Annotated in this window: 38 protein-coding genes (1 of these 38 running past the window's edge); 28 read left to right on the plus strand and 10 right to left on the minus strand. The window is 50.8% G+C overall.

What is annotated here, in order from left to right:
* Window positions 1–168, plus strand: the 3' portion of a protein-coding gene (locus L1N85_RS06925; RefSeq protein WP_235236457.1) for a hypothetical protein. It extends 159 nt beyond the left edge of the window; the window shows 168 of its 327 coding nt (coding positions 160–327); its start codon lies beyond the left edge, outside the window; its stop codon occupies window positions 166–168.
* 82 nt (window positions 169–250) lie between these two features.
* Here the strand turns inward: L1N85_RS06925 and L1N85_RS06930 are convergent, their stop codons facing one another.
* A complete protein-coding gene (locus L1N85_RS06930) occupies window positions 251–382 on the minus strand; it encodes a DUF4023 family protein (RefSeq protein ID WP_235236459.1) in 132 nt (43 codons plus the stop codon).
* Between the two features lie 233 nt (window positions 383–615).
* Here L1N85_RS06930 and L1N85_RS06935 point away from each other — a divergent pair, with 233 nt between their 5' ends.
* The 6 genes from L1N85_RS06935 to L1N85_RS06960 all read left to right on the plus strand — a co-directional run bounded on the left by L1N85_RS06935 (window position 616) and on the right by L1N85_RS06960 (window position 6038).
* Entirely contained in the window at window positions 616–807 is a 192-nt protein-coding gene (locus tag L1N85_RS06935; protein ID WP_235236462.1) for a histidine kinase, read from the plus strand.
* A gap of 23 nt (window positions 808–830) precedes the next feature.
* Window positions 831–1478 carry a hypothetical protein gene (locus tag L1N85_RS06940; protein ID WP_235236464.1) on the plus strand — a complete coding sequence of 216 codons (648 nt, stop codon included), beginning with the start codon at window positions 831–833 and terminating at the stop codon, window positions 1476–1478.
* 176 nt (window positions 1479–1654) lie between these two features.
* Entirely contained in the window at window positions 1655–1885 is a 231-nt protein-coding gene (locus L1N85_RS06945; RefSeq protein WP_235236466.1) for a cold-shock protein, read from the plus strand.
* A 218-nt stretch (window positions 1886–2103) separates the two neighbouring features.
* Complete coding sequence (locus L1N85_RS06950) at window positions 2104–3132, plus strand: PP2C family protein-serine/threonine phosphatase (RefSeq protein ID WP_235236468.1); 1029 nt, start codon at window positions 2104–2106, stop codon at window positions 3130–3132.
* A gap of 91 nt (window positions 3133–3223) precedes the next feature.
* Window positions 3224–3607 (plus strand): hypothetical protein, encoded by a 384-nt coding sequence (locus L1N85_RS06955; protein ID WP_235236470.1) that lies wholly within the window; start codon window positions 3224–3226, stop codon window positions 3605–3607.
* 109 nt (window positions 3608–3716) lie between these two features.
* Window positions 3717–6038, plus strand: a complete 2322-nt coding sequence (locus L1N85_RS06960) for a helicase C-terminal domain-containing protein (RefSeq protein ID WP_235236533.1) — start codon at window positions 3717–3719, stop codon at window positions 6036–6038.
* A gap of 122 nt (window positions 6039–6160) precedes the next feature.
* On the opposite strand, the gene L1N85_RS06965 is transcribed toward L1N85_RS06960, so the two are convergent.
* From L1N85_RS06965 to L1N85_RS06975, 3 genes are all read right to left on the minus strand, one after another.
* On the minus strand, window positions 6161–7651 hold the full coding sequence (locus L1N85_RS06965) for an extracellular solute-binding protein (protein WP_235236477.1): 1491 nt from the start codon (window positions 7649–7651) through the stop codon (window positions 6161–6163).
* 99 nt (window positions 7652–7750) lie between these two features.
* Window positions 7751–8668, minus strand: coding sequence for a carbohydrate ABC transporter permease (locus tag L1N85_RS06970; protein ID WP_235236535.1), 918 nt, complete (start codon window positions 8666–8668; stop codon window positions 7751–7753).
* A 61-nt stretch (window positions 8669–8729) separates the two neighbouring features.
* Complete coding sequence (locus tag L1N85_RS06975; RefSeq protein ID WP_235236479.1) at window positions 8730–9668, minus strand: ABC transporter permease; 939 nt, start codon at window positions 9666–9668, stop codon at window positions 8730–8732.
* A 234-nt stretch (window positions 9669–9902) separates the two neighbouring features.
* On the opposite strand from L1N85_RS06975, the gene L1N85_RS06980 reads away from it, so the two are divergent.
* The 5 genes from L1N85_RS06980 to L1N85_RS07000 all read left to right on the plus strand — a co-directional run bounded on the left by L1N85_RS06980 (window position 9903) and on the right by L1N85_RS07000 (window position 16835).
* Window positions 9903–11672, plus strand: a complete 1770-nt coding sequence (locus tag L1N85_RS06980) for a sensor histidine kinase (protein ID WP_235236481.1) — start codon at window positions 9903–9905, stop codon at window positions 11670–11672.
* Window positions 11665–13242 carry a response regulator transcription factor gene (locus L1N85_RS06985; RefSeq protein ID WP_235236483.1) on the plus strand — a complete coding sequence of 526 codons (1578 nt, stop codon included), beginning with the start codon at window positions 11665–11667 and terminating at the stop codon, window positions 13240–13242. The genes L1N85_RS06980 and L1N85_RS06985 overlap by 8 nt, the downstream gene beginning before the upstream one ends.
* A 703-nt stretch (window positions 13243–13945) precedes the next feature.
* Window positions 13946–14383, plus strand: a complete 438-nt coding sequence (locus tag L1N85_RS06990; protein WP_235236485.1) for a pectate lyase — start codon at window positions 13946–13948, stop codon at window positions 14381–14383.
* Between the two features lie 67 nt (window positions 14384–14450).
* Window positions 14451–15227 carry a pectinesterase family protein gene (locus tag L1N85_RS06995; RefSeq protein ID WP_235236487.1) on the plus strand — a complete coding sequence of 259 codons (777 nt, stop codon included), beginning with the start codon at window positions 14451–14453 and terminating at the stop codon, window positions 15225–15227.
* A gap of 9 nt (window positions 15228–15236) precedes the next feature.
* Entirely contained in the window at window positions 15237–16835 is a 1599-nt protein-coding gene (locus L1N85_RS07000) for a glycoside hydrolase family 43 protein (protein ID WP_407946333.1), read from the plus strand.
* Between the two features lie 68 nt (window positions 16836–16903).
* On the opposite strand, the gene L1N85_RS07005 is transcribed toward L1N85_RS07000, so the two are convergent.
* Together L1N85_RS07005 and L1N85_RS07010 are read right to left on the minus strand one after the other, a co-directional pair.
* A complete protein-coding gene (locus L1N85_RS07005; protein WP_235236489.1) occupies window positions 16904–17173 on the minus strand; it encodes a pectinesterase family protein in 270 nt (89 codons plus the stop codon).
* A 23-nt stretch (window positions 17174–17196) separates the two neighbouring features.
* Window positions 17197–17808 carry a pectinesterase family protein gene (locus L1N85_RS07010; RefSeq protein WP_235236491.1) on the minus strand — a complete coding sequence of 204 codons (612 nt, stop codon included), beginning with the start codon at window positions 17806–17808 and terminating at the stop codon, window positions 17197–17199.
* A 219-nt stretch (window positions 17809–18027) separates the two neighbouring features.
* On the opposite strand from L1N85_RS07010, the gene L1N85_RS07015 reads away from it, so the two are divergent.
* Window positions 18028–19056: an alpha/beta hydrolase family protein gene (locus tag L1N85_RS07015; protein WP_235236493.1), complete on the plus strand. Its 1029-nt coding sequence runs from the start codon at window positions 18028–18030 to the stop codon at window positions 19054–19056.
* 75 nt (window positions 19057–19131) lie between these two features.
* Here the strand turns inward: L1N85_RS07015 and L1N85_RS07020 are convergent, their stop codons facing one another.
* Window positions 19132–21447 carry a helix-turn-helix domain-containing protein gene (locus L1N85_RS07020; protein WP_235236495.1) on the minus strand — a complete coding sequence of 772 codons (2316 nt, stop codon included), beginning with the start codon at window positions 21445–21447 and terminating at the stop codon, window positions 19132–19134.
* 183 nt (window positions 21448–21630) lie between these two features.
* On the opposite strand from L1N85_RS07020, the gene L1N85_RS07025 reads away from it, so the two are divergent.
* The 10 genes from L1N85_RS07025 (at window position 21631) to L1N85_RS07070 (ending at window position 33261) form a co-directional block, all read left to right on the plus strand.
* Window positions 21631–23133 (plus strand): extracellular solute-binding protein, encoded by a 1503-nt coding sequence (locus L1N85_RS07025; RefSeq protein ID WP_328285163.1) that lies wholly within the window; start codon window positions 21631–21633, stop codon window positions 23131–23133.
* Window positions 23134–23467: 334 nt separating this feature from the next.
* Entirely contained in the window at window positions 23468–25024 is a 1557-nt protein-coding gene (locus L1N85_RS07030) for an extracellular solute-binding protein (RefSeq protein WP_235236497.1), read from the plus strand.
* Window positions 25025–25102: 78 nt separating this feature from the next.
* Window positions 25103–26056: an ABC transporter permease gene (locus L1N85_RS07035; RefSeq protein WP_235236541.1), complete on the plus strand. Its 954-nt coding sequence runs from the start codon at window positions 25103–25105 to the stop codon at window positions 26054–26056.
* Window positions 26057–26080: 24 nt separating this feature from the next.
* Window positions 26081–26959: a carbohydrate ABC transporter permease gene (locus tag L1N85_RS07040; protein WP_235236499.1), complete on the plus strand. Its 879-nt coding sequence runs from the start codon at window positions 26081–26083 to the stop codon at window positions 26957–26959.
* A gap of 18 nt (window positions 26960–26977) precedes the next feature.
* The gene (locus L1N85_RS07045; protein WP_235236501.1) at window positions 26978–28093 is read left to right on the plus strand and encodes a prenyltransferase/squalene oxidase repeat-containing protein; all 1116 of its coding nucleotides are present in this window, start codon (window positions 26978–26980) and stop codon (window positions 28091–28093) included.
* Window positions 28090–28584, plus strand: coding sequence for a hypothetical protein (locus L1N85_RS07050; RefSeq protein WP_235236503.1), 495 nt, complete (start codon window positions 28090–28092; stop codon window positions 28582–28584). Before L1N85_RS07045 ends, L1N85_RS07050 begins: the two co-directional genes overlap by 4 nt.
* The gene (locus tag L1N85_RS07055) at window positions 28565–29128 is read left to right on the plus strand and encodes a hypothetical protein (RefSeq protein ID WP_235236505.1); all 564 of its coding nucleotides are present in this window, start codon (window positions 28565–28567) and stop codon (window positions 29126–29128) included. The genes L1N85_RS07050 and L1N85_RS07055 overlap by 20 nt, the downstream gene beginning before the upstream one ends.
* Window positions 29115–30251: a glycoside hydrolase family 88/105 protein gene (locus L1N85_RS07060; RefSeq protein ID WP_235236510.1), complete on the plus strand. Its 1137-nt coding sequence runs from the start codon at window positions 29115–29117 to the stop codon at window positions 30249–30251. The genes L1N85_RS07055 and L1N85_RS07060 overlap by 14 nt, the downstream gene beginning before the upstream one ends.
* The gene (locus tag L1N85_RS07065; RefSeq protein ID WP_235236511.1) at window positions 30248–31711 is read left to right on the plus strand and encodes a glycoside hydrolase family 28 protein; all 1464 of its coding nucleotides are present in this window, start codon (window positions 30248–30250) and stop codon (window positions 31709–31711) included. The genes L1N85_RS07060 and L1N85_RS07065 overlap by 4 nt, the downstream gene beginning before the upstream one ends.
* On the plus strand, window positions 31708–33261 hold the full coding sequence (locus L1N85_RS07070) for a glycoside hydrolase family 43 protein (RefSeq protein ID WP_235236512.1): 1554 nt from the start codon (window positions 31708–31710) through the stop codon (window positions 33259–33261). Before L1N85_RS07065 ends, L1N85_RS07070 begins: the two co-directional genes overlap by 4 nt.
* Window positions 33262–33459: 198 nt before the next feature.
* Here the strand turns inward: L1N85_RS07070 and L1N85_RS07075 are convergent, their stop codons facing one another.
* From L1N85_RS07075 to L1N85_RS27845, 3 genes are all read right to left on the minus strand, one after another.
* A complete protein-coding gene (locus L1N85_RS07075; RefSeq protein WP_235236513.1) occupies window positions 33460–33747 on the minus strand; it encodes a CopG family antitoxin in 288 nt (95 codons plus the stop codon).
* On the minus strand, window positions 33744–34031 hold the full coding sequence (locus L1N85_RS07080; protein WP_235236514.1) for a BrnT family toxin: 288 nt from the start codon (window positions 34029–34031) through the stop codon (window positions 33744–33746). Before L1N85_RS07080 ends, L1N85_RS07075 begins: the two co-directional genes overlap by 4 nt.
* 262 nt (window positions 34032–34293) lie before the next feature.
* Window positions 34294–34557 (minus strand): aminoglycoside 6-adenylyltransferase, encoded by a 264-nt coding sequence (locus L1N85_RS27845; RefSeq protein WP_407946334.1) that lies wholly within the window; start codon window positions 34555–34557, stop codon window positions 34294–34296.
* A 29-nt stretch (window positions 34558–34586) separates the two neighbouring features.
* Here L1N85_RS27845 and L1N85_RS07085 point away from each other — a divergent pair, with 29 nt between their 5' ends.
* The 5 genes from L1N85_RS07085 to L1N85_RS07100 all read left to right on the plus strand — a co-directional run bounded on the left by L1N85_RS07085 (window position 34587) and on the right by L1N85_RS07100 (window position 40757).
* Window positions 34587–35357, plus strand: coding sequence for a class I SAM-dependent methyltransferase (locus tag L1N85_RS07085; RefSeq protein ID WP_328285165.1), 771 nt, complete (start codon window positions 34587–34589; stop codon window positions 35355–35357).
* A gap of 583 nt (window positions 35358–35940) precedes the next feature.
* Window positions 35941–37686, plus strand: coding sequence for an ABC transporter ATP-binding protein (locus tag L1N85_RS07090; protein ID WP_235236516.1), 1746 nt, complete (start codon window positions 35941–35943; stop codon window positions 37684–37686).
* A gap of 18 nt (window positions 37687–37704) precedes the next feature.
* Complete coding sequence (locus L1N85_RS07095) at window positions 37705–39726, plus strand: ABC transporter ATP-binding protein (RefSeq protein ID WP_328285166.1); 2022 nt, start codon at window positions 37705–37707, stop codon at window positions 39724–39726.
* A gap of 129 nt (window positions 39727–39855) precedes the next feature.
* The gene (locus L1N85_RS27850; RefSeq protein WP_407946335.1) at window positions 39856–40155 is read left to right on the plus strand and encodes a GNAT family N-acetyltransferase; all 300 of its coding nucleotides are present in this window, start codon (window positions 39856–39858) and stop codon (window positions 40153–40155) included.
* A gap of 104 nt (window positions 40156–40259) precedes the next feature.
* Entirely contained in the window at window positions 40260–40757 is a 498-nt protein-coding gene (locus tag L1N85_RS07100; protein ID WP_235236518.1) for a helix-turn-helix domain-containing protein, read from the plus strand.
* Window positions 40758–40804 lie beyond the last annotated feature (47 nt).

Consider the following 40804-nt stretch of genomic DNA (forward strand, 5'->3'; position numbering starts at 1 on the left):
AAGAATGAGCTCAACGTGTTTGTTTTCCAAGAGTTCGACGACCGGCCTACGCTCAAAACCTGGTATTACGTGAAGGACGGTCCCGTTGAATACAGCGCCGATCAGAGCCGGTTGACGATTGTCGCCGATTCCCGCATCGAATATTACCCGCATCTATACTCCACCTAGCTTGAATAAAGCACGCACCAAGCAGCGCCCGGAAGTTCTATCTTCCGGACGCTGCTTTTTTTTGTCACTGCCGGCTACCCGGCTACTTATTGGTGCTGTGCTGCTTATTGGACATCCGCTCGGCCGGATTGCCGTTGCCGCTGCGTCTTTTGTTCAGCTCGGCATTATGCTGGATGTTCTTGATCTTTTGAACAAACTGGCTTGTGCTTTCCAAGTTGACCCTCCTCCTTCCGATTGGCTTGCTGCATCCCCTGCTTATTTAGAATATCCAACTATTCAAAAATCAGGCGTTCCAGTGACAAATTTGTGAAAAATGGGCATTGTCTAAAGAGCTTGTTAACCCTTAAGATAAATTATGCGCCATAGGTATTACATATTGATCGAGCAGCAGACTCAATTACCTATTTTCGAAAGGGTAATCTTGAATTGGCGGGCATAGAATGATCTTTGGCATTGACCGTCCGCAAAATCGTCAAAACGATCATCGAGCAAAGCTTTTTGAAGTTGCAGCTTTCCGAAATAAAGTACAAGCTTCAGGCTGCGCAAATGACGGACCTCCAGTCACTAATAAATCCTCATTTTTTGTTTAATGCGATTGAAACGCTTAGCCTATGGGGATCACTTTGGTATTCGGATTAGAAGCAAGAGGGGAGCGGAAGAACATGATCAGATTAATCGCGCGGGCACAGTTTAAAGAGGGCTGCGAGGGGCAGGGTGCTGAAGCGGCGAAGCTGGAGGAGGCCGTCCGGCGGCTTATCGGTCAAGGCGAACTGATGACGGTCGGCTGCTTCAAATGGGAGCGGAATGTGTTTCTGTACGTTGAATGCGTGCACCGGCTGCTGGAGCCGGAGGAGCTGCTGCCGGGCATGGCGCTTTATCTGGAGGATTGGCCGGGACATGCGGATAAGCGGAAGTGGATTCCGATGATTGACGTGTTTCATTTTAACGAACCGGCTGGCTTCGGGCATTGGCTGCGGAAGGATCCGGTCGAGCGCCGTGTGGGCAGGGTCGCGCATTTGAAGCCGGAGATGGCGGCCAGCTATATTTATTATCACTATCAGCTGCAGGAGGAGCAGGCGTTTCACGGCCCCAAATACGAAATCATCGCCATGCACGAAAATTTGCTGTTCGGCTATCAGGAGTTTCCTGCCGTCGTCGAGCAGCCGGTAATTGCCGGAAAGCTGCGCACGAAGGGCACGCCGGAGAACTGGAGCGATTCCCGGATGGATTTGCATTTCCAGCCTTGGCCGGACGGGCATCTCTATTTTAAACCGGTGGAGCAGCTGTTCGCTTACTATTGCGGCGAGTAAAAAAGGGCGCTCATTGCATAGGCTGAAATTTGCCTTTACTAGGTGAAACATGGTACAATAAAGTCAATTGCAAGTTTGAAACTCATCGTCACATTTCACAGCTGTTCATAAATGATAACTGCCCCTAACTCATAAGTTCGAGGCAGTTTTTCCTTTTTAAGCGAAGGAGGCTGACCATGTACAATCGTAAAAAACCGCTAGAAGAAATTCCGGAAGAGAACACGAAAGTTTGGACATGTGAGACGGAGGGCTGCAACAGCTGGATGCGGGATAACTTTGCGTTTGACCACGTTCCAACCTGTTTGATGTGCAATTCCCCTATGGTCAGCGGCGAGAAGATGCTGCCTATGCTGTCCAACTCCAATGGCGACATGAAAGCTCTGAAGAAGGGCACGCCGATCCTGTAGGCGTTCCTTTACGCAAGGAAAAGCCGAGATTCGTACGAATGGCCATGCCGTTCGCACAGATCTCGGCTTTTTTATGCGCCGCTCGGTCAGCGCCATCTTCGCAGCAAGGAGTGGATGGCATAAATCGGAGAGCCTGTAAATAAAATGGATAGTGCTGGAAGCGTCTGCATTTCAATCTGATGTGTTTATAAGCTCAGGCGAGGCAGGAGGGGCATAAGGTGACCAAATGGATGAATTACGGACTATCGGCTATTTATTTGCTGCTTGTATTCGCCTTTATCGGATTAGAGGTTGTGCCCGCTGAGCAATGGGAGAAGATATGGACGAAGGAGCGGGTTGAGCTCATCGAAACGGCGATCATATGGAGCACCGCCTTGCTTGGCGCCTTGCTGGCGGTATTCATTATTATCGGTCAGCAAACGAATCGCAGCCGTGCAAGCGCAGATTGGACGGAGGCGCTGGAGGATAAGAGCGCGGGCCGGAACGGGATCAAGCTCGCGAACGGCCATGCGCAGCATATCGGGGCCCGCGAGGAGCAGCAGGATGCTTTCTGCTTCTCGGCGGTAGACGATTCCGAGGCTATTGATCGTTACGGCGTGCTGGCCGTCCTGGCCGACGGCATGGGCGGCTTCGCGATGGGGCGTGAAGCAAGCCGCCTTGCCGTCCAGACGCAGCTTCTCGAATATACGGCGAAATCGGCGGAGGAGCCTGTTCCGGCAGCACTGGAGCGGGCGCTGCATCAAGCGAACAAAGAGGTATATGAACTGGCGAAGCGCCATGAGCTGGAATGGAGCGTGGGAACGACTCTTATAGCGGCCGTCATTCGACAGGATCAGCTTTATTGGATATCCGCGGGGGACAGCCGCATTTATTTGTACAGGGGAGGCGTTCTCATTCCGCTGACAAGAGACCATGTTTATGCGAACCGGCTATATGAGCGCGTCAAGGCCGGAGAGCTGACTATGGAGGAAGCGGAGTCCCATCCGGAACGCCACCTGCTGACCAGCTACCTTGGCATACCGCAGCTGGTCGAGATCGATGCGAATCAAACCCCTTTCCGCTTGCATCCGGGAGATTGGATACTGCTGTGCAGCGATGGGCTGTACGACGAATTGTCGGAGCCTTTGCTGGAGGAAGCCGTTCACTTATCGCCGCAACATGCCGCGGAGTATATTATGCGGCATGTTCTCGCGCTGCAGAAGCGTTATCAGGATAACGCGACCATTATGATATTTGCTTGCACCTAGCGATAGATTGGCAGAGAAAACCGCATATTTTGGTTAGAACAGCCATGGAAATGGGTATTATAGGTTAGATACTATCAAGGAGGCAATGACCATGGCTAACGAATATGACGGCGATAAGCGGCAGTCCCACAGCTTAGCGACGGAAAAGGATATCGATCCGGCATTCGGTTTATTTACCGAGGAAGAACGGGAGGGTGCGGTTCAGGATGCAGCGGATTTGCTAATAGAGCAGTATCCCTATGAGGATGCGAGCGTGCATGAGTCGCATGTTCCGCAGGGCATTCAGGCAGAAGCGGAGCTGGATGAGGTGGATACGGCCGAGGAAATTTCGGAGGAGCTGGCCTCCGTTCCTGATGCGGATGCGATCGCGAGCGGCAGTCCGGTTGATCCCGCCTCGGCGGGCGATGAGTTTCACGGCACGGATTTATTGAATGGAGTCGGCAATCATCCGGAGGATGAGACAGAGGAGCAATGACGGCTTGAAATAGAAGTTGAGAAGGACGCTGCGGCGTCCTTTTCTTCTGTCCGGCTTATGGTACAATAGAAGAACAAATGTTCTTCGTGGGAGCGATAAATGATTCGTGATGCAAAATGAGGATACGGTTGCGATATCGGTAAGGCACTTAGTTGAATATGTGTATCTAAGCGGAAGCATCGATGTCCGGTTAAATACGATCGAAACGCTGCATGAGGGAACGAAGGCGCATCAGCGGGTGCAGCGGTCGTATGGCGTGGATGACCGGAAGGAAGTATACGTGAAGGCAGACATCCGGGTGGATGATCTGCTGTTTGTTGTCGATGGACGGTGCGACGGACTGCTGGGAACGGAGCCGGTTCTAACGGTCGACGAGATTAAATCGACCGGCGGCGATTTGGAGCGGATAACGGAGGACGGCTATCCGGTGCACTGGGCGCAGGCTTTGTTCTATGCGTACATGTATGCCAAGGAGCATGGGCAAGCTTCGATGCGCGTGCAGCTGACGTACGTCCAGACGGAGACGGAGGAGGAGCGCCGCTTCATGCGGAAGCTCGGCTTCGCCGAGCTTGAGCAGTACGTGCACGAGGTCGCGGCGCGTTACGCTCCATATGCGCAGCAGCGGCGAAGACATGAGCAGGCGCGCAATGCGAGCATTCGGGAGCTGTCGTTTCCGTTCGAGTCGTACCGGGCGGGGCAGCGCAAGCTGGCGGGCGCGGTATACAAATCGATCGAGGAAGGGGTGCGCTTGTTCGCAAAGGCGCCGACCGGGATCGGCAAGACGATATCGACGACGTATCCGGCGGTCAAGGCGATGGGAGCGGGGATGCTGCAGCGCTTCTATTATTTGACCGCGCGCACGACGACGAGAGCAGCTGCCGAGGATGCGCTGCTGTTCATGAAGTCGAAGGGGCTGCAGCTGCATACGGTTACCATAACGGCCAAGGAAAAAATATGCTTCCAGGAGGAAGTGCGCTGCGAGAAGGAGCATTGTCCGTTTGCGGACGGCTACTATGACCGCATTAATGGCGCGGTGCTTGATCTGCTTGAGAACGAAACGGTCATGACGAGACCGGTTATCGAAGCCTATGCCCGTAAGCATCAAGTGTGCCCGTTCGAGTTTTCACTCGATGCCGCTTATGCCGCCGATGCGGTTATCTGCGATTATAATTATATTTTTGATCCGCGCATTTCGTTCAAGCGCCAGTATGCAGAGATGAAGAAACAGACGGCGCTGCTTGTGGATGAGGCGCATAACCTCGTCGACCGGGCGCGGGAGATGTTCTCGGCGGAGCTGGCGAAGGCGCCGTTTCTGGCGCTGCAGCGGGAGCTGAAGGGCGTGCATGAGGACGGCTACCGGGCTGCGAAGGCGATCAATGATTATTTCATTGCGCTTCGCAAAAGGAGCGGCGGCGCGCCGCATTTGATAGAACGGCTGCTGCCTGAAGAGCTGGTTTCATTAGCCGATGCTTTTGTATCGGCAGCCGAACAGGCGCTTTCCGGGCGCGCCCGCGGCACCGGCGGCGGAGGGCGCTTGCTGCTGGATACGTATTTTGCGGCGCAAAACTTTACGCGAACGGCGAAGCTGTTTGACGAGCGCTATGTCGTCTACACAGAGCTGCCCGGAAACGACGTGCGGCTGAAGCTGTTCTGTCTTGACCCTTCTCTACTGCTCCAGCAGATGGGGAAAGGCTATCGATCGCATGTGTATTTCTCCGCAACGCTGTCGCCGGTCTCGTATTACATGGACATGCTTGGCGCGGGCGAGGATGACTATACGCTTGCGGTACCGTCGCCCTTCTCAAGGGAGCAGCTGAATGTCATCATACAGCCGCTGTCGACCCGGTATCATGACCGCGACGAATCGAAACTGCCGATCGCGAAGCTGATTCTAGGGCTAACGGCCGAGCGGCCGGGCAATTATTTCGTCTTTTTTCCATCTTACGCTTATATGAATGCGGTCTATGAAACGTATATGGAGCTTTGTGAATGGCCGGAGCCTGCGGGCGACGCTGCTTCGGGGGCGGATGTGCTGCTGCAGAAGCCGGATATGTCGGAGGAGGAGCGGGATCAGTTTCTCGCGGCTTTCCAGGCAGGGAGCGAGAGGTCCTTAATTGGTTTTGCGGTCATGGGCGGCGTTTTTTCAGAGGGTGTAGATCTGGCAGGAGACCGTTTAATTGGAGTCGTCGTGGTCGGAGTTGGACTGCCGCAGCTCGGCGTGGAGCGGAATATGCTGAAGGATTATTTTAACGGGCAGGGCAAGAGCGGCTATGATTATGCTTATGTCTACCCCGGCATGAACAAGGTGCTGCAGGCCGGCGGCCGCTTAATACGCTCGGAGACCGACCGCGGCACGCTCGTGCTCATTGACGACCGGTATTTGCAGCCTCAGTACCAGCGGCTTCTGCCGGAGGAATGGCGGGAGTTTTAAAACTGGAAAAAAGCTTCGCCGTACGAAGGGCAGAGCTCGAGGGACATAAGAAAAAAACCTTCCAGCACGGATAGAATTACTCCGTCTCGCTGGAAGGTTTTTCATTGTGATTCTAAGCAATACTATTTATTATTTGCTGCGCGCCATTCGCCGAGCTGCTTCTGAGCTTCAGCGATGATCTTTTCTATACCTTGCGCTTTCAGCTTCTCAACAGCTTTCGGCAAAATTTCTGCCGGATCGACAGAGCCGGTATTAAGCGCCGGACCGAATTCGTCAACGGCGTTTTTCACATTTGCGATCTCTGTCATTACGCTCGATGGATCGAATTGGAATCCAAGCAGCGGTGCATTAACTGAGTTATTGTTAAACACTTTATATTGTTCCCATTTATCTGCAGGATCTTCCTTCAGTTTATCGAGCAGGAACATGTTTCCAAGTGTAAATGCCGCCATACCGTAACCGGAATCCGGAATCGGCTCGTAAACACCCTCAGAAAGCTTATTGTAATGAACGCCTTCAATACCGTTGTTCATTAAATTACGCAAATAAGCATCGGTATTAAGAAGATTCAAAAATTGCATCGCTTGCTCCGGATATTTCGATTGCGCCGAGATCGCTTGCATCGAGCCCGTAACGGACCAATTGAAAACCATCGGCTCGTGCATTGGCGTGGAAACAACCGGATACTGCAAGCTATTCGACCATAGGTTATCCGCGAAAGGTACTGTATGCTGCTTGTCCACAAACCATTTGCCAGCCAGCTCATGCTCATTGCCTTGTTTAGTCGCAACGTCCGGCGGCAAATAGCCCGCTTGGTAGTACTTGCGCATCGTTTCGAATGTTTGCTTTGCTTCCGGGGTATCCCATACATTGACCATTTTAAGCTCCGAATCATTCAAGGACACGCCGACCGGAATGCCTTCCAACGCAAAATCGTATGGCAGGAATGGTCCGATATTCACTTGAATCGGATACATATCCGGCTCGTTTTCTTTAATGACTTTCAGCATCGGCTCAAGGCTCTCGAGCGTAGTTGCATCCGCAGCGTTCAGGTTGTATTTGTCGAGCAGCTCTTTGTTAAAGCGCCAAACCGCTTGAGCCGGCAGCTCTTTATTGGTTGGAATCGCATAGTTGCGGCCGTCGATTTTGGAGCCTTCCAGGAAGGCTGGATTCAGCACTTCTTTAATTCCTTGGCCGTGCTGCTCCAGCAGCTCATCAAGCTCATAGAAATAGCCTTTTCTTGCGCCTTCCACATAGTTAAACGCCCAAGAAGAAGTAAAGGCGATGTCGAACGGCTCTCCTGAAGCGGCGATAACCTGCATTTTTTGGTTATAATCGCCCCAATCGATTAATTTAATTTCGATCGTTGTGTTTATTTTCTCTAACAAATACTTGTTGGCTTCCTCAACGACTTTGTCTAAATCCTTTTGAGCTCCGCCGATTGTGTACCATACCAGATTAACCGGCTCACCTTTCTCGGCTTGTTGGTTATTTGCTCCTGCTGCCGGAGTTTCACCAGTTTCATTATTTTCCTTATTGCTCCCGCAGCCAGCCAAAACTAAAACCGCGGACAGCACGAAGGATAATACGATAAGCATGCTTTTTCTTTTCATTTCTGTCTTCCTCCCTTATGTCTGAATCATTTATATTAAAACGCTGGATCCGAAGGCTCGAACCCCTCGTCCTAATAACGACTTATGGAAATACAGCTGTTATTCTTTTACCGATCCAACTGTGAGCCCTTGCACGAAATAACGTTGGAAAAACGGATAGGCAAAGACGATTGGTGCTGTGGCAAGGACAACCATGGCCATCCGTGTCGTTTCAGCCGGCAGCGATCTCGCAATGGCCGACCGCTCCGTGGAATTAGAGATGGTCGAATTCTGAAGTATAAATTGAATGTTCGTTTCCACCTTCATCAGGAGCGATTGCAGCGGAAGCAGTCTGGCGTTATCAATATAAAGCAGAGCGTTAAACCAATCGTTCCAGTACCCTAAAGCGCTGAACAACCCGATAGTGGCAAGCCCTGGAAGCGAGACGGGAAGCACCAGGCTGAAAAACACCCGAAACTCGCTCGCTCCGTCGATCTTCCCCGATTCGATAACGGCGTCGGGAACCGTCGTTTTAAAAAATGTTCTCATGATCAAAATCGAGAAGGCGCCCATAGACATCGGAAGTATCAAAGCCCATATTGTATCCTTCAAATGCAGCACTTGCGTCGTCACGATATAAGAAGGCACCAAACCTCCTCCAAAGAGCATCGTGAAAAAGGCAATGAAGGAGAAGAAGCCTCGGAAATGGAAATAGCTTCGTGAAATTGCATATGCATAAAGCGATACGAGTGCAATGGAAACCAAGGTTCCAACGACCGTAATGAATATCGTTACACCATATGAGCGAAGAAGCTGATCACCGGTCTGGAAAATATACGAGTACGCCTCCAAGGACCATTTTTCAGGAAAAATGCTGTATCCGTTTTGTGCGAGCGTCTGCTCATCCGTAAAAGAAAGGACAACGACAAACAGAAACGGATAGACGCAGGAAAAGGAAAATAATCCAATAAGCACATGGGAGAGCGCATTCCAGATCGGAGGCAAATGGTGGATGTCACGTATTTTCTTCTGTTTCACTGGTTTGCTCCTTTGTTGTTCAATGACGGCGCCGTTTTTCAAGCGGCAGCCCCCCTTTCTGCTAGAACAATGCTTGTTCCTTGTTAATTTTTCTGATGATGAAGTTTGTTGCGAGAACAAGTACAAGCCCTACTACGGCTTGGTACAGGCCTGCCGCCGTACTCATTCCGATATTTCCGGTAACCTTCAGTCCCCGATATACAAAGGTGTCAATAACGTTCGTTACAGGATAAAGCGCGCCGGTATCGCGGGGAACCTGGTAGAACAGTCCGAAATCCGCTCTGAATATGCCTCCGACCGCAAGAATGAACATAATCATGATGATTGGCATAATCATAGGGATCGTTATTTTTCGAATTTGCTGCCATTTGCTTGCTCCGTCGATCATAGCTGCTTCAAAGTAAGATTTGTCTATGCCGACGATCGCCGCAAGATAAACAACGCTGCCGTACCCGACGCCCTTCCACAGGTTAACGATTGTGAGGATATAAGGCCAATATTTTGTTTCGGAGTACCAGTACACCGGCTCAGCCCCGAAATATTGGAGCAGCTGGTTAAGCACCCCTTTGTCGACACTCAAGAAGCTGAATACAAAGTAGCTTACAATAACATAGGAAAGAAAATGCGGCAAGAACATGCCCGTCTGATAAATTTTTGCCATCTTCTTGTTTGCAATTTCATGAATAACGATGGCAACGGTTACAGCCAAGGTCGTTCCAAGAATGATGAAGATTGAATTATAGAGCAGCGTGTTGCGGACGATAATGTAAGCGTCCTCCGTCTTGAATAAGAACTCAAAGTTTTTAAACCCCAGCCACTCACTCTGTATGATGCTTGCCAGAAACCCGTCACGGCTGAACTTATAATCTTTGAATGCGATTATAGCTCCCGGCATCGGCAAGTAACTAAAGAAAAAAAACCATACGGTTCCCGGAAGAACCATTAACAATAAAGCCTTATTGCGGCTTACAAGTTTAAGCCAGCGTTCCAAACCCGCCATGATGTCCCTCCCAAGCTCGATTTATAGGTTGCACAATTAACTTTAGCTCATTGAAAGCGCACCCAAAAGTGAAAAAATCAAATATATAGTGTACAAAACAAAGAAACCGACAATTTATGACCTCCATTTTGGAATGCTTTATGGTAGTCTTATTTGTGAAGAAGACAAGTTGACCCACCAAATGAAAGCGCATACTCATATTCTGAGGTCACCAAAAAAGGATGGATGGCTGGCATGAATAGAATCGTCATTTTTTACAATAAACATTTCAGGCAAAAGCTGTTCAACAAAATACTAATGATTTATTCCATCATTACCGTTCTTTCGCTTGCTACCTTATCCGGATTTGTCTACACCTATCTGAGTAACACGCAAGTGCAGAAGGAATTGGATTTGAATAAGCAGGTTTTGAACAGTATCGGAAGCCATTTGGATATGAAGCATGCGACTTCTCAGAAAATTATCCAGGAGGTGTACCGGGACGGATCGTTGACGCTGCTTGATGATGTCAATTCGTTCTTGCAAAACAATTATTCCCAGTATTTAAATGACCGCCTTCTGCAGTACATCGAAACAAGTGTCCGCACGCCGGACATTTTATCTTTCCTGCGCTTGCAGTTGACCAATAATCCGGATATTCGTACGATAGCGTTGTATAGTGCAAACAAGAAATTTCTTTATCTTCTGACGCAAACGGCACAGAACTATTATCAGATCGACACCGATCTTCAGACCGCATTAAACAAATATGTCATCACTGAAAAAAGCATCACCACAGTCAGCAACATTACGAGCATGAACAAGCTCGAAAACGTCGGAAACCTCATTATCGATTATGATACGGACGGCATATACCGATCATTCCAGAGCAACCGCGATGAAATGAAGGGTTATGTTGTCGTAATAACCGCTGAGGGCAACGTCGTTTTCGATTCCTCAGGCCGGTATTACGGACAGAAATATCCTTATGCCTCCCTGCTCGGTTCCGCCTCCTCTAATGAACATTTGGAGGAAGAGTCCTATGTCAATTCTCAAACGGCGAATCGGTTTGGCTTTTGGATCGCCGGAGTCATTCCTGAATCGGAAATAAACGGAGAATTGAAGGGGCTGCAGAACACGCTTCTGCTCGTGACCAGTGTCTGCATCGCCGGAGCGATGGCCTTGACCTATTTTACGCTCGTAAGCTACTCCCGTCGGACAAAGATGATTGTAAAGGCGATGAAAAAGCTGCAGGATGGAGATTTGTCCGTTCGAATTCCTATGGAAAAGCAAGATGAATTGTTCCAGATCTCGAAACGCTTCAACCAGATGTGCGAGGATCTGACGCAATATATCGATCAGGTATATAAATCCGAAATTAGGCAGAAGCATGCTGAGCTAGTGGCTTTGCAGGCCCAGATCAATCCCCACTTTCTTTACAACACGCTTGAGGCCATTCGAATGAGGGCGCTTTACAAAAAAGCCGACGATGTCGGTGAGATGATTTATTTATTGGCTTCCTTGTTCAGATATTCCGTTAAGAGCGAAACGATCGTGACGCTATCGGATGAGATGGAGTACTGCAGGCTGTACCTGGATTTGTTCCGAATCCGATACATGGACAATTTTTCATATGAAATCGATATCGAACCCGAATGGATGAACGTTCCGATCCTAAAGCTGTCGATTCAGCCGATTATTGAGAATTACGTTGTACACGGTTTGATCATGTCCCGCTCCGACAATCAGCTTAGGATTCATGCGGCATTGGACGGGGATGATTTACTGATTACCATTCGCGATAATGGAAGCGGAATCAAGCCGGAGAAATTGGAGCAGCTGAGGCGTCGTTTGATTGAATCGCCCTTGCACGCATCCGGCTCGATTGGCCTGATTAACGTTAATGAAAGAATCAAAGTTTGCTTCGGCGCCGAATATGGGCTGCATATCGAAAGTGATCCCGGTCAAGGCGCTCTCATCATCATGAAAATACCCGCGGGTAGAGGGGGACAATTACTTGCGTAAATTGTTTATTGTCGACGACGAGCCATTTATATTGGAAGGCCTGTCATCTGTCATTGACTGGGAGGAATTCGGGATCAAACTATCCGGGAAAGCATCGGACGGTCGGGATGCCTTCGAGGCTTTGAAGCAATCAGGGGTCGATATCCTCATTACGGACATCAGGATGCCCGAAATGAACGGTCTGGAATTGATCAGACGGCTCAAGCCGCTATATCCGGATATGAAGTTTATTGTTTTGAGCGGCTACAATGAATTCGATTACTTACGAGAGGGAATGCGCCTGGGGATCGAAAATTATTTATTAAAGCCGATCAATATAAAAGAGCTGACCGAAACGGTTTCGAGCACGGTGCAAAAAATAGAAAATGCCGATCGGTACGCCTACCTTAACCGCAATCAGCTCGATATTTTACGGAACAATGTCCTTAACCGTTGGTTGACCGGGAAATTTGACCCCCTGGAGCTGAAAAACCGGCTGCAGCTGTTAGAAATTCCGACGGACAATTCGTTCTATACGGTAGCTGCCATCAAGACTGTGCAGGACATCAATGGCTCCAGCAGCAGATCCATGCTGTGGGAGCAAGAGAACGGAGACGTGTATTCGCTTTGCAGAGAACAGGCTGAAAGGACAGATAGCTGCTTCTGCTTCAACGACCTGGACGGAGACATCATTCTCATATTCACGGGGTCTGATGCCCATTATGAACAGCCGAAAGCCCTCGCCCTGCTCTCTCACATCAGGAATGAGTTGAAGCAATCGCTCGGTGTGCAAGTTCTGATCACGCTCGGCAGTCAAGAGTCCAGTTACTTGGATGTGTCACAAAGCTGCCATCACGCAAAGCGGCTGCAGGAGTATTTCCTGACGAATGCGGAGGATGAGATTGTCCGCTACGATCAAATGCTCGGGGACGCTTTACGCTTTCCGGAATCGATTACCGTAGATTGGTTTGAATACGAGCAGCTTCTTCACAGCAAAGACAAGCAAGCGCTCTACGATTATATTGACGAGTTGTTCGCAAAGCTGCAGTCGATGGACGCGATCTCGCCGGGCCAAATTCATAACTGTGCGATTGATTTGATCTTGTGTACCAAACAAGCGGTAAAAGAAAATAAGCTTAGTCATGAGCTGGCTGCCAGCAGCTATAAACAACTGTTTACTGCTTTATTCAGAGCTCATACGATCGGACAATTAGCGGCGCATGTGAAATGGATCGCCGGCACCGCGGTGGACTATCTTTCCACCCAGGATGATGAGTTCAGCCCGGTTGTAAAGCAGGTCATGCATCAGATCCAGACAAGGTACGCAGATGAGCTGTCATTAAAAACTTTAAGCCTAACCTTCAATATTCATCCGTTCTATCTCGGCCAGCTGTTCCAGAAGGAAACGGGAGAAAGCTTCTCCGATTATTTGAATTCGTACCGGATCAAAATAGCGCAAAAGCTGCTGAGGACGACCGCGATGAAGGCAAGTGAAATTTCGAAGCATGTCGGTTATTGGGAGCCCGGATATTTTTATAAACAATTTAAAAAATATACCGGAGTTTCGCCTGCCAAATATCGCAGCGGATGAGCTTAACAGGTTTTAGAGGATGCGGCTGCCGGCTCAAGGCTTGCAGCCAAGGCAGGTCGATATAGCCCTCCCTGTGAAACGTTCCAAGCTCCCGGTCTCTGCGAGTTGGCTTCTGATAGCAATAATAAACGGAAAGCTGCGGATGCTTCTGCTCCAGACAGGAGATATGCTGTTGCAAGTGGAAACCTTAACGGAAGGGCGGCCTTCAAATGGATCCTCGCGACTTACGGGAATGCGGTAATAAGGCTTGCCCTAAGCATCTGATAGGAGGTTTTAAGCTATATTAAGCTTGAAAATATCCTGTTAAACCTTCGTGGTCAATTTGCGTCATGATGGATTTCTCCATTAACTTCGGCTCCGAGCGCCCATTCGAGCGCGCTATAATGGATTTCTCCATTGTCTTCCCGTAAATAACACCCAGTTCCCCGGTAAATGTTTTTATTGAGCATATCTGAGAAACATGAGCTGGCGTTTTTCCAGTACATGCTGCCGGTGCAGTCGAGAACTCGTGGAATTGATTCGTGTAATTTATATAGGGATGTTATCCAACAAACAAAGCCACAGCATCAACGTAATCACACTCCCCGCAAAATAATCATCAGATTTGATCCCGATCCCGATGGTCTTAAATAGCTGACGCTGATGTGATGATTGTGTACGTAATGGACACTTCTTCCATATAATCAAGTTGCTGTCGCAAGACATGAAACTAATGAATGGAAGGGAGCTGATCGACGATATCGTGAACCGCTCTTATCCGTTTGATGCCGACATCGTCGACGAAGCGACGGTAGAAGCGCTTAAACAAGCTAAGGGGCTTGGGATCGAGTATATTCTGGATGCGCAAATCGAAGTGGATGGGATCCTGACCGCTTGGTGCGCGCAGCATGATCCGTTCACGTATGAGCCGATGCGCGCTCGGGCATACGAGCATCCGTCCATATCGGGGTCCGAGTCCGTCGGAATCGTCCGCTATCTGATGGCGCAGCCGAACCAGACGGAAGAGATAAAGCGCGCGGTGAAAGGTGCCTTGGAATGGTTTGACTCCGTCAAGCTGGAGGGCATCCGATATGTAAGCTCCGATCCGAATGGGTTCTACTTTGTCGAGGATCCAAGCGCCGTATCCTGGTACCGCTTCTAGGAAATCGGTACGAACAAAGGAATTTTCTCCGGCCGCGACGGCATCATCAAGTACAGCATTCAAAAAATTGAGAATCACGCTGGTCGGGGAAAGCGCGGAAGGGGCCGTGCTTACCTACGATAATTACGCAGGCCGGGAGCGTCCGACAGGCGGAACGTATGGTACGAGCGGCAGCGCGAGCGTATTCGTGAACGGCAGCGATTTTACAGCACGCAATCTTACGATTGAGAATAGTTTCGTCGAGTCCTCCGTTGACGTACAGAATAAGCAAGCCGTTGCACTCAATGTACGCGTCGACCGTCATCAGTTTATTAACGTGCGTTTCCTCGGCAACCAGGATACGCTGCTCACGAACGGCGGCACGCAATACTTCTATCAATGCTATATCGAAGGTGATGTGGACTTCATCTTCGGGGGCTCCCGTGCCGTATTCGAGGAAAGCGTGATTCATTCGCTCGATCGGGGCTCCTCCTCGAATAATGGGTATATTACGGCGGCGAGCACGATGATTACGGAGCCGTTCGGCTACTTGTTCTTGAACAGCAAGCTGACGAGCGATGCGGCTGCAGGAACGGTCTGGCTCGGACGTCCATGGCACCCTGGCGGCAATCCCGACGCCATCGCAAGCGTACTGTTCATGAATACCGAGATGGGTGCGCATATTAACCCGATCGGATGGACGGATATGTCCGGCTTCCTCGCGAAGGATGCGATATTCGCTGAATATCAGAACTACGGTCCAGGCGCCGTCATCACCGATACGCGTCCGCAATTGACGGACGAAGAAGCAGCGGAATGGACGATTGAGAAAGTGCTTAAGGGGTGGAACCCGAAGGGCGAATAAGAAGGAAGGATGAGTGCAAACGTGTCGAATCAAGATATAGCAACATTTCGGAACCCTGTCTTGCCCGGCTTTTACCCGGACCCTTCGATTTGCAGAGCGGGCGAAGACTATTACATGGTAACCTCAAGCTTCGAGTATTTCCCGGGGGTTCCGATCTTTCACAGTAAAGACTTAGTCCATTGGCGGCAGCTTGGGCACGTGCTTGACCGTCAGTCACAACTAAATCTGGACGGAACGCCTTGCTCAAAGGGAATCTATGCGGCCACGATCCGCTATCACAACGGTCTGTTCTACATGATTACGACCTTCGTGGAGAGCGCTGCCGGCGCAAGACGCAACTTTTACGTGACGGCCGAGGATCCGGAAGGATCATGGTCTGAACCGATTTGGCTGCAGGACGCGCCAGGCATTGATTCCTCGTTCTTCTTTGATGACGACGGCAAGGCGTACGTGATGGCCAATCGGCAGCCGCCAAGCGGCCAGCAATATCCGAAGCATATGGAGATATGGCTGCAAGAGATTGATTTAAGAACCGGTCGTCTTGTCGGAGAAAAGCATAGTCTGTGGGATGGGGCGCAGAAGTTTATTCATGCGCAGGAGGGTCCGCACCTTTATAAAGTGAACGGTTATTACTACCTGCTTATTGCCGAGGGAGGCACAGGGCACACCCATTCGGTGACGGTTGCCAGAAGCGAGCGTCTTACGGGACCATACGAAGGCTGTAAGTCTAATCCGATCTTGACGCACCGCCATCTGGGCCGACAAGCCGATATTGTCAATGTCGGGCATGCGGATCTCGTGGAAACGCCGGGCGGGGAGTGGTGGATGGTGTGCCTTGGCTCCCGCCCGTACGGCGGCGGCTACCGTAATTTGGGACGGGAGTCGTTCCTCGTGCCAATGCAATGGGAAGAAGGTTGGCCGGTCGTGAATCCGGGCAAGGGGGTTGTGGAGATGGAGCACCCTCGCCCGTCCCTGCCGGAGCATCGCTGGTTGTCTATGCCGGCGTGCGATCATTTCGATGGCGATACGCTTGATCCGCGCTGGAATTTTTTGCGTACGCCGCGGGGGGAGTTTTGGAGACTGCGTGCGCGCTTTGGTACTGGTTTGGAGCTCCGGCTAAAGCCGGAAGAGATCACACGCCTTGAGAATCCCAGCTTTATTGGCCGAAGACAGCAGCACAGCCGCTTCAGCGCACGGACTTCGATGGCGTTTGCACCTGCGCAGGAAGGAGAGGCGGCAGGGCTCGTACTGCTTCAAAACAACAATTATCATTTCCGATGTTTATATGAAATGAAAGAGGGACGCCGTGCGGTGCGGCTGATCGAACGGAGAGACGGAGTCGAGCGGCTTCTGGCGGAGCAACCGCTTGATGAGGAGCGGCTGTACTTCAAGGTGGAGGCAGTCGGTCAACGATACCGCTTCGCTTATGCCCTTCGTTCCGAGGCTTGGATCGACTTATGCATCGACTGCAACGGAACGATATTAAGTACGGAAGTAGCAGGAGGCTTTGTCGGCGCTTATCTCGGTCTGTATGCGACGGGCGCTGGACGGCCGAGCGAGAATGCCGCGATCTTCGACTGGTTTGAGTATAAAGGGGAAGAGGCGTAACTGCTGGTTCCGCTCGTACGAGAGGAGGGCTGCCGGTAATTCATTATGACCCCGGCAGCCCTATTGTATTATTCAAAAGGATTCCATCCGTCTTCGCCGGCCAACACCTTTGCCGGGGTGTACATCGCTGCTTCGCTGCCTGATAACCGCTTCGCCCACGGGACTCTTCCTTCGGTGCCCGCACCCGGTCCGGTGCTGCCGTACTCGCAATAGTTTGCGGTCGCCTCGGCCTCTGGCTTGTTCCAATTATCCCAGCCGTCTGGGTGAATGTGTCCGCCCATCCAGCAGCGGATAAAGGCTGTCTTTGCGTAATTGCGCCATGGGCGGCCAAGCAGCACCGTTCCCCGCGGGGCGTCGCTTGTCAGCTTGCAGTCGAGGAATACATAGCCGAATGGGATGTTTTCGGGCGTCGATGCGGCGGTATAATAAAGTCGACGTCCCCTTCCAAGTAACAATCCTCATAATATTGCCGTGTGTTGCGCGGGGATTGCCCGCTGCGCGGACCGGCGAATGACCCGGGTTTCATAGGCTCTAGCGGGAGCGGCCCAGTAAACAGCGTGTCTTGATGTCCGAGGAATCGGCATCGCCGGAACATGGCCCGATCCCCGTCGACGTAGGCCGCCAGCGCTTGGCCGGCGAGCCGTCCGGGTCCCGCGCTGTTTTTGAACGTGATGAGCTCAGCCGAGAAGTGATCGGCCCCGATAAAAATAGAATAAGAGCGAAATGTGCCGTACGGTTCGCCGCCTTGCATCGTTTTGTTTGCGCAGTCGTCGAAAGTAAGCACAACCTCTTGCGCGTTCTTTCCTTGCCCTAATAGGGTAATGAACGGTTTAGTAATATGGAGTTTTTCTTTATACATGCCAGGTTTTATTCGGATAGTAACAGGACTTGAGTTGTTATCCGGAACGTGATCAATCGCGTCTTGCACCTTTTTGAAATCTCCGTTTCCGTCCGCTGACACTTCTATGATCATATGTACATCCAAACCCCTTTCCGAATGTAACGCTTTTTCTTGTAACTCCTCTATCATTGTACCAATAACATGAATCTTTAGATCCGTCGTTAAACGATTCCTAATCTCATGATTATGTACGTAATGTCCTCCTCGCGCTAACTTAAACCTATAAGATGAACAGGCGTTGCCGGCAATCTATTAGGCGGGGCTGGTTCGAGAAGGAGTTTGATCGCAGCGATGTGGAATCCGGATTCATTTGTAGAACAACTGCTTAACAAAGCACAGGCAATTCGTGATAAAAAAATGTCCGATGGCGGTGATTGGAGTACGCATCGCCTCCACCTAAGGCAGCAATTGACTGAAACGCTGGGCTGCTTTTCAGACTATGCGAACGTCCCGCTCGAACCTCGTGAATTGGAAAAGGCGGAGCTCGATCCTTTCATCCGAGAGCGGGTGGAATATCGAACGGCCGATGGCTTGCTTGTGCCGGCGTATGTGGTATCGCTCAAGGGTTCGCCGGGCGGGCAACGGCCTGCCATATTAGCGCTTCACGGGCACGGATGGGGCAGCCGCGAGATGGTTGGTTTGCTGCCGGACGGCTCACCGAATACGAGTGAGCCGAGCGGACATGGGCGGACGGTGCTGGAATTAGCGGCTAGAGGATTTGTTGTACTCATCCCCGAAATTGTCGGGTTCGGCGATCGCTTGCTTCTTCGCGACGTTGGGGGCGGCGATCCGAAAGCGAACTCTTGCTTTCCGCTTGCGGCCGCGCTTCTTATCGCAGGGAAGACGCTAGCCGGTCTTAGGGTATATGAAGCTTCGCGAGCGGTCGATTACTTAGCTATGCGGAATGATGTGGACGCAGACCGAATCGGTGTCATCGGTTTTTCGGGAGGAGGTATGGTTGCCTCGCTTGCGGCTGCACTTGATGAGCGTTTGCGCGCGGCGGCGATATGCGGGTACACGAATACGTACCGGGGGAGTATCTTAGCGCGTCGTCACTGTTTAGATAACTATTTGCCTGGCGTTCTTCGTTACGCGGAAATGCCGGAGCTGCTCGGCCTTATCGCCCCCCGCCCGTTGTTTATCGAAAGCGGAAAGGAAGACCCCCTATTTCCTGCCCGGCATGTGCTAGAGGCGGTGAAAGTACTGAAAGACATCTATCGCCTCTATGGCTGCGAAGAAAGGGTGACGCTTGACGTGTTTGAGGGGGCGCATGAAATTAATGGGCGGGCTTCATTCGATTGGCTCCAAGCGACGGTCTGATCTGAGCATAAGAATAGCGTATAAAAAACAGCCGAATGTCTGCTGCTTTTTACACGCTATTCTTGTTTTTATACCTTATAAATCTGGTTTGGCGTATTTCGCCCGGTATTGCCCGGGGGTCATATCCTCCTGCTTGCGAAAGGAACGAATAAAGTTTTGCGGGTTATTATACGTTAGCTTCTCGGCGATTTGCTTCACCGACATATTCGTTTCGACGAGCCACTTTTTGGACATGGCCAGACGGTACTGCGATAAATATTCGCTGAAGGTCATGTCGGTCTCCTTCTTGAAGACGCTGCTTAAGTAGAAGACGTTATAATGCAAGCGGGCTGCGCATTCCTCGAGTGTAATGTCGCATTCGAATTCGTTGCGAATGATATCGATGATTTGTTCTGAGATGTTATGATACTGAGACTCCTGCCGATCTTGAAACACGCGGATCATCGGCACAATAATGCGGGTTTTGTACCAGCTTTCGATTTCCGAGTGCACATACAGCTCTAGCAGCTCTTCGTATAGCGAGCTTTCCTTGATGTCCAGCTGCTCCAATCGGATCCCGGCTTCCTGCATGACGATCATAAGCCCGTTCAACAACCGGATGAGCGAAATCTGATATTCATGCGGTGTACGGTCCTTAAGGAACACTTGCTCGAGCCATTGCTTGAGCAGCATGGAGGCGAGTTCTTCATCGGCGAGTTTAATCGCATCTATAAGCTGATTCTCGACCTGCATCGGATAGAAATACACTTGCGAATGCTTGCCGGAGTTCAAGCTGAAGTAAGGGACGATAACGCCCTTGCCTAGCTTCAACCGGTGCTTTAGCGATTCCAAGCCTTCTTGGTAGGCGCGCGATGCGCTTTTCAAGCTCTTGAACGGCAGGCTGATGCCGATGCTGACATCAAGATCAAGGTAGCTGCGCATATTTTGCTGAATCGATTCCGTGAGCTTATAGATATAGTCATTAAACGTATCCAGTGTCATGTCCTTCCCGCCAATTAGCGTCACCTGAGTTTGATCCACGATGACGGGAGGGAGACGATCCAAGGAAGGGACTATCTCTTCGATAATGTTGCCTGCGGCGAACAATAACAAATCCAAATCCTTCTGCTCGTAGCGGGTTTCCTCGAGAATGTCGATTTGAAGCGTTAGAACGGCGAGGTGATTCCATTCCGACACCTGGTCGGCATAGCCAAACAGCGCAATCTTATCCTCAATTTCGGATGGAATGCTCTGGCCTTGAAACAGCTTATGCAAAAAGAACGTCCGCATTTGCTGGCTGTTCTGATGCAGCTCGTGACGGAGCTTCGTATTGGAGGCGAACAAATCTTGGATATGCTCATCAATGACCTGAAGCTCGTTCCTCTTGTTCGCTTGGGTTTCCGGCAGCCGGTCGGCGATCTGTTGGAAGATGGCCCGAATCGGCGTGTATACCTTCCGGCTTCCGAGCCATACGAGCAAGACGCATAAACAAATGATCAGTAAGCAGACGTACAGCGTGAACCAGCCGATCGAGCGGGCTTCCTTCGTGAATTCGGACATTTCTGTAAAAGAGGCATAAGTCCAACCGTTAAACTCGGACCGGACATAGGTCACCGATATCGTCTCGTTGCCCATGCTTGTCTGGAATTGACCGGCATGTCCCGTAAACCGGGACGCATCGGCTACATCGATTAAGTTCGTTTCTGTCAAGGACCTGCCGATCATCGATACGTCGGGATGCAACAGAATGCTCTGAACCTCGTCAAGCACCATGACCGCGCTTCCGGGAATCGGTTTTTCCAACATTTCCGCTAAGCTGCAGCTCGGAATCGTCGCAAGGGCGATGCCTCGTTTCGATAAGGTATGAAGCGGCATCTTCTTCACAAGCGTTAAGGTGATTGGGCAGGCGTAGCTCGATGTGTCGCTCGTTCCAAGCGCGGCTGTCTCCAGCATGACCCAATTCGTGCTGCCTTCAAGCTCCAGGAGATCCGGGAGCGCCGTGCCTGTAGAGAATTCCTCGAACGAAGACAATCCCCGGTTATGAATCACCCAGTTCGAGGCGGCGTTGGCCAGGATGACATCCGTCACCATCATCTCTGGCGATTGCAGCAGATTCAGCTCCTGCTTCATCTGGTTATAAAGCTGAAAGTCGTTATATGACAGCGGGCGGTACAACGCATCCTGCACTTGATTCGTGTTAATAATGTAATTTAGCGTATAGTCGATTGTCTGCAGCACCTGCTCTATGTTCCCGTTCAATTGATTCATCATCTGAATATTGCTCTGATTGACATGGGTTTGGATCGAATCCGATGATTTCATGTAAGAGAAAAACCCGAGCGTAATGATCGGAGCTATGCTGAGGGCAAAGCCGAATAGGACTATATTCGTATATATGCTAAATTTTTTCAATGGAGTAGATTCGCCGCCTTTCCATAGCTAACCCCATTGTATAAGATTAATGTATGCGCTTCAATATAGAACCTTAAGTAATCTTTGGATTTGGTCTTGTCAGCTGGAAACAGGGCGCTCATGAAAAAGATTGCGGAATATGCCATAATTGATTATACAGCCAAACACGGGAGGAACGAGCCTTTGAATAGGAAACCATCGATCTTGTTTAAGCTAACGATCTTAGTGTTAATGATAGTGCTAACAGCATGCGGGAATTCACCATCGGGAGACGGAGGCGCATCGCATGAATCCGCTAACGCTGGGGACCGGGGCACCATCACGATGATGGCGAACCTCCACACGCCGGAAGTGCCGTCCAAGAAGATCGAACAGTGGTTAGAAGAGAAGATTGGCTCTGACCTTGACATTCAATGGATACCTGACGGCAGCTACGAGGAGAAATTTAATGCTTCCATGGCTACAGAAACGCTGCCCGAGGCGGTATATTTAAAAAATGCCGACATGCTGAACAGGTTGCGGGGCCAGATCCGGAACGGGATGTTCTGGGAGATCGGACCGATGCTGGGAGACTTTCCCCATTTGCAGAAGCTTAAGCTGGAGGTGTTGCAAAACACATCAGTAGACGGCAAAATATACGGCCTTTATCAAGAACGTCCCTTATCCCGGCAAGGCCTGATCTACCGGAAGGATTGGGCGGACCGTCTCGGCCTTGAAGCGCCGCAAACCATTGAGAAGCTCTACCATATGCTGCACCAGTTCACATTTGGCGATCCCGACGGGAACGGTCTGCAGGATACCTTCGGATTAGCGGATCGAAGCGATCTGGTCTACGGCAGCTTCAAAACCGTCGCGTCTTACTTTGGAACACCGAACGGCTGGGGCGAAGAAGGCGGTAAGCTTTTACCTGAATTTATGTTCCAGGAGTATATGGATACGATGAATTTCTTCCGCAAGCTGCATCAGGAGGGGTTGATGAATCGAGACTTTCCTGTGACGTCGAAAGCCGATCAATTGGATCTCTTCATCTCGGGGAAAGCGGGCTTATACGTCGGGGCGATGGGGGACGTTTATAATCTCCAGTTTAAAGCGAGAGAAGTGAACCCTGATGCGATATTTGACGTACACAACCGAATCGCAGGTCCCAAGGGGGAACGGGTGTGGGCTTCCTCGGGCTTTGGTACGGTGGTTTTGTTTCCAACTACGTCCGTACAGACAGAGGAGGAGCTGCGGGAGATTCTCTCGTTCTTCGACAAGCTCATGGAACCGGAATTCGCGAATTTGCTGCGGTGGGGCATAGAAGGAGAGCATTATAACATCGAGGACGGGAAGGTCGTTCCGACAGCAGACATCAATAGGACGAATAAAGAAGTCAAACCGTACCAAGCGATCGAAATCGGCGGACCGCTTACGATAAAAGGTTATTTAGATTCCAACTTTCAAATGGGTGTCAAAGATAAGGCGGAAACTTTGACGCGTGATAACGATTCTATTCTGGTGCATGACCCCACGTGGCCGCTCGAATCGAACACCTTCAATGAACGGGGAGCCAGACTTCAACAATATATTCAGGATGCAACATACCAGTATATTTTAGGATTGATTGACGAAGCCGGCTTTCAAGCGGAGGTGAAGCGTTGGCTTCGCGAGGGCGGGCAGGACATCATCGAGGAATTTAATACTTGAACCTTATGAACCGATGGAGCGAGATTAGGCTCCGTCGGTTTTTTTCAAATATAGGAATGTATAAGTTTGAATCTTATACTCAGCCTATATTTCACCGCGAAACGAGCTTTTACCGCCAGAGGACGGCGACAGCCGTTTACGCTTGGTTTCAGGAGCAGCACCCGCTACGGGGATAATCATTAGATCAGGTCGGGGATGTAACAGTGGAAATAGCGCGCCGGAACAGCGTTTTTCATTACCCCGCAAATCCTCGGATTATATGCGTAACGACCATAACCGTCTTATAGTGAGGGGGCAACGAAATCTCAACAATAATAAAACGGAGGTCATAATCATGGCAAAGAAAAAAGCCGGCACCCTATTGGCGGTATTGACAGCGTTTGCAGTATTGACCGCATGCACAGGCAATTCAGGCGGGTCGACTAACAATGCAGCGGGATCGAACACGAACACCCAGACGGCAACCGAGACACCGGCAGAAACAAAGAAAGAGCCAGTCAAGATTTCCATCATGGCTAATCTTCATACACCGGAGGTGCCAGACCAGGCGATTGAGAAGTTAATTGAAGAAGCGACAAATACGGAGCTTGAAATTCAATGGGTACCGGACGGAAGCTATGACGAGAAGATGAACGCATCGTTCGCAACGGGCACGCTTCCGCAAGCGACGTATATTAAAAATCAAACCTCGCTCGTTATGATGCGGGATGCGATTCGAAACGACCAGTTTTGGGAAATCGGGCCGTTGCTCGATCAATATCCGAATTTGAAAAATTTGCAAAAGGAAGTACTGGCGAATACATCCGTAGACGGCAAAATATACGCCCTTTATGCTGAGCGTCCGCTGTCCCGTCAGGGCTTTATCTACCGGAAGGATTGGGCTGACAAACTCGGGCTTTCCGCGCCGACGACGACAGAAGAGTTTTTTACAATGCTTGAGAAATTTACGACGGACGATCCGGACGGCAATGGCAAGAACGACACGTTTGGTATGACGGATCGCAGCGATTTTGTTTACGGCGCATTCAAGACGGTAGCTTCCTGGTTCGGCACACCGAACAATTGGGGGATGCAGGACGGCAAACTGATGCCGGAATTTATGTTTCCTCAATATATGGAGACGTTGGAATTTTTTAAGCGTATCCATAGCGCAGGTTACATGAACCAAGATTTCCCGGTAACGAGCAAGACCGACCAGCAAAGCTTGCTGCTCACAGGCAAAGCCGGCGTGTATGTCGGTTCCATGGGCGACGTGGCTGGCTTGGATACGAAGATTTTAGAAGTAAATCCGGATGCGGTGCTTGATGTCCATCACAAGGTGAGCGGTCCGAACAGCGAGTATGGCATCTGGGCGATTCCAGGCTTCGGCTCTGTTGTATTGTTCCCGAAATCGTCCGTGAAATCGGAAGAAGAGCTGAAAAACATTCTTTCATTTTATGATCAATTGATGAGCCCAGAGCTTACGAACATGATTTATTGGGGTGTTGAAGGCAAGCACTACACGATGGAAGAAGGCAAAGTCATTCCTTCCACTGACACAGCGATGACAGATCGTGAAGTGAAGCCGTACATGTCGCTTCAAATCGGAGGTCCCGTTACGATCGACGGATTCTTAGAAGCGAAACACATTTTGCCATCCAAGGCGAAAGCGGAAGAGCTGATCGTCGACAACAACAACTATTTGATCCACGACCCTGCGGCAGCGCTTGATTCCCTCACTTACAATCAAGACGGCGCGCGCCTGCAAGAAATTATTAAAGATGCATCTTATAAATTTATGCTGGGCGACATTGACGCAGCTGGATACCAGGCAGCGGTAGATCAATGGCTGGAGCAAGGCGGACAGAAGATTATCGACGAATATAATGCTTCTCACACTGCAGCGCAATAATGTTGTTTTGAGATGCCGGAGGCTGTGGAATCATAAGACAGCCTCCTCATTTTTCCATAGAGAAAGGGAGAAGAGATGATGCGTGATACAGCCGTTGGAAGCGCGATGGTCACCAAACCGAAACAAAGTTCAGAACTAAAGAGGAGACTTATCAAAAATCGGGCGTTGTATCAAATGATTCTCCCCGGGTTCCTCTTCTTCGTTATCTTTAAGTATATTCCCATGGGTGGATTAGTCATTGCGTTACAGGATTATCAGCCCTATTTGGGTATTTTGAACAGCCCGTGGGTCGGCTTCGAGCATTTCGAACGATTGTTTTCCGAACCGATGTTTTTTACGATTTTACGCAATACGCTGCTGTTATTTTTTATGAATATGGTGTTTTATTTCCCGATTCCGATCATTCTCGCCTTAATGTTGAACGAGGTTCGACGGGAAGCGTTTAAGCGGATTGTCCAGACGGTCATTTATATTCCGCATTTCATGTCTTGGGTTATCATTGTGTCGATTTCATTCGTTATGCTTTCCATGGACCGCGGGATTATTAACGAGCTGCTGGTCTTGATGGGCTTGGAAAAAATCAACTTCTTAATGAGTAATGAGTGGTTCCGTCCGATGTATGTGCTTCAGATTATTTGGAGAGAAGCGGGTTGGGGCACAATTATCTACTTGGCGGCAATGGCGGCAATTGATCCTGGGCTGTACGAAGCGGCCCGAATGGACGGCGCAAACCGGTTCCGTCAAATGTGGCACATCACCTTGCCTTCGATCCGCAGCGTCATTGTGGTGCTGTTGATTTTGAAAATCGGGGACGTGCTGGAACTTGGCTTCGAACACATCTATCTCCTCTTGAACTCGATGAATCGCGAGGTCGCGGAGATTTTCGATACGTATGTTTATACAGCAGGTTTGCGTCAAGGGCAGTTCAGCTATAGTACTGCGGTTGGATTCTTTAAGTCTGTCGTCGGCCTCTTCTTGGTCATGGGCGCGAACTGGTTATCGAAGAAAGCCGGCGAGGACGGTATCTATTAATTATGTAAAAGAGGTGGAGTCACCATGGTGCAGGATAAATCGCTCGGAAGCCGTATATTCGATATAGTCAATTACACATTGCTTATCATTATCGCATTAGTTACTTTCCTTCCTTTCATTCACGTCATTGCCGGCTCTTTCACGACGGTGGGGGAGCTGGCGCAGAAGCAGTTCGTCATCATTCCGACGGTCTGGTCGCTCGACGCTTATGAGTACATCTTTTCAACCAACACGATTATAAAATCGATGGGCGTATCGGTAGGCGTTACATTCTTTGGTACGTTGTTCAGTATGGTATTGACCGCGTTAATGGCATACGGCTTGTCGCGCAGAGATTTGGACGGACGCAGCGGCATCATGTTTATAGTCGTGTTCACAATGTTGTTCAGCGGCGGTATGATTCCAACCTTTTTAGTCGTGAAGGAGTTAGGGCTGATCGATTCTCTAGCGGCGCTTATCGTGCCGACGGCGATCAACGCTTTCAACCTCATTATCATGCGCAATTTCTTTCAGAATCTTCCTGACGGCTTGGAGGAGTCGGCGAAGATCGACGGGTGCAGCGACTGGGGGATTCTGCTCCGTATCGTGATTCCGCTTTCGATGCCGGCGATTGCAACCATTTCATTGTTTTATGCGGTAACGTACTGGAATACGTATATGACAGCGATTCTGTACTTGAATGATGCAGCGAAGTGGCCGGTGCAGGTTATCCTCCGGCAAATCGTCATTCTGGCAAGCGGATTGACTGCAGATACCTCGGGTATGGATGACTTCGTGCGTCCGCCGGAGCAGACGGTGAAGATGGCTGTTATCGTGGTTGCTACCTTGCCAATCCTGCTCGTGTATCCGTTCCTTCAGAAGCACTTTGCGAAGGGCGCCCTGCTCGGATCTATTAAAGGGTAATTTGGGAGGGAACCAAACATGAATCGGCGATTGGCAGACCTGTTTGCTTATGGCGATACCTTATTCGGCGGCTTCTTTCCATGGCTGGAGGAGCAGTATGACGGGAGGTCGGGCGGATTTTTCTACGCAAGGAGCTCGAAGCAGTCCGGGCGGTTTACACCGGATATCGAATCAACGGCACAAGCTTTTAACATCATTGAACGCTGCGGTCTGCTGGGCCGTCTAAGCGATCCTGTGAAGGAGGACGCAATTCGATTTTTCCAATCTAAGCAGGATGAGTCAACCGGATTATTCTATGATACCAATCCTAATATGAGATTAGACGACGTCATGGTCGGCCGCGCAGCGGGTTACAGCTTTGGCGCGCTGAGGAAGTTCGGCGTGAAACCATTGTATCCGCTGCCGCATCAGAGTAAGGCGACGCCCGCTTATATGGAGTCCCTGCAAACCTTTGGTTCTTGGCTCCGTTCGATCAGCTTAGTGAACAGCTGGCGCGGCTGCGACAAACTGTCGCATTGCGGCACGCATCTGGCAGCGCTGCCTGCCGATGAAAGAGAACCATACCAGCGTGAGGTATTCGATTATTTAAATCGTAATCAGAACCCGAAGACGGGATTCTGGGGAGAAGGTACCCCATACGTGCAGCTTTCGGGTACTTTCAAGACGCTGCTCTTCTACAACCGATTCGGCGTGCCGATTCCGCGGAAGGAACAAATATACAACTCTATCCTGCGCGTGCTGCGAACGGAAACAGCATTTGATATGTGCTATATTCGAAATCCGATCAGCTTGCTATCCGCTATGAAGCTTTCCATCCCGCCCGGCGAAATGACGGAGATTGCGGATATTACATTGGCGAATATGGCAAAGCTGAAGCGGGAGGACGGCGGCTTCTCACGGGAGCTGCAGCATTCCCCGCCGGCTCCGAATGTCGCGCAGGTGAAACCGGGCGAGGAATATCCCGATATGCCGATCGCCGTGCCGCTCGGACTAGGTCTTGTTGAGGGCGATATGAATGCGGGAACTCAAGTGGTCTTGATCCGGTACACGCTGCGGGAGCTGGCGGAGCTTCCATTGGAGCATCTTCCGGTGCCTGAAAGCTGGTTTGGGGGAGAAGCGGGCGCGGCACAATGATCATCACCGGCAAACGAACGGCCCGCCTGTCGGACGAGGCGAATATTACACTGTTTAACCACGGCATCTATCAGTTCGGCAACGCCTTGTCTCTCATCCTTGTGAACTTATACTTGTGGCGGTTAACGAACGATCTGTGGATTAACGGCGCCTTTAATTTTATAGCGCTGATTACCGCGCCGATCGCTACGATGTATATCGGCAAGATCGCAAAGTTAAAGGACCGTCTGTTCGCTTACCGGACAGGGATCTTTCTAACGGCGGTATTTTATTTGCTGATCGTCATTAGCGGGGATCGAATGGTCGATTATTACATCGGCTTCGCGGTGTTGAAGGGCGTATCGACCTCGTTCTATTGGTTGGGACACTTTACGATGATTACGGATGTGACGAACGACGATAACCGCCATAAATATTTAGGCTGGAATCTGATCATTCGGCAGATCGCTATGGGGTTGGTTCTTCTTCGGCTTGCCGCAAGGAGTGCTTAGCTATATTCCTGCGATTTTGCTGTATGAAGCGGTACCGAAGGAATCGTTCGTTACCTATAAGAATGTTTTATTTCTAAGCGTAACGATACTTTCCGGCTTCGCATTGGCCAGGTGGGGACGCACGGAGCGTAATGCCGATTATTTGAGAGTGGCGGCGGCTGGATTTCTGATCGGCTCAGTTCCCCTATACTTCGGCATCACGCTTTGGACGGTTATTATGTTCATGCTGCTTTTTTCTTTCGTGAAGCCGCTGCAAAACAACGCGTACACCTCTTTCTACTATAAGCTCAGCAGCGAGCTGCCGCTGGGGGCCCGCTTCCGCGTCGAAGCCGTCGTGCTTCGCGAGGTGTTCACGAACGCGGGCCGGGCCGCCGGCGTAATAGCGCTAATGATTACGACAAGTCTAGCGGAGACCGCGGCTTTTACTTGGGTATTGACGATCGTCGCTGCCTTGCAGCTGCTTATCGGCTGGCTGGCGTCGCCTCATTTTCCCAAATATCAATTTATTCCTGAAAGGAAGCTGACCCGACATGAGTCCAAATGAAATTGCAAAGAAATCGCCGCTGTTCTATGCGCAAGCCGCATGCGATTCTCTTATTTCCTTATATTTGCCCGAGGAGCTGCCTCCGGAAGGGCGTTGGCATTATCACCAAGGTATCTTTCTAGAAGGGATGCTGCAGGTGTGGAAGCATACGGGCGACGAGAAGTATCTCGAGTACCCGAAGCGGTATGTTGATAAGCTTGTAGATGAGGACGGCAATTTCTTCTTCGCCCGAGACGAGCTGGATGCGATCATGCCGGGATTGCTCCTGCTCACCCTGGACGAGACCTTCGGGGATCGCCGGTACCGCTCGGCCGCTGGGAAGCTGCGTCATCTGTTCAACACCCTGAATAAGACGTCCGAGGGCGCGTTCTGGCATAAGGATAAATATCCGTATCAAATGTGGCTGGACGGCTTATACATGGGAGGCGTATTCGCGCTCCGATATGCGAATGCATACGACGATGGCTCCCTTGTGCCGATGGTCATTGAGTGGGAGAAGCTGATGCGCAAGCACATGTCCGATGAAGCGACAGGCCTCTTATACCATGCCTGGGATGAGAGCCGGAAATTCCCTTGGTCTAATCCGGAGACAGGCAATTCGCCGGAGTTCTGGGGACGGTCATTGGGTTGGTACGGCCTCGCGTTGTCGCAATTTCTCGATATTCTGGCGGAGGATCACCCGACACGCGGCGAGTTGCTGGCAGCGTTAGGGCGATTCGTCGAAGGCTTAATTCGATTCCAGGATGCGGAGACCGGGCTCTGGTATCAAGTGGTGGATAAAGGCGACCAGCCGGACAATTGGCTCGAGACGTCTTGCACTTCCTTGTTCGTCTACGCCATCGTCGGAGCGGCGAAGCACGGGGCAATTGGCGCCGATGGTTTGGAAGCAGCGCGCAAAGGATACCGCGGCTTGATTGATCGGCTGCGTACGGATACGGAAGGGCGCCTGATTGTGCCGGATATATGCATCGGGACGTCGGCTGGCGATTACCAAAACTATGTTACACGTCCGGTGAGCGAGAATGACCTGCATGGCGTGGGGGCCTTCATTCTGGCTTGCGTGGCGGTTGCGGAAGCGGAAGAGGAAGAGGAAGAGGAAGAGGAAGAGGAAGTCGCCTTATGAGCGGACTTGACATTACCTCCTTCGGGGCGGTCGGCGACGGCATCACGGACAATACGGCTGCCATTCGTCTAACTATTGAAGCGTGCGTGCAGGCAGGCGGCGGAATCGTGCGCGTGCCTGCAGGAACCTATGTGACAGGCCCGATTCGGATGGCGAGCGGCATTACTTTGCAAGTGGAAACCGGGGCGACGCTTCGGTTCTCTTGCCGATTCGAGGATTACGAGCCAACCTTTACACGGTGGTCCGGCTATGAGTGCTACGGTTACCATCCGCTCATCTACGGTTACCAGCTGGAGCGGGTCGCAATCAAAGGAGAAGGTGTGATTGATGGACAAGGCCAGGCTTGGTGGGCAGCCTATCGACGGCTGAAGCAGGGCGAGAAGGAGGGGATTTCTCCTTATCGTGAGGAACTCATGGAACGGAACGCGCATCTCTATGCGACGATGGACAGCACATTCACGGAATGGGAAACGCAGTTTCTGCGTCCGCCGCTCCTGCAGCTGATCGATTGCGTGGGGGTGACTCTTGAAGGCGTGACACTCCAAAATTCCCCATTTTGGAATACACACCTCGTCTATTGCGACGAGGTTAAGGTGCGCGGCGTTACGTTCCGGAATCCGTCCGACACACCGAATGGAGACGGCTTCGACGTGGATTCGTGCACGAACGTAACGATCTCGGACTGCCAGTTTGACGTGGGAGACGATTGCTTATGCCTGAAGTCCGGTATTAATCAAGATGGACGCCGCGTTGCCCGCCCGACCGAGAACGTGGCGGTTACGAACTGTATTATGCGGCGCGGTCATGGGGGCATCGTGCTCGGAAGCGAGATGTCAGGCGACATCCGCCGTGTCGTCGTCTCCAATTGCCTCTTTCTCGGCACGGACCGGGGCATTCGGGTGAAGACGAACCGGGCGCGCGGCGGAATTGTGGAAGACATTATGATCAGCCATATTTTGATGAAAGACGTTCTATGCCCGATTGCAGTCAATTCGTACTACCGTTACGGCGTCAGCACGACCGATCCGCTGATGATGACGCCGGAAGCTGTTCCGGTCACGGAGTGTACGCCGGTTATAAGAGGGATAACGATTAGCGATATTACTGCGCGCAACGCGCTTGCGGCGGCCGCCTTCATCTACGGCTTGCCGGAGATGCCGATTGAAGACATCGTGCTCCGTAATATTACGATCGAGATGACACAGGACCCCGCAGAGCAGGGCGGCGAGCCGGATATGGTGAAGGAAGAACTCGTGATGGCCGGCGAAGGGATGTACTTTAAGCACGTACGAAACTTGGAGCTCCATAACGTGAGAGTGGAAACGCGGCAAGGTCCGGCCATTCGCTTGGAGCGGGTGGATGGCGTAACACTGGACAACGTTACGATGCGGAAAAAGCATGCGAATACGGACGTTATCGCGATGAAGGAAACCGTAATAGCGGAAAGGGGAGGAGCATGATGCCGTGGATTTCCGATCAGGGTGACGGGACGTTTGCTAACCCGGTACTGCATGCCGATTATTCCGATCCGGACGTGATTCGGGTTGGAGAAGATTTCTATATGACAGCTTCAAGCTTCAGCCATATTCCCGGACTGCCGATTCTACATTCCAAGGATCTGGTCAATTGGAAGCTGATCAACCATGCGATTCCACGGATGGATTTGCCGGGATATGAGCTGCCGCAGCATGGGAACGGGGTGTGGGCACCGGCGATTCGCTATCATGCAGGCAAGTATTGGATTTTTTACGGGGATCCGGACGTCGGTATCTTCATGACGACGGCGGATGATCCGGCCGGTGAGTGGTCGCCGCTGCATCTCGTCCAGGAGGGCAAGGGATTTATCGACCCGTGCCCGTTCTGGGACGACGACGGCCAGGCTTATTTGGTGCATGCGTACGCGAACAGCCGAGCAGGGATCAAGCATGTGCTGCGGATGCGGCGAATGTCGCCGGACGGCGCGAAGCTGCTTGACGAGGGGGACCTCGTGTTCGACGGCTCCGGGAATCACCCGACGACAGAAGGGCCGAAGCTTTACAAGCGCAACGGTTATTATTATATCTTTGCGCCGGCCGGGGGCGTCGCTACCGGTTGGCAGCTCATCCTCCGGTCGAGATCGATATTCGGGCCATTCGAGGAGAAGATTGTGCTTCATCAAGGCGATTTGTCGATTAATGGTCCGCATCAAGGCGGATGGGTGGAGCTGGCGAGCGGGGAATCGTGGTTTTTGCATTTTCAGGACAAGGGTGCGTATGGCCGAATTGTGCATCTGCAGCCGGTCCGTTGGGTGGACGATTGGCCATTGATGGGCGTCGACACGAACGGGGATGGCATCGGCGAGCCGGTTCTTCGTTATCCGAAGCCTAATGTCGGAAGGGAGTACCCCGCGGTAGCGCCGTTTACTTCCGATAGCTTCGATGCGCCCGCGTTTGGCCTGCAGTGGCAATGGCAAGCGAATCCGGAGCCGGCGTGGAGTTCGCTGTCGGATGCTCCGGGTCGACTGCGTTTATATGCACATCCGATGCCGCCTTCCGCGAAGTCGCTCTATCAGGCGCCGCAGCTGCTGCTGCAAAAATTTCCGGCTGAGGCGTTTGAAGCAGCCGCAACCATCGATGCAAGCGGGTTAGCCCCAGGGGATCGGGCGGGTTTGATCGTGTTCGGGTACAGCTATGCCTTAATTGAAATTCAAAAGCAGACGGGCGGTGCGTGGTCGCTGCTGTACGCGGAGGGTAACGAGGAGACAGAGCGGACGGTCTGGGAAGCGCCGCTTTCTTCGAGCGAGGCCGTCTTGCGCGTAACCGTCAAAGAAGGCGCGATTTGCACCTTCAGTTGCAGAACGGAAGGCTCGACGTTCCTGAAGATACCGGTCATGCCGTTCTCAGCCCGGGAAAGCCGCTGGGTCGGCGCGAAGGTCGGGCTGTTCGCACTTCGTCCGGGCGGCACGGTGAACGCGGGAGGATATATCGACACGGATTCGTTCCGCGTTGCGGCGGTGACGGACGATGAGTAAGCAGATGCCACTGTTATATCTAAACGTTAATTTTTTATACCTTATTTTATATTAGGTTAACTTGCAAGAAATACAAAAAGTCGCCGGACAAGAACCCGCGACTTTTTGCTTGTTCCTATGAGATTTTCTACGGTGAAAGGGATAGCACTGACATTTTAATGGCTGAGCGATGCTGAACATCCCGAAAGGCGTTTTTCTTTAACGAATCGCTTTCTCTTCCTCATATACGCGTTCGATTAAAAACTGCTTCATGAGCGTCTGATAACCCATATGCTTTTGCGCCGCGACTTCCTGGATGCGTTCGAGTAAATCGTGTTCCAGGCGGATGGAGATCGTTTTCGTGCGGCCGTTCCGGCGAGGTAAATCGTCCTCGATCGTAGAGGCTTCGAGCAGCTCGCTGCTCATTGTGTGTGTAGCCCAAAAGTCGGCAGCCTCTTCGTCGGTCATATTCGTCGGAATCTCTTCTCTGGATGTAATTCGTTTCATCGTGATGACCTCCTTTTGTTGTAGAGCCTTTTCTCATCGGCTTCGGCATTTCGGGCGGTAATGACCCGAATGCGATTGCCTTCCTTCTTTACAAAAATGACAACTAAACGCCGGCCTTCATCCGTTGCTCCAATAAGGCCCCGGTGGTCGCTATGGGCATGAAACGGAAGCCGGTCCTCATCCCAAAACGCTTCCTCGGCTTCATCATGGAGAACGTCATGCCGCGCAATATGCTCGATATTGTGATCGTCCCAAATGAAAAGATCATCATCGTCATTAAACATCAATGCCCTACAAATTGTATATGCTATAGTATATACATTTTACAGCGAATGAATACGCTACTCAATAGCCCTTTTTGTAAAACGAGAAATTTATTTCTTAGGATAGCTTTGAATTTCTCCGCCTATCAAATTTGGATAGCCGGGACTACTTCACGAAATAATGGTTTTTGTAAAGATGTGCGTCGTTCTCGTACGGTAATTACCTGGAACATAAACAACGCGCTAAAGCAATCTGCTCATTGTTGTTGAAGCATCGTGTCCGTTAGTTCGATTTTATGCCCAATTGGTGTTCCTCAACCCAAGTTTGGATATTGGAAAATAAGTTGGCTGGAAAAGTAAAATGGTATGTGTTTGCCACTTCAGAAGATAATCGACGGAATAGCTCAAAAGATAAGGTTAATGCGTTCCAAATTATCTGCTGATCGTAACCCCCAAAAGAAAGCTGCCCTCGTACGGTTTTCTTATAGGTAGAAACTATAAATTTGATAGATTTTATATATTTAACTAATAAGGAACTCTGTGACACAATAAAATTACTAATTATTGGGGGATGATATGATGAACTCCATTCATGTTTGGCAATCCGATCTGTATGACAACAAACTAGACTATGTGTCTGAATTCGGTAAAGGTGTAGTTGAGTTATTGAATCCTGAGAATGGAGAGAAAATTTTGGATTTGGGTTGCGGCACTGGAGATTTGGCATACCAGATCTCACGCTCAGGGGCAATCGTCACGGGTATGGATTTATCAACGCAAATGATCGAGGTTGCAAAGGAAAAATATCCAGAAATTAATTTTTACGTAGGCAATGCGGAAAACTTTGAATTTGCTGAACAAGTGGATGCAGTGTTCTCGAACGCTACTTTGCACTGGATGAAAAATCCGGCAGAGGTCATAAAGTGCGTTTGTAATGTATTAAATAAAGGCGGCAGGTTTGTTGCTGAGTTCGGTGGCCAAGGGAATGTTGAGAATGTAATTAAGGCAACTAACAAGGTGCTCGAAAGAGATTATGGGATCGATGCGTCAGCACGGAATCCTTGGTATTTTCCGAGCATTGCTGAATATAGCATACTGCTGGAGCAGCAAGGCTTTCGGGTTGCATATGCGGTTCATTTCGACCGGCCGACTGAGATGAAAGACGGTGAAAATGGTTTGAATCTCTGGCTTACAGGATCGGTCGACGATTTCTTCATAGGTTTCTCAGCAGAAGAAAAGAAGCAAGTGATTGAAAAAATCGCAACGGAAGCCCGCAACGAGTTATTCAAAGACGGAGCGTGGTATATCGATTATAAACGGCTAAGGATCATGGCAATAAAGCCATGATTACGACGGAATAAGTGCTTGACCGTTAGGTTGGATGCCGTGGCGGACAACAGGTACGTTCTTTCCATAAAACACCCCATTCTTGACTTGCTAACGGACATACGATCCTCTATTTGCTGTAAGAAATAACGGATCTATAGTCCGTTCATCGGCTCGTATACACGACTTTGGTCAAGCACTGGTTTGAGCCATAAGATACGATTCGAGTTTTTCACTGCCTTCCGGGGTATTGACAGTATTTTCTTCGGATGGTAAAGTGACAATTAGATTTTAATGAGAGGAGGATTACGTTACATGCGCAACCATTATCATTTTAACTCGTCTGTAGTCATGATTAACCGTTCGAACATGAATAACGTAATCCATCCGCGCGTCATTTCTCTTTGATGAAGGGTACTCCCGAATATCAGAGGCGCATGGTTACGTTACCGTAATCATGCGCCTTTTTCTATGCTTGTGTACCGTGACCGTGGTGGTTGCGGTGTCTCAAGGCTGGAAGAAGCGTGTCGTTACGGCGGCGCGCTTCTTTTTTTATGGGAAAAATGGATGCTTGGGTGGAAAACGGAAGGTGTGGTAGAGAAGCATGTTTAGTGTACTTCAAAAATTGAGTTGGTTTTTCAAATTGAACTGGAAGCGTTATACCGTTGCTGTTTCGCTGCTTATTTTGACCGGTTTTATCGACGTCATTCCGCCTTGGCTGATTGGCTATACGATTGACGGCATCCATCAGGATCTGCTGGGGCAAGCGGAATTCAACCGCGTGGTATACGGCTGGATCGCGCTGACGGTTGTGGGTTATATCATTACTTATGTTTGGCATTATAAGCTGTTTGGCGGGGCGTTCGTACTGGAGAAGCTGCTTCGGTCGCGTCTTATGGGGCATTTCCTGCGGATGACGCCGACCTTCTATGAGCGTAACCGGACGGGCGACCTGATGGCGCGCTCGACGAATGATTTAGGCGCGGTTGCGCAGACAGCGGGCTTCGGCATATTGACGCTGATTGACTCGACGCTGTTTATGATTACGATTCTTATCGTCATGGCTAGTCTAATTAGCGTGAAGCTTACGCTTGCCGCCCTGCTGCCGCTGCCGCTCATGGCGCTTGCGATGAAGCATTACGGCAAGAAAATTCATGAGCGGTTTATGGATGCACAAGACGCTTTCGGCGAGCTGAACGATCAGGTGCTGGAATCGGTATCGGGCGTGCGGGTTATCCGGGCTTTCGTGCAGGAGGAAGCGAGCGAAGCGCGGTTCGGCGCGAAGACGAATGAGGTACTCGGCAAAAATATCGCCGTTGCCCGCATCGATGCACTGTTCGAGCCCACGATGAAAATTCTCGTCGGCACGAGCTATTTGATCGGATTATGCTACGGCGGTTACTTGGTTTTCCACAATGAAATAACGCTTGGGGAGCTTGTTTCCTTCAACATATTTCTAGGGATGCTGATCTGGCCGATGTTTGCGATCGGAGAGCTTATTAATATTATGCAGCGCGGAAATGCATCGCTTGACCGTGTCAGCGAAACGCTGGGCTATAAGCCGGATGTGCCGGAGACAAGCGCGGCCGTTCCTGTCAAAGAGCCATCCTCGCTCGAGTTCCGCGATGTCACGTTCCGGTACCCTTCCTCGCAGGTCGATAATTTGGCGAATGTGTCATTCAAGCTGCGCCAAGGGGAAACGCTGGGCATTGTCGGACGAACCGGAAGCGGCAAGACAACGCTGCTAAAGCAGCTGTTAAGGGAATATCCGCTGGGCCGCGGTGAGATAAATATATCCGGTACGCCGCTTAGCAGTGTGAAAATTGACGAGCTGCTTGGCTGGATCGGCTACGTGCCGCAGCAGCCTATCCTATTCTCGAAGACGGTTCGCGAAAATATTTTCTTCGGACTAAAGGATGGCAGCGATGAGGATTTGCAGCGTGCGCTTGAACGCGCTTCGTTCGCGAAGGATATCAAGTTTCTGCCCGAAGGGCTGGAGACGCTCGTCGGCGAGCGGGGCGTTGCGCTGTCCGGCGGACAGAAGCAGCGGGTCAGCATCGCGCGGGCGCTCATTGCCGATCCGGACATCCTGCTGATGGACGATGCTTTGTCGGCGGTAGACGGGAAGACGGAAGCGGAGATCATCGAAGGCATTCGAACGGAGCGGGCCGGCAAAACGACGCTCATCACGACGCATCGTCTATCGGCGGTACAGCATGCCGATTGGATCATCGTCCTCGACGAAGGACGAATCGTGCAGGAAGGCACGCATGAGCAGCTGCTTGAGTGCGGAGGCTGGTATCGTGAGCAGTACGATCGCCAGCAGCTTGAGGCTGCTATTGAAACGTAATGGGAGGCGTGAAGGACAGTGGGTAACACAGGAAAAAGATTGTTTCAATACGCCATGCTTTATAAAAAAACGATCCTCCTCGCGCTGGCGCTGCTTGTGCTTGCCGTATGCGCGGAGCTGGCAGGACCGTTAATCGCCAAGCGGATGATTGATCAGAACATTCTTGGCATAGAGAAGAAATGGCATGAGGTCGAGGCTGAGCAGTCTTATGCGGTATTGTATAAAGATAAATGGTATAAGCGCGAGGATCACTTCGCGGCATCGGAACAGAAGGGCAAGGAGGTTCGCGTCCTCCAGGTTGGGCGCCAGTTCTATTGGCTGGACGCTGCGCTCGCCCATGAGAGCGGGAAGCGCGAGATAGACGGCGGCACGATGACCGTCACGAGCAAGGAAACGGGAGCAGCCGCCAGCTATCCGGTAACAAAGCTCACGAAAGGGGAGCTGTTCTCGTTCTATGAGCCGGAGTTCCCGGCATTGCTCAGGCTGGCCGCGATGTATTTCGGCTTCCTGCTGCTCGTAGCGGTATTTACTTACGGTCAGCGTCTGATGCTGCAAACGTCGGCTAATCGGATCGTGCGAAAGATGCGAACGGACATTTTTGCGCACACGCAGAGGCTGCCGGTCAACTATTACGATAATTTGTCGGCAGGGCAGGTCGTATCCCGGATAACGAACGACACGGAAGCGATTCGCGAGCTTTATGTCGCGGTGCTGGCGAACTTTTTTACGGGCATTATTTATATGGCAGCCATTTATGGGGCTTTGTTCCTGCTGGATTATCGATTGGCGCTCATCGCGCTGCCGCTTGTGCCGATTCTCATCGTTTGGGTTATCGTCTATCGGCGTTTTGCGGCCCGTTACAACCGGATCATTCGCTCGAAGCTTAGCGAGATCAACGGCATGATCAACGAGTCGATTCAGGGGATGACGATCATTCAGGCGTTCCGACGCCAGAAGGAAACGACGAAGGAGTTCGAGGAGCTGAACGAGCATTACTATAAATATCAGAATAAGCTGCTCAGCCTTAATTCGATTACGTCGCATAATCTCGTCAATGTCGTTCGGAACGTGCTGTTCTTGCTTGTCATTTGGATGTTCTGGGGCGACTCGCTCGGTACGGCCGTATCGGTCGGCGTGCTCTACGCATTCGTTGATTATATGAACCGGATGTTTGCACCGATCGTCGGCATCGTGAATCAGCTTTCAAATTTAGAAACGGCGAGAGTGTCCGCGGAACGGGTATTCAAGCTGATGGATGAGGAAGGGATAGACGTTGTGCCGGGCAAGATGGAGCGCTATAAGGGGGATGTGAGGTTCGACGACGTTTCGTTCGCGTATAAAAAGGATGAATACGTGCTGAAGCATATTTCCTTCCACGCGCGCCAAGGGGATACGGTTGCTCTTGTCGGGCATACGGGCTCTGGCAAAAGCTCAATCTTGAACCTGCTGTTCCGGTTCTACGACACGAACGAAGGCCGCATCATCGTAGACGGTACGGAAGTGCGCGACATGCCGAAGCAGCATCTCCGCCAGCATATGGGCATCGTGCTGCAGGATCCGTTCCTGTTTACGGGCACGATTGCTTCGAATATCAGCCTCGATAACCCGGCAATCAGCCGGGCGAAGGTGGAGCAGGCGCTCCGCGATGTAGGCGCGTATGACATGTTCAGTCAATTGCCGGGAGGCATCGATGCGCCGGTCATTGAGAAGGGCAGCACGCTGTCCGCCGGTCAGCGGCAGCTCATCTCATTCGCGCGGGCGCTGGCGTATGATCCGGCCATCCTCATTCTGGACGAGGCGACGGCAAGCATCGATACGGAGACGGAAGCGATCATTCAGGAGGCGCTCGATGTGCTGAAGAAGGGCCGTACGACATTCGTTATCGCTCATCGTTTGTCAACGATTCGGTCTGCGGATCAAATACTGGTGCTGGATCGCGGTGTGATCGCAGAGCGGGGCAACCACGATGAGCTTATGGAGCATCGCGGCAAGTATTACGCGATGTACCAGCTGCAGCTGGGCTCGGCATTGCCGGCTTAAGTGGGCGGAAGACCAGCTCTGGATGGGCGAGGGTTCGTAAGCAAGTAAGCTGAAAAAAAGAGGCTATACCCGTCTCTGCTGTATCCCGTCGCCGTATTGGAATTACAACGCATCATTCTCTCGGGAACGATGGTGAATGAAGGTTCCCGTCATCTAAAACGGTTGGTAAACGATTATGAAAGTGGAACGAGCAAATTTGATAAACGCGGGGAAGCACTCTTTATTGCATATCATAATAACGCTATCGTTGGAGTTTGTGGATTAAATCAAGAACCTCAAGAAAATAAGGAAAAGGTTGGTAGAGCTCGTCGACTATACGTCTCCTCGAAATTACGTCGATTTGGAGTGGGTCAATCATTGATGGATGCCGTTATTTCAGAAGCTAGGAAAAACTTTAACATCTTAAGCCAGAAGTCCCCATCTTCTTAGCGCTAGCGAAAGGTGGGGATGAATGGTTGATCTTTTTGGTTGAAAAACAAACATACGTTCTTATAATGTGGTATACTTATCCTTGGAAAAGGAGGTTAACTTACTTGCTGCGAGCCTATAAATATCGCATTTACCCCAATGAAGTACAAAGGGTTTTCTTTGCGAAAACCTTTGGTTGTGTCCGCTTCGTGTATAACAAAATGCTTCATGATCGTCAACTCGCTTATCAAGCTTTTCAGGAGGACGGCGTTAAACCAAAACCCAAAGGGCCCGCATATTATAAAAAAGATTATCCCTTTCTCAAAGAAGTAGACAGTTTGGCCTTGGCCAACGCGCAGTTAAATTTGAACCGCGCTTACAAAAATTTCTTTCGGGATAAGAGCGTTGGCTTTCCACAATTCAAGCGTAAAAAATCGAATCATCATCGTTATACCACGAATAATCAAAAGGGCACCGTTGCGCTTGTGGAAGGCGGACTTAAGCTGCCAAAGCTAAAGACTGCCGTGAAAATAAACGTACACCGCCCCTTTGAGGGGGGTATTAAATCCGTGACCATCCAGCGGAGAGAAAATCCCAAACCCGAAGCTCTTTCGAGCAACTGAAAGACGCCTTGCCAAACGGCAGAAAGAGTTGAGCCGAAAGAAGAAAG

This window comes from Paenibacillus alkaliterrae, assembly GCF_021532375.1.
Taxonomy (GTDB): Bacteria; Bacillota; Bacilli; order Paenibacillales; family Paenibacillaceae; genus Pristimantibacillus; species Pristimantibacillus alkaliterrae.

What these genes read in the sequence shown, in the direction of transcription:
- L1N85_RS07085 (WP_328285165.1), top strand. Translation starts at nt 34,587, where the DNA reads ATGATGAACTCCATTCATGTTTGGCAATCCGATCTGTATGACAACAAA.
- L1N85_RS07040 (WP_235236499.1), top strand. Translation starts at nt 26,081, where the DNA reads ATGGTGCAGGATAAATCGCTCGGAAGCCGTATATTCGATATAGTCAAT.
- L1N85_RS07030 (WP_235236497.1), top strand. Translation starts at nt 23,468, where the DNA reads ATGGCAAAGAAAAAAGCCGGCACCCTATTGGCGGTATTGACAGCGTTT.
- L1N85_RS07060 (WP_235236510.1), top strand. Translation starts at nt 29,115, where the DNA reads ATGAGTCCAAATGAAATTGCAAAGAAATCGCCGCTGTTCTATGCGCAA.
- L1N85_RS07080 (WP_235236514.1), bottom strand. Translation starts at nt 34,031, where the DNA reads ATGTTTAATGACGATGATGATCTTTTCATTTGGGACGATCACAATATC.
- L1N85_RS07000 (WP_407946333.1), top strand. Translation starts at nt 15,237, where the DNA reads ATGAGTGCAAACGTGTCGAATCAAGATATAGCAACATTTCGGAACCCT.
- L1N85_RS06990 (WP_235236485.1), top strand. Translation starts at nt 13,946, where the DNA reads ATGAAACTAATGAATGGAAGGGAGCTGATCGACGATATCGTGAACCGC.
- L1N85_RS06945 (WP_235236466.1), top strand. Translation starts at nt 1,655, where the DNA reads ATGTACAATCGTAAAAAACCGCTAGAAGAAATTCCGGAAGAGAACACG.
- L1N85_RS07010 (WP_235236491.1), bottom strand. Translation starts at nt 17,808, where the DNA reads ATGATCATAGAAGTGTCAGCGGACGGAAACGGAGATTTCAAAAAGGTG.
- L1N85_RS07015 (WP_235236493.1), top strand. Translation starts at nt 18,028, where the DNA reads ATGTGGAATCCGGATTCATTTGTAGAACAACTGCTTAACAAAGCACAG.
- L1N85_RS07075 (WP_235236513.1), bottom strand. Translation starts at nt 33,747, where the DNA reads ATGAAACGAATTACATCCAGAGAAGAGATTCCGACGAATATGACCGAC.
- L1N85_RS07090 (WP_235236516.1), top strand. Translation starts at nt 35,941, where the DNA reads ATGTTTAGTGTACTTCAAAAATTGAGTTGGTTTTTCAAATTGAACTGG.
- L1N85_RS06960 (WP_235236533.1), top strand. Translation starts at nt 3,717, where the DNA reads ATGCAAAATGAGGATACGGTTGCGATATCGGTAAGGCACTTAGTTGAA.
- L1N85_RS07050 (WP_235236503.1), top strand. Translation starts at nt 28,090, where the DNA reads ATGATCATCACCGGCAAACGAACGGCCCGCCTGTCGGACGAGGCGAAT.
- L1N85_RS07070 (WP_235236512.1), top strand. Translation starts at nt 31,708, where the DNA reads ATGATGCCGTGGATTTCCGATCAGGGTGACGGGACGTTTGCTAACCCG.
- L1N85_RS06975 (WP_235236479.1), bottom strand. Translation starts at nt 9,668, where the DNA reads ATGGCGGGTTTGGAACGCTGGCTTAAACTTGTAAGCCGCAATAAGGCT.
- L1N85_RS06980 (WP_235236481.1), top strand. Translation starts at nt 9,903, where the DNA reads ATGAATAGAATCGTCATTTTTTACAATAAACATTTCAGGCAAAAGCTG.
- L1N85_RS07065 (WP_235236511.1), top strand. Translation starts at nt 30,248, where the DNA reads ATGAGCGGACTTGACATTACCTCCTTCGGGGCGGTCGGCGACGGCATC.
- L1N85_RS06955 (WP_235236470.1), top strand. Translation starts at nt 3,224, where the DNA reads ATGGCTAACGAATATGACGGCGATAAGCGGCAGTCCCACAGCTTAGCG.
- L1N85_RS06965 (WP_235236477.1), bottom strand. Translation starts at nt 7,651, where the DNA reads ATGAAAAGAAAAAGCATGCTTATCGTATTATCCTTCGTGCTGTCCGCG.
- L1N85_RS27850 (WP_407946335.1), top strand. Translation starts at nt 39,856, where the DNA reads ATGGTGAATGAAGGTTCCCGTCATCTAAAACGGTTGGTAAACGATTAT.
- L1N85_RS07045 (WP_235236501.1), top strand. Translation starts at nt 26,978, where the DNA reads ATGAATCGGCGATTGGCAGACCTGTTTGCTTATGGCGATACCTTATTC.
- L1N85_RS06940 (WP_235236464.1), top strand. Translation starts at nt 831, where the DNA reads ATGATCAGATTAATCGCGCGGGCACAGTTTAAAGAGGGCTGCGAGGGG.
- L1N85_RS07035 (WP_235236541.1), top strand. Translation starts at nt 25,103, where the DNA reads ATGCGTGATACAGCCGTTGGAAGCGCGATGGTCACCAAACCGAAACAA.